The organism is Planctomycetota bacterium (genome assembly GCA_035384565.1).
Lineage (GTDB): Bacteria > Planctomycetota > PUPC01 > DSUN01 > DSUN01 > DAOOIT01.
In genome coordinates, this window is the sequence record DAOOIT010000022.1 from 1 (window position 1) to 57671 (window position 57671).

The window sequence follows — 57671 nt, forward strand, 5'->3', positions numbered from 1 at the left end:
CGACGCAAGAAAATCGTTCCGTACTGCCAAATATCCTCTTACCTACGCGTTGGCCCTCAGTCGCGCCGCACACGAACGCCTGGTGCCAGGCGATAGCCGCCCACAGGGCCGCGCGCCGACAGCACGACCGCGCGCACGGCGCTCTTCCCCGCGACTCTGCGGATTCTGCGAGAGAGGTTGTCGGCCACGCTTCGCCAGTTGATCCCATGCTCCTGCGTCGGCGTCACCCGGCCGGTCCCGCGGCGCTCGACCAGCATCTCGAGGAAGAGCAGCTCGCGCCCTGCCGGCAACGCGATGCGGGCGCCGTCCACCGACAACACCTGGCGGCCGCGGTAGAAGGTCACGCGGTGGCCGGGCGCGCGCTCCTTGTGAGGCAGCGCCGGCAGGCGGGCCGCCTCGAGGAGGGCGCTCAGCGGCGGGCGCTCGGCCTCCGGCGGCAGATCGCGCAGGAAGCGGCAGGCGGACTCGAACTCCGCGCGGTTGCGTGGCGCCCGCGGCCTGCCGCGGCCCCAGGGCAAGTCGGCCCCCTGAGCGACCAGCACGTCGGCCGCCAGGTCAATCCCCGCGCGCACCGCCTCGCGCCAGAGCTGCGACGGCACGCGCACCGGCTCGTCCCGCGGGTGCGCCTCGAAAAGCTCCAGCAGCGTCTGCGTCGAGTGGCTGGAGGCGCTGTGCACGCTCGCCAGAAACCGCAGCGTGCCCCATGCCGCGGGGTCGGGCTCCCAGGTCGCGCGTAGCTCGCCGCGCCAGCGGGCGCGCCGCAGCCGCTCGTGCTCCAACACCAGCACGGCGTATGTGCGATAGGCATTGGACACCGCCTGCCGCCGGGCAAGGCGTCCGATGGTCTCTCTGTGCGTCTCGTGTGCCACGGCGCGAGACCTCCGTGTGTTGTCGCCAGTGTGCCGCCGGCCCTGGACATTGTCAAGTGAGTCAGGCACCTGGGGGGCGGGCCGGAATTGGAGGTGGCTGCGGGAGGTCCGGAGGAGCGAGATAGGATAGCCCAGGGCAACGTCCTGCTCTGCGCCCACATCTTCCCGGGGCTGGGGCTCAGCTCCCGAAGGGGGGCGATTCAGCGCGCGAGCAGCGCCCCCGTTGGAGACTTCGATGGGGAGAATGCGATGATCCCAGGGCTCTCTTCGGTTGCCCAGGGCTATCCCATGCGAGTCCTCCAGGCTCCAGAGAGACCTGCTCTGCCTGCAACTCCGGCCCACATCCGGGCACCAGGAACCGCGAACCCGCTGAAGGAGGGCTGACCGCAATACGCCGACAACAGGATTGTGGCGCTTTCGCGCGAAAGCGCGACACTGCCGACCGTCTGGAACAAGCCTGCCCCTGGGTTCCCCCACACCTCGACAACTCGCCGTGATTCCCGCTCGGTGACCCGGCGCCGCGTAATGGCCATCCGTAACGGCGAGCGTTCCGCTCGCCCCGCGCGGGACGCTTCGTGAGGTCCCACCAGCGCGACGCGCTAGACTGCATCGAGCGAGAATCGCGAAGAGTTACTGCTCCGGCAGCGAATCAGGTTGCATCGGCCTGAGCACGCTGCGTCGGGCAAGACTCCAGGCGTAGCCGCAAGCGTCCCGCTTGCGATGGTTTTCGGCAATCGAGACGCATGTCGCTACACAGGAGGATGCAAACTGATCCGCGGCCAGAGCAGCATCTTGAAGACGCGACGGGCAAAGCGTATAGTGAACACGCCGCACGAACCGCCAGAAAGGAGCAGAGAGATGATAAGGGCCGCGCTGCTATCCATGGCCCTGGGCGCGCACGCATTCGCCGCCGAGGGGCCGAAGTGGGCCGCCGTTGAGCAACCGGACCTCTCGGAGCGGGTCGCCAAGGCCCAGGCGCTCGCCGTCGAGGAACTCGGCGTGCCCGTGACCTCGGTGCGCCGCGGCGAGCTGATGCTCGTGCCGAACCCCGACGGGAAGACCTACGACTTCCTCCAGTGGTACTTCAAGGGCTACGGCGGCCCGACCACCGTCTTCATCGGCGACCTGGCCACCGGCGCGGTGCGGAAGGACGGCATCCCCGACCGCCGGCAGATTCACATCTGCGGCCGTGTGCTCGGCCCAGACGGCAAACTCTACCTCGCCACGCCCGACTGGCAGAAGGGGATGGAAGTCTACGTCTACGACCCCGCGACGAACGAGCTCTCGTGCAAGGGCGTGGTCGCGCCCGGCCTGGGGGGCGAGACCCGGCCCATGTGCATCGGCACCGACGGGATGATCTACGGCTCCGGCAGCTACGACAAGGAGCGCAAGGCCGGCGCCTACCAGATTGACCCCAGGACGGGCAAGGTGACCGACTACGGCCCCATTGGCCCCAGCCACGCTCCCAACGGCTGCTGGGGCTACTCGGTGGCCGCCGACGACCGCTACGTCTACATCGCCAGCGGCAAGGTCCCCTGGTTCCTCGTTGCCTACGACCGCCAGACAGGCAAGGATGAGACGCTCGTCACGACCGAAAACGTCGAGGGCATGGTCAGCGTGCACCAGACCCGCCACGGCTGCACCGCGAGCGCCAGCAGGGTCGTCGGCACCGACGGCAAGCCCATTCAGTACTGGCTCTATCAGGGAAAGGCCATCCCGAAGAAGGCGCCCAACGAGAAGCCGCCGTGGCCCGAGCCGCCAGATGCCATGCCCTGGGTCACCCTGCCCCCGCAGCCGGAGTTCTCCACCGACAGCGCGACGCCGACCTCCGACGGCAAGGCCGTGCTCTGGGTCCGCACGCCCGAGGCCAAGGCCGCCGCGCCCAAGAACCCGCCCGCCGACGCCAGGGCCGAGGACCTCGGCTGGAAGGCCATCCCGTTCGACGTGCCCACCTACCCGATGGCAATCAACCGCCTGACGGAACTGCCCGACGGTCGCATCCTGGGCACCGCCGACTCCTACGAGGGCAACTTCCTCTTCGACCCCGCCACAGGCAAGAGCGTGCATCTGGGCAAGAACTCGCTGAGCCACTACGCCACGGCCATCCTCGACGGCAAGGTCTACATGAGCGGCTACCCGTCCTCCATCACCTACGTGCTCGACCCGGCGAGGCCGTGGACCATCGGCGCCGGCAATCCCGTGCGCAAGCCGGTCCCCGAGACCGACGAGCGGAGCAACCCCCGCATGCTCGGCTACCTGAACAAGTGGGCGGGCACCCACAAGATGTACGCCGCCGCCGTCGGGGCCGACGGGCGGGTCTACTTCGGCGGACGCTGGGTGCGCGACGGCTCGGGCGGCGGCTTCGCGTGGTGGGACACGCGGGCAGGGGAGGGCGGGGGATTCTGGCGCGAGTTCAGCAACGCCCAGATCACCCACCTGGCCGCGGCCGACGAGGGCAGGCTGATCGTCATCTCCACCATGCGCGTGCGCGACGCCACGCTCGGCAAGCCCGAACTCAAGCAGGGCAAGCTCTTCGTCTGGGACACGGCGGCGCAGAAACTCGTCCGCGAAATCGAGCCCGTGATGGAGGCCAAGGGCACCGGCCTCATCGTGGGCGTGGGCGCGGCGCGCGTCCTCGGTTGGACCGAGGACCCGACCGACCCCAAGTCGAGCATCCTCTATGGCGTGGACGCCGCGACGGGCGAGATGGCCTTCCGCCGCAAGCTCCCGTTTCCATTGCCTGTAGGCATTGGGTCGAACCAGATGGAGCCGTTCGACTTCCGCCTCGGCCCGGACGGCAGGGTCTGGACCTTCCTGGCCGGCGCACTCATCCGCATCAACCCCGCGGACACCGCCATCGAGGTCGTCGGCAAGGTTCCCGGCGGCCGCCTCGCCTTCTCGGGCGGCGACCTCTACCTCTCCGGCAGCGAACAGCTTCGGCGCGTCCGCGGGCTGGCGGCAAAGGAGTAGACAGGCTCTCCTCACCCCGAACAGGGCTTCCCTCACACCGCCTCGGACAAGCTGGAGAAGGTGAACTCGCTGGCGCGGATGGCCGGGAGGAGGGAGTTCTCGAAACGCATGGGCCTGGCCATGCCGGTGACCTTGTTGAGCACGGCGATGGGGGTCTCGTTGAAGCGGAAGTTCTTCACGGCGTGGCGGATGGCGCCGTCCTCGACCCAGAAGACGCCGTCGCGCGTGAGGCCGGTGACGAGGAGGGTCTGCGGCTCGAGCATTCGGATGTACCAGAAGCGGGTGACGAGGAGGGCCTTGTCGGTGGACGCGATCAGGTCGTCAAGCGTGCCCTTGCCGCCGTGGAAGATGAGGTTCGAGGGCCAGCCGGTAGGCTCCTGGCCCTGCTTGGCCGCCCAGTAGCGGTCGTAGAAGAGGCGCTGGAGGACGCCGTTCCTGATCCACACGTAGGGCTTGGCGGGCAACCCGTCGCCGCCGAAGGGCGCGCCGAGGACCTGCTTGCGGGTGGGGTCGCTCTCTATCGTGATGTTGTCGCCGACGATCTTCTCGCCGATTTTGTTGCCGCCGCCTTTCCTGGCGAAGAAGCTGCGCCCCTCGTCGGCCTGGCGGGCGTTCATGCTCCAGAGGGCGTAGGCGAGAAACTCGTCCACGGCGGCGGGCTCGAGGATCACGGGGTAGACGCCGGGCTCGAGAGTCTTGGGCTTGCGCGAGGCCTCGGCCTTGGCGATGGCGCGGGCGCTGGCGGCCGCGTAGTCCAGCTCGGCGAGGTCGCGCGAGCTGTCGGCGGCCCAGCCCGAGCCCTTGCCGTCGGCGGTGCGCGCGGTGAGGGTGTAGTTGGCGTCGGTGGCCTCGTAGTAGCCGAACAGGCCCTTGTTGTTGCCCACGGCGTGGAAGGTGGCGCCGTACTCGAGGTAGCCGGCGACGGTGATGTGGCGGGCGGCGGCCGGCTCGATGGCTGAGCGGGCCACCTCCACGCCCACGTCGGCGCCGGCCCGGGCCGTGCTGGCGAACCAGGGCCGGATGGGTAGGTACTCCTGGGGCTCCAGCTCGGGCACGTACTCGGGGTCCTCGGGGGCCACGCGGGCCATCTCCTCGGCGTTGGAGACCAGGCGCCGGAGCGACGCGTCGTCGGTCTCGCTGATGCTGGCCGTCGCGTGGCGCCGGCCGAAGTAGGCGGTGAGGGCGATCGAGAGATTGTCCCGGTCGCCGCAGGTGGTGAGGGTGTTGACGGCGAAGCGGGTGTTGCGGGTGCGGCCGCCCGAGAGGTTCACGCGCGCCTCGTCGGCCTGGGTGAGGGAGAGGACCTTTCCGATGAGTTCGCGGGCCTGGGCCTCGTCGAGGATCATACGGTTCTCCTGGTGTTCAGGACGTTGACACCTCGGAACCGTGCCGGCGCGGCGCCGTGCGAACAGGGGCTCGACTGCGAGGGCTGGCCCTTGCCGCACCAGTAGGTGGCGCCCATTTGCCAGAAGCGCTCGTCGCAGATCGCGTCGCACGAGTTCCAGAAGTCCACCGTGTTCGACTGGTAGGCGACGTCGCGCAGCATGCCCGCGATCTTGCCGCCCTTGATCTCGTAGAAGACCTGGCCGCTGAACTGGAAATTGTAGCGCTGATGGTCAATGGAGTAGGAGGAGTCGCCGCGGATGAGGATGCCGTCGTCGGTCGAGGCGATCAGGTCCTCGGGCGTCAAGGGGGTCTTGCCCGCCTCGAGGTGGATGTTGACGTTGCGCTGGAAGGGGATGGAGCCCCAGGAGTCGGCGTAGGCCGCGCCGTGAGAGTGATGGATCTCGGGCAGGCCGGCCGCGGCGCGGGCCTCGCGGTACTCGGGCCACAGCACCTGCTCGCGGGTGGTCTGGTAGTCCACGAATAGCCCATCCTTGACGAGATACCACTCCTCGGTCTTCACGCCGTCGTCGTCGTAGGCGCAGGTAGCCATGCCGCCGGGGATGGTGCGGTCGGCGCGGAAGCTGACGAGGGGCGAGCCATACATCAGCTTGCCCAGCTTGTCGGGCGTGAGGAAGCTGGTGCCCGCGTAGTTGGCCTCCTGGCCAAGCACGCGGTCGAGTTCGGTGGGGTGGCCGACCGACTCGTGGATGGTGAGCCAGAGGTTGGTGGGGTGCAGGACGAGGTCGCGGCGGCCGGGCTCGACCGACTTGGCCGTGAGCTTCTGCACCGCCTCCTCGGCCATCTGGGGCGCGAGGGCGACGAGGTCGGCGCCCTCGACGTGCTCGTAGCCCGCCGCACGCGGCAGCACCTCGGCCGTGCGGGTCTGGAACTCGCCCCTGTCGGGGTCAATCGCCGTCACGGTGAAACAGGGCCACACGCGCGTGATGTCCTGCTCGATCACGCTGCCGTCGGTCGAGGCGAAGAGCTTCCACTCGTTGCGCAGGAGCATGAAGGAATTGACGTACTTGGCCCCCGGCACCTTGAGCGCCGCCGCATTGACGGCGAGGAGCAGTTCGGCCTTCTCGCTCACGGGCACGGCGAAGGGGTCCTTCTCGACCGGGCTGCGCCAGGTGTCCATATAGGCGTCATTGGGCGCGAGCACGACGGGCCGTGTGACGGCGGCCCGGTTGGCGCGGGCCATGTCGAGGGCGCGCGCGGCGGCCTCCGCGATGGCGTCCTTCTCCACCCTGTGGCTGGCGGCGAAGCCCCAGGCGCCGTCGAGCAGCACGCGCACGCCGAAGCCGAAGCTCTCGGCGTCGGTGACGCTCTGCACGCGGTCCTCGCGGGTGTGGACCGACTGGTCGCGGTGGCGCGAGATGCGGATGTCGGCATAGCTGGCGCCGCCGGTGCGAGCGGCATTGAGGGCCACGTTGGCGAGTTCCTTCATCGGGCCTCCTCGGCTATTCGCCCTTGGCAGTTGCAGCGCGGGCCAATCGAATGTATAACGTTTCATGCCGTTCACTGCAACTGGTTTTTCGTCCGGACCTTCCTGAGACGCAAGGAGACTGCACGAGATGGTGCGGCTGCGAGTGTTCGGGTGCCTGCTGCTGAGCAGCCTGCTTGCGCAGGCGGCCAGCGTGGTCGAGTCCGCGCGGAGGATCCCCGTGGCCTACCAGGTGGACGTGCTGGTGGTGGGCGGGAGCACAGGCGCCGTGGCCGCAGCGGCCGAGGCGGCGAGGGCGGGCGCCAGCGTGTTTCTGGCCGCGCCGCGGCCCTACCTGGGCGAGGACATGGCCGGCACGCTCCGCCTGTGGCTCGAGGAGGGCGAAGTGCCATCTTCCCCGCTTGCCAAGGCCATCTTCTCCGGGCGCCCGGAGCCCACGGTGGACCTGGGCAACGTGTTGCCTCTCCAGTATGAGGCCGACCTGCCCTCGGCCGCCCAGCACAAGGACACGAAGCCCCCCTCGCTCCTCACCGACGGCAAGTGGTCGAGCGCGGCCCAGGAGAGCGTGCAGTACGACGGTGACCCGACGATCATCGCCGACCTCGGGGTCAAGCAACGCATCGAGAAGGCGCACGTGGCCCTGTATCATAACAAGGACTACCTGTTCGACTCCGTGGCCATCGGCATCAGCGACGACCGCCAGGCATGGAAGGAAGTGGCCACGCTGAGGAACGACCGGCCTGCAACGGGCGACGACCACGGGGCGGCGATCCTCCTGTCGGCTCCCATCAATGCCGGAGCCAGGTACGTGCGGTTCGCCGCCAAGCGGCGCGAAGGCTCCAAACGCGTCCTCGTCGGCGAAATCGCGGTCGTCGGCGCGGAGAAGCCCAAAGAGCAGATGCCCCCCAACGATAGCACCACGAACGCCCCCCCTGTGCCCCCGGCCACGCCCCTTCAGGTGAAGCGCACGCTCGACCAGGCGCTCCTCGACGCGAAGGTGGCTTTTCTCTACTCGTGCTTCCCCACCGACGTGCTCACCGACGCCGAGGGCAAGCCCTGCGGCATCGTGATGGCCAACCGCGCCGGGCGGCAGGCCGTGGTGGCCAAAGTAGTCATTGACGCGACGGAGCGCGCGACGGTGGCGCGGATGACCGCCGCGAAGTTCCGCCCCTTCCCCGGCGGGCCGCAGACCGTGAAGCGCGTGGTCATCGGCGGCAAGCCGCAGCCCAGCCAGGGCATCGTGGCCTCGCGCATCGTCGGCTCGTTCACCGCCCCGGGAAAGCCCGGAGCCGCGCCCTATCCCATCATTGACTACACGATCAAGGTGCCCATGGCCGACGCCAGCTACGCCGCCTACGCAGCGGCGGACCAGGTCGCGCGCGATCTCACGTTCGACCCCGCCCAGCAATTCACCTCCGACATCCTCTTCCACGTACCGCCCGACCCCGTGCAGGGGGTCAAGTCGTTCGGAGTCCCGCCTTCAGGCGGTCTTGATTTCAACGCCTTCCTCGACGCCTGCCGCCCGGCGGGTGTGGAGCGCCTCTACATCCTGGGCGGCTGCGCCGACGTGCCGCGCGAGCAGGCCGAGAAGCTGATGCGGCCCCTCGCCCTCATGGACGTCGGCACGCGCGTGGGCGCCGCCGCAGCCGCCGAGGCCAAGAAGCTGCCTCCGCCAAAGGAACCCAAGGTAAGGCGTGCATACTCGCATGCGGAACCCGCGACCGGCAAAGGCGAGGTGAAGGAGATTCTGGCAGGCGTCCGCGAGTTCCAGAAGCTCCCGACCCTTCCTCAGGAGGAGCGGCCGTTGGCCGTGCTGGGCACGTACGACGTGGTGGTCATCGGCGGCGGCACCGGCGGCGCGCCCGCCGGCATCGCCGCCGCGCGCCACGGGGCGAAAACCCTCGTCGTCGAAATGCTCCACGGCCTGGGTGGCGTGGGCACACTCGGCCACATCTCGACCTACTACTGGGGCAACCGCGTGGGCTTCTGCAAGACCATCCTCGACGGCAAGGCCCGCTGGGGCATCGAGGAGAAGGCCGAATGGTGGCGGGCCGAGCTCCGCGAGGCCAAGGCCGACATCTGGTTTGGCTGCGTCGGGTGCGGGGCCTTCGTGGACGACAGGCGCGTGAAGGGCGCCGTCGTCGCCACCCCCTACGGCCGCGGCGTGGTCCTCGCCAAGACCGTGATTGACGCCACCGGGAACAGCGACGTGGCTGCCGCCGCCGGTGCCGCTACCATCTACACGGACGAGACCGACATCGCCCTTCAGGGCACCGGCCTCCCGCCCCGCCACCTGGGCGCCAGCTACACCAACACCGACTACACGATCACCGACGAAACCGACATGCTCGACACCTGGAGCCTCTTCCTCTACGCCAAGCGCATGGCGGGCAACGCCTTCGACCTGGGCCAACTCATTGACACCCGCGAGCGCCGCCGCATCGTCGGCGACCACACCATCACCATCCTCGACCAGTTCCTCGAGCGCACCCACCCCGACACCGTGGTGCAGACCTGGTCCAACTTCGACACACACGGCTACACGGTGGACCCCTACTTCGTCCTCCAGCAGCCGCACCACAAGGGCGTGAAGACGCAAATTCCGTATCGCGCCATGTTGCCGCAGGGCTACGATGGCGTGCTGGTCATCGGCCTGGGCATCAGCGCCCACCGGGACGCCGTGCCCCTCATCCGCATGCAACCCGACATCGAGAACGGCGGCTACGCGGCCGGCACCGCCGCCGCCATGGCCGTCAAGGCCGACGGCTCGGTGCGCAACGTGAACGTCAAGAAGCTCCAGGAGCACCTCGTAGCCATCGGCAACCTCACCCCCGACGTGCTCACGGCCAAAGACTCCTTCCCCTTCCCTCCCGAGAAGCTCAAGGAGGCCGTCTACAACGTCCGCGACAACTATAGGGACGTGGGGATCGTCCTGGCGAACGCCAAGGAGGCGGTTCCCCTGCTGCGCCAGGCCTATGCCGAGTGCCCGCCCGAGAGCAAGCTCATCTACGCCCACGTCCTCGGTGTGCTGGCGGACCCGACAGGGACGCCCGACCTGCTCAAGGCCATCGAGGCCGCGCCCGACATGGGCAAGGGCTGGCACTATCGCGGCATGGGCCAGTTCGGCCGCAACATGAGCGAGGTGGACGCCTATATCTACGCCCTCGGCCGCGCGCGCGACAAGCAGGCCACCGCGGCCATCGTGAAGAAGATGCAGGCGCTGGAGGCGAAGGACGCCTTCTCGCACTTCCGCGCCGTGGCCCTGGCCCTCGAGCAGCTACGCGACCCCGCCGCGGCCGGGCCTCTGGCCGAACTCCTCGCCAAGCCCGGCCTGCGCGGCCACACCATCGCCACGCCCGAGGGCGCCCTCGAACGCGCGGAGAAGTACCGGAGCTGGACCGCCACCGAGCCGCGCAGCAACGCCCTCCGCGAGCTGATGCTCGCCCGCGCCCTGTTCCGCTGCGGCGACAAGGACGGCCTCGGCAGGAGAATCCTCGAGGAGTACACCCGCGACTACCGCGGCCACCTGGCCCGACACGCCGCTGCCGTGCTCAGCGCTGGCCAGTAGGGTGTGCAGACCTGCAAACCAATGGCGGTGGCGACGGGTTCCGCGTGCAGGTATGCACGCCCTACCGTATCGAAGGAGGAAGCCATGAAGCACCTTGGTGTTGTGGTCGTTGCGGCGGCCCTCGCCGTCAGCCGGGCACCCGCCGCCGAGAAGAAGGCCGACTTCGACCCTGACCTGCCACCCTGCGTCGTGAGGACGGAGCCAGCCGACCGCGCGAAGGAGGTGGATTTCGCCCTTCGCGAGATCAAGGTCACCTTCGACCGGCCCATGACCACCGAGAAAGCATGGTCGTGGATGCTGATGACCGAGTGCGGGGTGTACCCCGGATACCGCGGCGGCACGGCCGAACCGCGCTGGGAAGATGATGGCCGCACCTGCGTCCTCCCCGTCCGCCTCAGCCCCGACACCGTTTACGCGGTCGGCGTGAACAGCCCCCGTAACTGGGGCTTCCGCGATACCAAGGGCAAGGCCGCCGTCCCCTTCGCCTGGGTGTTCAAGACGAAGAGGGCGACGGGCCAGCGAGGAGACCTGTAGCGCCCTGCCGTGGACGGCAGGATTGCAGCCGCCACGTTCGCTTCGGCCTCGGGGCCTGTGACGCGTTAACGATCAGGAGCAAGCATGACCCCCCGCGAACGCTTTCTCGCCGTGATGCAGTACCAGCCCGCCGACCGCGTGCCCAACTGGGAGCTAGGCTGCTGGGGCCAGACGATTGACGTGTGGCAGGCCCAGGGCCTCAAGCCCCACACCTTCCACTGGAACTGGTTCGTCGGCGAGGAATCCCTGGGCATGGACGAGCGCGAGTTCGTGCCCGTCAACATGGGAATGATCCCGGGCTTCGAGTCCAAGGTGCTCGAGAAGACCGACCGCTACGAGATCATCCAGCACTGGAACGGCGTGGTGACCAAGGCCCTTATCGAGGGCACCGTGCGCGGCACGCGAGCGAGCATGGACCAGTATCTCCGCTTCCCCATCGAGACCGTCGCCGACCTGCGGGATATGAAGAAGCGCTACGATCCATCCACGCCCATTCGCTACCCGCTCTACTGGCGGAACAGGGTTCCCTGCTGGGAGAACCGCCAGCACGTGCTCGTCCTGGGCCAGAACTGCTGCACGGGCTTCTACGGCGTGGCCCGGGCGTGGATGGGCACAGAGAACCTCTCGCTCGCCTTCTACGACCAGCCTGCGCTCTGCGAGGAGATGTTCGAGTTCATCGCCGACTTCGCCATCGAGGTTACCAAGCCCTTCGTCGAGGCCGTGCAGTTCGACTACTTCAACTTCTTCGAGGACATGGCCTGCAAGAGCGGCCCGCTGTGCAGCCCCGCCTGCTTCCGCCGCTTCATCATGCCCCATTACCGCCGCGTGATTGACCACCTCAAGTCCCATGGGGTGAAATACTGTAGCCTCGACAGCGACGGCAACACCGAGCCGCTCATCCCGCTCTACATGGAGATGGGCATTGACGCGCACTGGCCTTTCGAGCGGGCGTCGGACATGGACCCGAACCGCCTCCGCAAGCAGTTCGGGAAGGACTTGCGGATCTGGGGCGCGGTGGACAAGCGCGAGCTGGCGAAGGGCAAGGCCGAGATTGACGCGGCCCTCCGCGAGCTGGCCCCGCTCATCGAGCAGGGCGGCTTCATCCCGCACCTCGACCACACCTTCCCCCCCGACATCTCGTGGGCCAACTTCAACTACTATTGGGAGCAGAAGGCCAAGCTGTTGGCTGGGCGCTTTGGGGCATAGTCGTGGTAGGGCGTGCATACCTGCACGCGGAGTCGGCTGGCCCCCTCACAAGATACCCTCCCAGGGGCTATGGTTCGCGCACCGATGAAGCGTTCCGCGTGCAAGTATGCACGCCCTACGGCTGGATGTCTTGGGGCGTAGGCCGCGGCTCAGTGGGCGAAGACCATCTTCTGGACTTCGATGCCCTTGATGGCACCCAGCTTCTTCACCATTGCCGCGGCTTTGGCTTCGGTCGCGGCCAGCTCGAGCAGGAGCAGGCCGTTCCTCGCCGAGGCGCCGCCCTTGCCCAACTCGTGCAAGCCCAGCCGCGTCTTGATGATCCCGCCGAACTCCGTGAGCACCTGCTGCACGGGCAGCGCGTGTTCGAGGCGGTCCGTGATGTGAACGCCCAGGATGATGTGCTTCGCCATGTTCCCGGCCTCCGATGGACGCGATGGTCAGCAATACGCACCCGCCATTGTACCCATTGCGGGTGAGGGCACAAGCGGCCCTACGGCTGGAGCCAGATGTAGACGCCCACGGCCTGGGCGGCGGAGGGCCCGAAGCTGGCCAGGTCGGCCTTGCCGTCGCCATTGAAATCGGCCACGCTGAACTGGGTGTCGAAATGCGGCGTGTAGTCGAGGGGCACGGTGACGGCTCGCTCGGGGTCGAGGCCGTCGGCGGCGGAGCCGAGAAGCACGCGGGCCGAGGGCTTTTCGCGGGTCGCCAGAATCAGGTCGGGAACGCCGTCGCCGTTCCAGTCGGCCGCGGTCGGGCCGTCGCGGATGATGTCGCAGCCCTTGGCGACGAACTCGGCGCTGGGTTTCTCCGCGAAGGGCTGCTTGGGGTCTTTCGTGTTGCGGTAGAGCGACACTATGGTGCCCTCTTTGCCGCTGACCAGGAGCGCAACGTCGGTCCAGCCGTCCTTGTCAAAGTCGGCGGCGGCGAGGAAGACCCAGCCTGCCTGCTCGCCGGAGCCTGTCGGTGGATTCAGGTGGATGGAGGGTGTTTCCTCGAACGAGCCGTCGGGGCGACGCAGGAAGATGTCGCCCGTGGAGAAGATCAAGTCGTCGCGTTGGTCGCCGTTGACATCGGCCAGCGCCACGCCGAAGTAGCCGCGCTCGGGAGCCTTGAAGCTGCGGAAGCGGAACGTGCCATTCTCGCCCTGATAGGCGATGCTGTAACCGCCGATGAAGCGCCCGCCGATGAGGAGATCGGTCCTCCCGTCGCCATTGAAGTCGCCCGTCAGAACCTGGGAGGCTCGCGTGAGACCAGGCAGCGGGACTGTTCGGAACTTGAGCTGCCCCTGTTCGGGAATGAGCAGGAAGGCTTGCCCTTCGCTGGATGCAAAGAGATCGGCTCCCTTGCCGCCGCTCACGCGGACGACGCGGAGCTTCCAGCCGTGGCTGAGGTCGGGCAGATCAACGACCGCGTCCGGCGCTTCGGCGAACTTGCCGCCCTTGTTGAGGTAGATGAGGACGGCGGAACCTCTGCCACTGGGGACAAGGACAGCGACGTCGGGCCGCCCATCGCCGTCAATGTCGCCGCAGGCGGCCGACAGGATTCGCTGGAGCCAGGCGGCCACGAGGTAGTTGGTCTGCTTGAAGCCGAAGAGGGGGTTGGGCTTCTCCGGCTTCATGCGGGACCAGCCGGTGGCCTCGCCGGCCAGGATGCCCGCGGCGATGAAGTTGTCGGGCGGCCCGCCGCCGTGGCCGCCGAGCACCTCGTCGGGCTTGATGGCCGTGAGCTTCCGCAGGCTGGCGAGGACGTTCTCCGCGCTGAAATCAAAGCTGCCGGAGTAGCCGAGGACGCCGCCGGGCATGATGAGGTCGCCCGTAGCCACATAGGTCTTGCCGTCCTTCGTGAAGACGTAGCCCATCGAGCCGTAGGTGTGGCCGGGCAGGCGGATGGCCTTGACCTTCAGGCCGGCGAGGTCGAGTTCCTTGTCCTCGGTGAGCGCGATATCCACGGGATTCGGCGGATGGAAGCCGTAGCCGGTCTCGTTGGGCAGATGGTGCTGGAGGATGTAGGCCATCTCGGCGCTGGCCACGACCTGCGCGCCGGTGACGACCCGCCAAAGGTAGGCGCCGGGGGCATGGTCGCCATGCTCGTGGGTGAGGAGCACGTACTTCACCTTCATGGGGTCGAGGCCCGCCCCCTGAATCTTCGCCCAGTTCTGCTCGAAGGACGCCGCCGCGTTGGGGTCAATCATAATCAGGCCGTCGGGCGCCTCGATGACCAGTTGCGTCCCCATGTCGCTGTGGGCGAAGCCGCCATTGGTGCGCCAGATGCCGGGCGCGATCTTGCCTGGCTGCTGGTTCCTCGTCCACGGCTTGTCGCCGAGCGGGACGGCGTCATTGAGGTCGGTTTGCCAAAGCTGTCGGCCATCCGCATCACGCATCTCCACAGCGCCGGCGGTTGTGGCGACGGCGAGCCGCTTGCCATCAGCGGATGCCCGCACGATGCTTGAGGCGTCCGGGCACGCCGTTGGGCGAACCGCCGCCTTGGCTATGTCCAGGATGTAGGCGGCGGTCGTCCCCTCGTCGGCGGGCAGGAGGGGCCGGCCGCCGAGGCCGCGAGAGGGCCACATGTGGGGCGAGATGAGCAGTTGCTTCCCGTCGGGTGAGAAGGCCAGGTCGCACCAGAGCGGCTCCTTGAAGCTCTCGGGGCCAATGCGGCAAACGACCTTCCCGTCGGCGTCGTAGACGTGGATGGTCGGGCGCGAGGACATGATGCGCGGCACGGAGGGGAACTCGGCGCTGCCGTCGCTCGGGCGGAAGACCCGCTGCCAACCCTCGTAGTCGGCCACCGCCACCTGCTCGCCTTCGCGGTCAATCGCAACGGCGAGCGGCACGCTGAACTTGCGGTTCTCATAGGGCGGAGCAGGGGGGCCGTAGGCGCCCTTCTCGGGCTGAGGCGAGGGCGCGACATCAATGCTGACTGGGCGTGTCCAGGCTGGCTTTGCCTGGCCGCGCTCGAGGACGAGGAGGTTGGGGAGCTTGGCGGCTTGCTCTCCGACTCCGAGGAAACGGCCGACCACGGCCCGCCCGCTGGCGCTGGCGGCGAAGGAGGCCGTCACCCCTGCGCCCAGGTGCGCGACCTCGGCCGTCGCCTCGGCGGGTGAGAGCCACCAGAGGCGGTCGTCGCCGGCTACGACCCACTCGTCGCCGGCCCTCTGGGCCACGCGCGGCAGGTGGTTCGAGTGGTCGCCGTAGTGAAAGAGGAATCCGCCTGGCCTGAAGTCGCGGAGCCGGAAGCCGGCCGAGACCTGTGATAGCTCCTTGCCGCGCAGGAAGGCGTAGAGGCGCGGCGAATCGCCCGCCGTGCCCTCGGGCGTGGTGCAGAGCGCGGCGACGAACGCGCCGTCGTTCGACACCGACACCTCGTTGAGCCACCGCAGCCCCGCGCGGTGCTGCTGGACGATCTTGCCCCCTTCGTCAAGAACGAAGAGGTTCGGCTCGCCAGGGGCCGCGATGGTGCCGACGGCCACGAAGCGCCCATCGTCGCTCACATCGAGACAGGCGATCCCCTGCCGAGGCAGCGGCCCGGTGCCCCGGGCGTTCCATTCAGGGGCGCGCGCCGTCGCGGCGGCAGCGCCGCTCGCCGTATTCCTGCACGCTGCCAGCGCGGCGCAGAAACAGAGGATCGCTGCCAGATGAGTCCAGCAACCCGGATGGTCCGGCATGGCAAACACTCCTTTCGCAGGCGATGCCAGTCATCCTAGCGCCTCACCCACCCCATCGCAAGCCGAATATTCCGATTGATTCCCCGTTCGGCCAAGGGTACGATAGATACGCCAGGGGGTGCCGCCAAACGTCAGCGGCGGTCCACAAGCGGCTCGAGAAAGGGAATGCCGATGAGCATGCGCGCGATCGCACGACAGATCCTCACTTGCCTCGTTATCGTCGCCTTCCTCGCGAGCCCTGTGCTCGCGGGGACCACGGTGGCCATCGTGAAGGGCAAGGACGTGGACAAGATGGTGGCCGAGGCCATTGACCTGTTGGGCGGAATGAAGCAATTCGTCAAAGATGGTCAGAAGGTCACCCTCAAGCCGAACCTGGTTCACCAGCCGGCCCTGCCCGGCCGCGAGCAGACCCGCACGGATGCGAAGATTGCGCCGGGCTTCACAACCGACGTCCGAATCGTGAAAGCCCTCGCCCAACAGATGCTCAAGGCCGCCAAGTGCAAGGTGACCATCGCCGAGGGCACGCCGAACGATGCCACGAAGATGTTCGACTTCCTCGGCTACACGCAGATGGCCCGGCAGGCAGGCATCCAACTGGTGGACGTGGATCGATCCGTGCGGACCAAAGTGAAGCTGGACGGGCCGCCGCGCAGGGAATACTCGCTCCCCGTGGCCACTCAGGCGTGCGACGTGCTGGTGGACATGCCGGTGATGAAGACCCACCAACTCGCCGGCGTGACGCTGGGGATGAAGAACCTCTTCGGCCTGCTACCCGAGCCCAGAAAGGTCTTCCACGCGAAGCTCGATGAGGTGCTCTGCGACCTCTGCGCCGCCCACAGGCCGGACCTGGTCATTGTGGACGGCCTGGTCGCAATGGAGGGGCAGGGGCCGCTCGAGGGCACGCCTGTGCCGATGGGCCTCCTGGTGGCTGGCACGGATGTGGTGGCGGTGGACACGGTGTGCGCCGCCATCATGGGTTTCGAGCCGTCGCGTGTCACCCACCTGGCGCTCGCCGCCAAGCGGGGCCTCGGCGAAGCCGATCTGAGCAAGATCGCCGTGAAGGGCCTGTCGGTCAACGAGGTCAAGCGCCCCTTCAAGCATGCGCTCTGGGAGGCCGAGGTCTCCATCCCCAAGACCGATGAGGCAGCGCAGGAGTTGCTCCCCATCGCCGATACCGTGCGGAGGACCGACTGGAACGGCGAGCTGTTCTACTCCTTCGGCCCGCGCCACCTGAAGGTGGACACTCAGAAATACCCCGGCCGCGAATCCCAGGGCTTCACCGTCCGCATCCCCATTCAGGGCAACCGCATCTACTTCTACCCCCGCTACCGCGTGCTCTACCCGGAGGAGGCCCAGGCCGCGATGGATGAGGTGGCCCAGTGGATTGGCGAGAAGCTGGGCAAGGACATCCCGATGCAACGGAAGGCGATGCGCGCGCCGGAGTGAGCAGCTTGGCGGCGGCGTTCCCCGCACGGACCGGCCGCCGAGCGCCCCCTACCAACCCTTCGGGAGCCAGGGCCGGGTGGCCTCCACGAGGTCGTCCAGAATCAGGGGGATGTCATAGAGATCGGTCACGTGCGGGTCGAGGAAGAGCGCCTGTTGCGCTGCCTCGCGGTCGCGGCTCACAGCCGCCTGAATGCTCAGGTCGTGGATCGTCACCCACCGTTGAACCAGCGAGTGGACCGCTGGAGGAAGCTCGATCGGCTTCGCCGTGACTTTTCGCCCCGCCACCGTGGCGATGACCTCCACGCAGGCGTCACGGGGGAGGCCCTGGATCCAGCCGCCCGTGTTGAGGATGTTCAAGGCGCGGGTGAACGGCTCGCCCGTGAGATGCGCCCACATCAACTCGTGGGCGTGTTCGGAGGTTAAGAGGTGCAGATCGCCGACCGGCTCGGGTCCGTAGGCCCATTCGCGGAGGATGGCCGGCGGCTCGCGGCGGCCGAAGGGCGGGCGGCCTGGGATGAGCCGCTTGACGCCGTGGTCGAGAGCATCGATCCGGCGGGGCGTAAAGAAGAAGGGGTAGAACTCCGCTAAGTGCGTGCCGCCGCACGACGGCCACGCGCCGAGGATGCGGCACACGTCTTGCTGGAGTTTCACCTCCTCGTGAGTCCCCAGCAGGCTGTCGGCCACCTTGGCCTGCGAGGCGAGCGAGGCGGCCAGCATCTCGCTCGTTCGTTCCTTGCCGCGAATCCACAGTCGGGTGACGAACGCCTGGTGGTTCACGCCGCCCAGTTCCATGGCCACGTGCCGCTTCTTGCAGCCGAACACCTCGGCGAAATACTGGAACAAGGCATCGGCCGAATGGCACAGGCCGTAGGCGGGGATCGAGCTGTAGCGTGCTGCTGCGCCCGTGATGCACGACATCGGGTTCGTGAAATTCAGCAGCGCGGCCTTGGGGCACAGGCGCTCCATCTCGCGCGCCAGCTCGACCACGACGGGGATTTCGCGCAGGTTGCGGGCGAGCGCCGTGGGGCCGAGCGTATCGCCCACGCCCACGGGAATGCCGTATTTCGCGCACACTTCGAACGAGCGGAAGTCGCTCTCCTGCCCGCCCGTCGTGATCGAGAGCAGCACCGCATCGGCATTCCTGAGGGCGGCAGCGCGGTCGAGCGTGCGCGTGACGACGATCTTCGTGCGCTTCTGGCGGACGATTCGCTCCACCAGGTCGCCCACGAGCTTGAGTGGCTCGGGATCGAGGTCGTGAACCACCACCTCGCAGTCGCCGAAGCCCCCGACCAGCAGCATGTCGCGCACGACTTTGTGCACGAACTTGTAGGATGCCCCGACGAAGGCGATCTTCCGCCGGCCCACGGAGCCCTTGTTGCGCGTGAACTCCTCCACAGGCCCCACCCAGCCCGATGACTTGCCGACGATCTTGGGCATCATCGTCCCGTATGCTGCCAGTGACTTGCGGGATCGCTGCGCCGCGCAGGCGCCAAGCGGGCCGAACATCGCCGAGGCAAACCCACAGTTGGGCAGCACCGCCTCAAAGGGAGAACAGGGACAAGGGACCGAACGGACCCGTGCGGACCGGCCTCACGCATCACGTATCAGACGCCAAACGGCAAGTCCGGCGTCCAGTCGCCGCTGGTGTTGGCGGCGGTATAGGTCTTGAAGCCCAGGTAGTTGCCGAAGGCCTCCCAAAGGACGTTGCCGACGTGGGCTCGGTTCATGCCCACGTGGTGCGGGAAGTGCCGCACCAGGACGTTGCGGTAGAAGCGCTGGAAGTTGGGGATGCGGACCCAGCCATACGCGCCGAAGGTGACCGCGGCGTTGGGCTCGACGACGCCCTGGGCGAGCGCGACCTTGAAGGCGCCCGCATTGTCCTGTGTCGCGCGGCAGAGGGTGACCGGGCCGTCCTGCATGACGAACTCCACGACGCCCATGGCCTTGTCGCGTCCGACGGTGCCGGCGATGATCTCGTGGCAGGCCATCCGGCGCTCGGTCTTGGCCCACGAGTGGGGGAAGACGCCGCAGTGCCAGCAGTTGACGAGCTCGGGGTCCTCGTTGTGCAGGTTATTCCAGTCGGCGAGGCAGCTCGGCCCGCCGCTGGCGAGCATGAGGGCGTGCATCGAGAGCAGGCCCATGATGTCGGCCTCGCAGGCGCAGGGGGTGCCGCGGTCGTCGAAGCGGCCCATGGTGGCGCAGGTGCAGATGCCGAGGTTCTGCTGAATCGAGGTCCAGCACTGGATCGCCAGGCCGTCGAGCCTGCGGTCCTCGATGAACTTGCGGAGGACGATCTCGAGCTTGGCGATCTTGGCCAGAATGTCATCGGCGACGGCGGTGGTGTCAATGGTCTTCTTCATGTCGGCGACCACGCGCTTCACCGCGGCGTCGGTGGGCATGGCGTTGATGGCGCCGATGACTTCGGAGAGGTCGAGGGTGACGCAGGTGGGGCCAAGGGTCTGGAGGGCCTTTTCGTTGTAGCGACAGGTCCAGAAGGCGTCGGGCCGCGCGCCCACCTGGCCGTAGCGTGCGCTGCGGATGCCACCGACGACGCGGCAGACGGCGGCGAAGCGCTCGGCCGTGCCGCGGAAGCTCTCGTCGGTGGGGAAGCAGATGGGCACCTCGGGCACGGAGTAAGGCAGGCCGAGCTGGCGCAGGGCCTCGCCGATGCTCAGGAGGCCGCAGAAGCTGTCGCGCCGCTCGATCTCGCGCGAGAGCACCGCCTCCTCCTGGCAGCCGACGATGAGGACGGGGACCCGGAGGCCGCATTCCTTGAGGGTGATGGCCACGCCCTGCTCGTCGCCGAAGTTGACGGCGGAGACCACGATGCCGTCGGGCTGGGCCTCGCGGAACATGCGCCCGACCTTGATTGCCTCATCGAGCGACTCGACGCAGCCGACCTTGGTGTCGGTGGGGGAGGGCACGACAACTTCGGCGCCGGTGGCCTTGAGCACCTTGACGGTCTCGTTGCGCATCTTCGCGGCCAGCTTGTCGGAGAAGAAGCCGCGGTTGGCGGGGATGAAGCCGAGCTTGACCTTCTTGAGTTTGACCATGGCCGAAGCCCTCCGGTGCGTGGGGTGCGGGGCCGACACAACGGTATCATAAGCAAAGGGCGGTCGGCCCGCAAGCGTGACTTGAAGCGGGGGGCGGGAGGGTGTATAGTTGCGGCGGGTTCGCGTAGGGCTTCAGTTTGGAGGAAAGGAACCCGTGCCGGTGAGCAGGTGCGTGGCTGTGGCGCTTTCGGGAGTGTTGGCTCTGGTGGGCTGTTCCTCGGGCACGCAAGAGCGCGCGGAGGGCGCGTGGGGCGCCGTGGCGGACGGCTTCCGCGCGTCGCTGCGCTCGCCGCGCGCCGTGGTGGCGCTCGGGGAGCCGATCGAACTGCGCGTTCGCGTGCGCAACGCCGTGGGCGAGATCCGCGACTTCGCCTCGGCGCACGACGTAGCGCTCCGGGTGTCGCGTGGCGACGCCAGTGTCGGCGATGACCTGGACTATGTGACCCTCGCCCCGGAGGCGATGAAGCTGCCTCCGGGTGAAGAGCGTGAATTCCCGCTGCGGAAATACCCCACCTCGGGCGACGCGGCGAAGCTGTGCGGCGCGCGCGGCCTCTACCGCTTCCAGGGCACCCTGGGCAAGATGGAACTGCCGCCGATCGAGATCCGAGTCGAGTGACCAGGGGCTGTGCGCATGCTTCCCATCCAGGCATCGAAGCTGCTGATCGTGGATGGCGTTGAGGGGGACCCGCGCATGCGCGCCCGCGTCGAGCGGCTACGCCCGGGCATTGTCGCAGACGACGTGCGCCGCGTGGACGACGCGACGCTGGCTGCCCTTGTGAAGGCCGACCTGACTGCCACGCCGCACAACGGCATGAAGGCCGATTTCCAGCCCGTGGTCATCCTCAACCGTTTCCGCTTCGATGACGACGAGCCCGAGCGCCTGCGCCGCACCGAGGCGTTCCCCGACCTCAATCGCCTCAAGTTCAACGGCTATGGCGGTTTCGACTGGCGCGACAGCGGCTCGGCCGCCTGGCGCCAGGGCACGGGCCTCGTCTGCCAGCCCGCCTGGCAGCTCCACACCATCGTCGGATGCCACTTCCGCTGCGCCTACTGCCACCTGAGCTGGGTGCTAAACGTCATGATGAATATGGAGGACTTCGTCGAGCGGCTCGACGGCTGGATGGATCAATGCCCGAACCAAACCCTCTTCCAGTACGACAACTGGACCGACACCGCGTGCTTCGAGCCCGAGCACGGCGGCTCGAAGCTGCTCATTGACTACTTTGCCCGGAAGCCCGGCCGAGCTCTGGAACTCTACGTGGGCAAGAGCGATCACGTGGACTGGATGCTCGACTACGACCATCGCGGGCACACCGTGTGCTGTTGGAGCGTGAGCGCGGCCACCCAGAGCCGCCTCTTCGAGTATCGCTCCGCCCCGATGGAGGCACGCATCGAGTCCATGCGCAAGTGCCAGCAAGCCGGCTACCCCGTCCGCGTGCGCTTCTCGCCCATCATCCCCGTGAGGAGCTGGGAGGCAGAGAACCGCGAGATGATTCGCCTGCTGTTCTCGCGCGTGCGGCCCGACGTGGTGACGATCGAGACGATTCGCTTCCTCACCTACGATGCGATGGCGAGTTGCTTCGACTTGTCGCTGCTCGACGAAGAGTTCGTGACGGCGATGAGGGCGTTCTCAGGCCAGCCGTTCGCGCCCGGCTGCGAGGTCCCCGACGATTGGCGCAAGCGGGTCTATCGCTTCTTCTTCGACGAGCTTGAGGCCGTCGGCTGCGAGGCCCCCGTGGCCTTCTGCCGCGAGAAGCGAGACCTCTGGAATCACTTCGCTCCCGAGTTCGCCCGCTACGGCCAGCACCCTGACGCGTACATCTGCAACTGCGGCCCCTACTCGGCCCCGGCAGGCGCGGCGCTGCTTGAGTGACACGATGGTGGAGCGTGCATACCTGCACGCGGAACCAGTGGATGGCGGCCGGCCACGGTTCGTCCCGCGTGCAAGTATGCAAGCCCTACAAGTGCTTCTCTTCGCTTCGCGGTGCGTGACCAGGAAAGGAGAGTGCCGTGAGGGGGTTACGTGCGATTGTCTGGGCGGCGGCCCTGGCTGTCGCAAGTAGCGAGGCCCTGGCCGATTGGCAGGTGTGGACCGTGACCGACACGCGGCGCGTGCTACGCGACGAGCCTGCCGGCAAGGGGACCGAGGTCGTGCTCGCCGCCGCACGAAACGAGGGCCGTGGCTTCCAGATCCTCATGCGCTCCGACGAGGCGGTGAAGGGCATCAACATCCAGCCGGGCGACCTCAAGGGGCCGGGCGACGCCGCCATCGCCGCGAAGGATGCGCGCCTCTATCGCCAGCACCAGCTCGAGATAAAGCAGGGAACGCATCGCAACGACGCCTTCGAGCCCGGCTGGTATCCCGACCCGCTCATCCCCTTCCGCCATCCCGTCACGGGCGAGCCGCTCAAGGGCGCGCGCTTCGCCGCGGTGCCCTTCGACCTGCCGGCCAACGAGACCCACGGATTCTGGGTGGACGTTGCCGTGCCCGCCAGGACCCCGCCCGGCCAGTACCGCGGCGTGTGCCGCGTGACTGCCGAAGGGCAGAGACCCGTTGAGATTCCCGTGGTTCTGCACGTCTGGGACTTCGAGTTGCCGTCCACGCCGACGCTTGTCACCTCGTTCGGCTCGCCCGCGGGCGCCCTGCGCGGCTACTACCGGCGGCGGGCCAAAGAGGGGAAGGACAAGGAGCCCGAGGATTGGGCCGCCGTGGAGACTCAGTGCTCGCTCATGCTGAGTGAGCATCGTTTCAACGCCTATCCCCCCTCAGGCAGCCTGGCGCCCGTGGCCAAGCCAGATGGCACGTTCGATATCCCCGCCGAGCAGGTCGCCGCGTTCCGCGAGTTCGTGGATCGCTACCACGTCAACGCCTTCTGCACCCCGCACCCGTCGTCGGCCGGGGTGAAGGACCCCAAGGCCGAGAAGCCGAAGCTCCATGCCTGGCTGAGGGCATGGGACAAGGCAGCGGCTGAGCTCGACCGCCCTGTGCTCTTCTATACCTACCTGAAGGACGAGCCGAACAAGGAGGAAGAGTACCGCTACGTCCAGACCTGGGGCAAGGCCGTCCGCGAGGCCAAGAGCGTCGTCAAGGTCATGGTGGTCGAGCAGACCAAGACCCAGGACGAGAAGTGGGGCGACCTCTACGGTGCGGTGGACATCTGGTGCCCCCTCTTCTCGCTCCACGACCCCGACACAGCCGCCCAGCGGCAGGCCCTGGGGGAGCAGATCTGGACCTATACGGCCCTCTGTCAGCTCAAGCCTACCCCGTGGTGGCACATTGACTTCCCGTTGCTTCACTACCGTGTGCCCGCCTGGATGGCCTGGCGCTATCGAATGACCGGCTTGCTCTACTGGGGCGGCATGTCCTTCTGGAACCAGGTCGAGGACCCCTGGACCGACGCCTGGACCTATGGGCACCCGAAAGAGAAGGACAAGAAGGGCCTCGTCTACAACGGCGAGGGCACGCTCGTCTACCCGGCCCGGGCCGTGGGCTACGAGGGGATCGTCCCCAGCCTGCGCCTGAAGGCGTTGCGCGACTCCATCGAGGACTACGAGTACTTCGCCCTGGCGGCGAAGCTGGGCCTGGCCGACAAGGCCCAGGAGATCGTTCTTTCCGTTGCACCGTCGTTTTTCGAGTGGGACAAGGACCCCGCGTCCTACGACAAGGCCCGCGCCAAGCTGGCCGAACTGATCGTTGCCGCACGAAAGTGAGCGAACTGCCCTCCCGAAGGGTCCAATGCCTTCGGCAGGGCGCTTGTGCAGGAGGCCGCAGGTGCTTCAAAGGGGCCTGCTGAAGGATGCAGATGTCGAGCGCCTTGCCGATGGGGTCCTCGCCATCCTCGAGCGCGTCGGCATCCTCTGCCAGAACGACGAACTGCTCCGCACCCTCGACGTGGCAGGGGCGAGGGTGGACTTCGCGGCCCAGCGTGTGCACTTTCCGCGCCCCATGGTGGCAGGGTTCGTTGACTACCTTCTCGGAGAGGCCGCGAGCCGGCGCGAGTACAATGCCGAGCGTCCGTGGCAGCAGACCGGTGCCTCCTCGGGCCCCTTCTCGTCCATCGGCCTGCCCGACCTCGAGACCCAGGTCGCCCAGTTCGTGCTCGACCCTGCCACGGGCGAGCGGCGAAGCGGGAACAAGGCGGACCTCGTGCGCCTGATCCAGTTTGGCGATGCGCTTCACGGGGAGGCCGGCGTGGGCCATTGCCTGCTGCTGACCGACGTGCCGCCGCTCGTCGAGCCGCTTGAAGCGGCCCTCTTGCTGGCCGAACACGCCCAGAAGCCGCACGCCGCCTTTGCGTGGAACGTGAGGCAGATTCCCTATCTGGCGGAGATGGGCGAGGTCCTGGGCTACGCCAATTGGTACAACTACGGCGCGATCTGCTTCGCTCACCCGCTGCGCTTCGACCGCGACGTGGCCGACCGCTTCGTCCACAAGGTCAAGGCTGGCTCGCCGACCGGGCTGACGGCCATGCCCGTGGCGGGTGTGACGGCGCCGGTCACGCTCGCCGGCTTCGTGGCGGTGGCCGCCGCCGAGCACCTGGCCACGTGGATCGCCGCTCGGGCGCTCAACCCCTCCGTGCGCCTCGGCGGCTCCATGTGGGGCGCCACGGTGGACATGCGCGGCAGCGGCGTGAGCTACTGTTCCTTCGATGCCATGCTCTACTCCTTCGCCACGGTCGAGTTCCTCCGTCGCTGGTGCAGCATCGAGGTCCCCGTCGGCGGCGGCGAGTACTGCGACGCCAAGGCCCCCGGCCTCTACGCCGCCCTCGAGAAGGCCTACAAGGCCATGACCATCGCCGCCTTCAGCGGGCGCCACCCGAGCATTGGCTCGGGCCTGCTCGACACCGGCAAGGTGCTCTCGCCCGTGCAACTGCTCATCGAGCGTGACTTCGCGGCGGGGGCGCGCCAGTTCGCCCGCACCGTTGTCGCCACGCCCGAACTCCTCGCTCTGGAAGAGATCGCCGACGTGGGGCTGGGCCTCGACGCGAGCCACCTCGGCACAGAGCACACCGTGCGGCACTACCGCGATTCGCTCTGGCTGCCGGCCCTGCTCGACCGATCGGGCTGGACGGGCCCTGACTACGAAGCCAGGATGCTGGCTAAGGCCCGAGCCGGATTCGACGAAGTGTCCGCTGCCTACCGTAAGCCGCACATTGACCCTGGCAGGCTGGCGAAGATGCGGGCCATCGTTGCGAGGGCGCGAAGGGAGCTGCTGTAGATGACCTCGCGCCAGAGAGTCCTTGCCGCCCTGCGGTGCGAGGAGCCCGACCGGGTGCCGTACTGCGAGCTGTGGATTGACCCGCGCCTCGCCCGCACGATGATGGGCTGGCCCGAGGGCGTGGGCGACAAGGGGTGGAGCGCCGCCGAGGCGAGAGCCCTCGCCCGGCGGCTGGGGATGGACAACATTCTCTACGTCCTCCGCCCGCCCGTCTACGCGCAGACGGGCGAGGGCGAGGGGGGCCGCCAGTTCCTCGGCGAGGGAATGATTCGCTCGCAAGCGGACCTGGCGCTCATCGAGCTTCCTGATCCGCGCGACGAGGCGCTCTGGGCGCCGGCCCGCGCCTTCGCCCAGGGCAAGGGCGACTACGCGGCGTTTCTCGTCACCCGCGTCGGCCTCTTCCCGACCATTGTGAGCCTGGGCTTCGAGGCGTTCTGCGTGGCGCTCCACGAGAACCGCCCGCTCGTCGAGGCCGTGCTCGACCGCTATACGGACTGGGCGGCGGCCCTGGCCGAGCGCGCGGGGGCGGCGGGCTTCGACGCCTTTGTGACCACCGACGACATGGCCTTCAAGAGCGGTCCGTTCTTCTCGCCCGCCGTGTTCCGCGAGGTGGTCGCGCCCCGCTTCCGCCGCGTGGCCGAGCGGCTTACGATCCCGTGGGTCTTCCACAGCGATGGCAATATGGCGCCCGTGGCCGAGGACCTGGTCGCCCTCGGCGTCGCCGGTCTCCACCCCAACGAGAAGGGGGCGATGGACATCCGCGAGATGAAGCGCTGCTACGCCGGCCGCCTGTGCCTGCTGGGCAACGTGGAGATGGACCTCCTCGGCCGCGGCACGCCCCGTCAGGTGGCCGCCGAGGTGCGCGGCCTCCTGCGCGACGTCGCCCCCGGCGGCGGCTACGTCGCCACCAGCGGCAACAGCCTGGCGAGCTTCGTGAGGCCAGAGAACGTGCTCGCCATGTCGAGGGCGGTGAAGAGACACGGAACCTACCCGATTCGCTCGGGGAAGCGTCGCGATACGTGAAACGTGATGCGTGAGAAGAGAAGACATGACGCGTGATGCGTGACGCGTGACAAGAGAAGAACAGGAGATGTGTGTTGAATCACAGCGTGAAATGGCTTGTTGTGGGGGCATGGGCCCTGTTGGCGGGGTGTGGCGGCGATGATGCACCGAAGGCCGGGCAAACCGTGCTGACAGTGTGGGACTGGCACGCCGCCGACCCTTCCAAGGGCGCCGGCCTGTGGCTGATGAACATTGACCAGGCGTTCGAGCGCCTCCACCCGAACATCAAGATCAAGCACGTCGCCCAGTCCCACAACGAGTACTACCAGATCTTCATGACCGCCGCTGCGGCCAAGAGCGGCCCCGACGTCGTCATGCTGCACCAGGGCAGCCGCGTGCTCGATCTGCGCAGCAGCCTCCGCCCCCTCACCGACTTCGTGACGCCCGAGTTCCGCAAGAAGATCGTCGGCTGGGACGTGACGAGCGAGAACTTCGACCCCGCCGGCACCCCCTACGCCGTGCCCATCGCGGTCCAGGGCCTGCTCTGGTACTACAACAAGAAGGTGCTGCGCGAGGCGGGCGTCACGTTCGACGGCACGGCGATGTCCTGGGACGAGTTCCTCGACACCTGCGCCGCTCTGAAGAAGGCGGGCAAGGCCGGCCTCGCCGTGGGCGAGAAAGAGGGCGACTGGGCCGCCTGGTTCCTCAACTCCGCCGCCTTCCAGACTCTCACCGCAGCGGAACGCGACGCGCTGGCCCGCGGCGAGCTGAGGTGGACCGATCCCAAGGTCGTCGCGCTCTTCGAGCGGCTCAAGGAGCTGAACGACCGCGGCTGCTTCCAGGACGGCTTCATGTCCACCTCCCTGTGGCCCGACGCGCGCTACGTGTTCCTGCGCGGCCAGGCGGGCTTCTTCCTCGGCCTTATTTCGGACGTGGCGCACTGGAAGGAGTTCGGCAAGTTCTTCGGCCCTGAGAACGTCGGCGTGATGGTGTGCCCCACCTTCCAGCCCGGCCCCGACGCGGACAAGTTTCCCATCGGCGGGGCCTTCGCCTACGCCGTCACCGCCTGGAGCCCGAGCCCCAAGGAGGCGTTCGACTACATCGCGTTCGTGGCGAACGAGGAGAATGCGAAGACGTTCCTCACCGAGGTTGGGTCATTCCCTGCGAATCAGAACTATGACCGCAGCCTGCTCACGGACCCGACGGCGAGGGTGATTGCCGCGTGGCTGGCCTCGGGCCGCACGGGCAGCCAGATGACGGGCAAGACGCCGATGGCGCTGGGCGACGTGTTGAACCGCGAGTGCCAGCGCCTCCTGAGCGGCCAGGCCACCGTGGCCGAGGCCGCCGCGGCCATCGAGAAGGCAGTGCCGAGGAAGTAGCTCGGGTTTGTAGCGCGGCCTTCAGGCCATACAGGATGCGGGCTGAAGCCCGCACTACGAACGCCAAGGCCTGCACGGTGAACGCAGAAGTGGGGGATCGCCGTGGTTCGATGCCGCGGGGCCGCGCTCGGCGGCTGGCTGTTCCTGATGCCCGCCTGCCTCTTGTTGCTCGTATTTCGGGTGTTCCCGGCGGGCAGCGCACTGTGGCACGGCTTCACCGAGTGGAGCGGCGCGAGCGCCCCGCGCTGGGTCGGGCTGGCGAACTTCGTGGAACTCTTCACCCGCGATGAGGTGTTTTGGCCGGCCGTGCGGCACAACTTCGTCCTCGTGGCCTCCGTGCCGCTGTGGATTCTCGTGTCGCTCGTGCTCGCCCTGCTGATCCACCAGGAGGTCTTGGGCTGGCGCTTCTTCCGCGCGTCGTTCTTCCTGCCGTCGGTGCTCTCACCCGTCATCGTGGGGTCGCTGTTCACCGTGCTGCTCGGGCCGGACGGCCCGGTGAATCGTGCCCTGAAGTCGGCGGGCCTCGGGGCGCTGGCCTTCGAGTGGCTGGGCGACCCGGCCACGGCGCTGCCGACGATCATCGTGGTGATCCTGTGGGGCATCTTCGGCCACGGCGTGATCGTGTTCCTGGCCGGGCTGGCCGCGGTGCCGAAGGAGGTTTTCGAGGCCGCGCGGCTCGACGGCGCGACCGGCTGGCAATTCCTCTGGCACATCGTCGTGCCGTCGTTGCGCCACGTCATCGAGTTCTGGGGCGTCAGCCTGGTCGTGTGGTCGTTCACCAGCCTGTTCGCGTTCATCTACGTGATGACCAAGGGCGGCCCGGGCTACTGCACCACGCTGGTCGAGTACCACCTGTACTTCCAGGCGTTCGAGGCGAATCGCATGGGCTATGCGTGCGCGCTCGGCAGCGCGCTGTTCCTCATGGTGTTCGGCCTGGTCCTCCTCCAGATTCGGCTCATGGCGGGGAGGGAGGAATGATGGCTATTCGCCGAAAGGTCGGTCGTTCGGTCATCTTCGCGGCGCTGGCCGCGATCAGCGTCACGACGATCTACCCGCTCGTCTTCATGCTCCTCTCGGCGCTCAAGGGCGAGGAGGAGTTCATCCTCAACCCCTACGGCCTCCCGGCTCACCCGACCTTCGAGAACCTGGTGAACGCCTGGAAGTACGCGAAGTTCGGGCAGTATCTCGGCAACTCGTTCATCGTGGTGGCGGCGGGCGTGGTGCTGTCGTGGGCCGTGTGCAGCCTGGCGGGCTACGCCCTGTCGCATCTGGAGTTTCCCGGCCGGCGGGTGGCGTTCTTGGCCATCCTGGGCTCGATGATGATCGCCCCGCAGATCATCCTCATACCCCTTCATTCGATGCTGGGGACGCTTGGGCTGCTCAACAGGCGCCTCGGCCTGATCCTCGTCTACGCCACCCTGGCCGTGCCGTTCGGCACGTATCTGATGACGTCGTATCTCCGCGGCGTGCCGCGCGAGCTGGTGGAGGCGGCGCAGGTGGACGGTGCGAATCACCTTCAGATCCTCTGGCGTATCATGCTCCCCATCGCGCGTCCCGCGTTGATGACGCTCGGCATCTTCAATTTCCTTTGGATGTGGAATGAGCTGCTCCTGGCCCAGGTGATTCTCAACGAGGACCACGCCCGCACACTGATGGTGGGCGTGGCGAACTTGCGGGGGCAGTATACCACGAACATGCCCTATCTCTCGGCCGGCCTGTTTCTCGCCGCGTTGCCCGTGCTTCTCATCTTTCTGGTCTTCCAGACGCAGATCACGAAGGGCATGACGATGGGCGCGGTGAAGTAGTGTGGGGGCTTTCTCGGTGGGAGGCCCCCCCTGGGCAGCTTCGATGCTGGCACGGGCGCGCCCCGCCCATACTTGCTCAATCCTGAGAGGGGGGAAGTGAGCAAGTATGGGCAGATGGGCGAGGATTGGCGATTCTCGCGGCTCCGGCCATTCCTGCTCATCTGGGGGATGAGCAAGTATGGGAGGGGGAGTGGCCTGGTGCGTAAGATATTGCTGTATATATGGTTATGGGATGGGCATCGCGGGCGCGACAACGCCCGCCCCACGCTGGCCAAGGGCGGCCACGTCGGGGTCGTTGGGCTCTGATGAGCCGGGCTTCCTCCTCAAGCGGTTATTCTCGCCGCGCTACTTGGCGGGCTTGTCCTCATCGGTGCGGAAGGGGCAGGCCGGGAGGTCGGCCTTGTTGTAGAGGTTGCAGATGGGGTTATTGCCCCAGGCGTAGCGCACTGCGACGGGCTTCTCGACCTTCGGGCTGGAGACGACGACGGTCTCGCCGTCAATCCTGGCCTCGGCCCAGACGAACTTCAGGTCCTCGCCCGCGATGGCGAAGCCCTGGACTTCGCTCTTGGGGCGAAGGTCGGCAATGTCCACGCCGAAGCGCTTGTCGAGCGTCGGGCCGTTCGGCTTCATGTCCTCGAGCGGCTTGGCGACGAGGCCGCCGCCCACGTGCTTGAAGGCGATGCGGGCCTTGTTGCCCTCGATCGTCATCTTGTCGAAGCGGGGGCCGGAGTAGACGAGTTCCTTGCCGTACTCGATGGCGAGGGCGGCGAGGGCGAGGCGCTTGCCGACGTCCTGCTTATTGCGCGGGTGGATGTCCTTCGCCTCGCCCACGTCAATGATGCAGGCCTGGCCCGTCTTGGGGAGGGCGAGGGTCATGTCCTGGGCCTCGCGGAGCCAGGCCCAACCGCCGTCCGTCGGCTCCTTGTCCACGGCCATGAAGTTGGCGAGTTGGACGAAGAAGAAGGGGAGAGGCACTTCGGCGCCCTGGGCGAGCGACCAATCCTTGCGCCAGTTCTTGATCATGGTGGGGAAGAGCGTGCGGTATTCGCGGGCGGCGCCGGCGTTGGACTCGCCCTGGTACCAGATGGCGCCGCGGACGGTGTAGGGGAGGACCGGGGCGATCATGGCGTTGTAGAGGGCCGCGGGGGTATGGGCGCCGATGCCGGGCATGGCGGGCTTGCGGGGGGGCTGCTTCTTGGCTTCCTTGGCCTTTGCGGCGTCGGCCTCCCACTTCTTGAGCGCCTCCTCGTACTTCTGCTTGGCCTCGGGCGTGGGGTTGGCGGCGGCATCGAGGGCTGCGACGTAGTGCTTCAGCTCGGGCACGGCGTCGAGGGCCTCGCGGCTGGTCCACGCCTGGGCGGGCGTGCCGCCCCACGAGGTGTGCAGGAGGCCGATGGGGACGTTGAGTTCCTTGTGCAGGTGGCGGCCGAAGAAGTAGCCGACGGCGGTGAAACCCTTGACGGTCTGCGGGCTGCAAACGGCCCAAACTCCTTTGGCCTCGGCGAGCGGTGTGGCCGAAACGGCCTTCTGAAGGCCGAAGTGGCGGATGTTGGGGAAGTTGGCGGCTTCGGCCTCTTCCTGGGCATTATTGCAGCTGCCGACCACCATCTCCATGTTGGACTGGCCGGAGCACACCCATACGTCGCCGACCAGGACGTTTTCGAGTTTGATCGTGTTCTTGCCGGCAACGGTGATTTCGTGCGGGCCGCCCGCTTCCAGGGCATCGAGCATGATCGCCCATTCGCCCTTGTCGTTGGCCTTGGCGGACTGCTTCTGGGCGCCGAGGGTCACGGTGACCTCCTCGCCCGGCTCGGCAGTGCCCCAGAGGCGCGCCTTCACGCCGCGTTGGAGGACCATGTTGCTGCTGATCACAGCCGGCAGCTTCACATCGGCGAGCGCCGACGCCGCCGCGGCCAGCACCGCCACCCAGCCACACCATCGCCGCATTGCCAACTCCTTTACCCTTGGGCGGAAAGAGGCGAAACAGGGGAAATATGATGCCGGTTTCCTGTGCCCGTGTCAAGTGGGGATCGTCGTTGACACGCCGGCCCGGCTCGGCTATTGTGATGGTGGCATGGCGTGGATTGGCCCACTGAATCGAGGGGCGACGACGATGGAGAAGAAGACGCTTCGCACGGGAATCGTGGGCTCGGGCTTCGCCGCTCGGTTCCACTTCGAGAACCTCAAGCGCGTGTTCGGGGTGAACGTCGAGGTGGTTGGCACGTACGCCGTGGACGCCGCGATGGCCGCGAGCTACGCGAGGGAACGCGGCATTACGGCGTTCGACGGCCTGGGAGAGCTGATCGAAGCGGTGGACGTGGTTCACGTGTGCACGCCGCCCTCGGCGCACGAGGCGGTGGTCGTGGCCGCGCTCGAGCGCGGCCGCAACGTGGTGTGCGAGAAGCCGCTCACGGGCTACTTCGGCGATGGCTCCGAGAGCTTCCACGGCGACCGCTTTCCGAAGCAAGTGGCCCTCGACCACGCGCTGGCGAGCGTCGAGCGCATCCTCGCTGCCGAAGCCGCCAGCCGGGGCATGCTGTGCTACGCTGAGAACTGGGTGTACGCCCCTTCGGTGCAGAAGGAACGCGAGATCGTCGAGAAGACGGGCGCCCAGATCCTGTGGATTCACGGCGAAGAGGCCCACTCGGGCTCGCACGCGGCCACCTATGCCTTCTGGAAGTTCTCGGGCGGCGGCGTGATGATCGGCAAGGGCTGCCATCCGCTCACCGCCGCGCTCTACCTCAAGCGCGTCGAAGGCCGCGCCCGCCACGGCAAGCCGATCCGTCCTGCCAGCGTCTCGGCCCGAGCCCACGCCATCACCCGTCTCCCTGCGTTCCAGGATGCCGGCCACATCCGCTGCAATTACCATGACATTGACGACTTCTCGATGATGCATGTGGAGTTCGACGACGGCACGGTGGCCACCGTGTTCGCCTCGGACATCATCCTCGGCGGCATTCACAACTGGCTCGAGGTCGCCGCCAACAACCACCGCACCCTCTGCCACATCAACCCGAACACCTCGATGCAGGTCTACAACCCCAAACGCGAGCGGTTCGCCGACATCTATACCGTCGAGAAGATCGAGACGAAGGAGGGCTGGACCGCCATGTCGCCCGACGAGGACTGGACGACGGGCTATCCGCAAGAGATGCAGGCATTCTATGGCTGCTTCGCGTCGGGCGAGCGGCCCGAGAGCGACAGCCGCCTGGCCGCCGACACCATCTCGACCATCTACAGCGCCTATGTTTCCGCCGAGCGGAAGGGCGCCGCCGTGCCCGTGAGGACCTTCTGACCCCTGGAGCGCGAGGTGAACCCATGCGCCGCATCGTCCTATCGGTCCTATCCGTCCTGTCTGTCCTATCATGGGCTTCCGCCTCAGAGCAGGGCTTTGTGTGGAAGCCGGTGAACGACAAATCGCTTGGCCTCTGGGACGGCGAGCGGCCTGTGCTGGTCTACAATCACGGGATGATCGGCAAGGAGGGTGTGCCCGAGCGCTACAACCGCGCCTGCTACGTCCACCCGCTCTACGGCCTCGATGGCGAAGTGCTCACCGAGGATTTCCCGAGGGACCACTACCACCATCGCGGCGTCTTCTGGGCCTGGCCGGGCATGAAAGTCGAGGGCAAGAGCGTCCAGTCGTGGATTCCACAGGGCATCTACTACAAGCAGGAGCGGGTCGTCCGCCAGGAGGCGGCCGCCAAGGCGGCCGTGCTGGAGGCTGAGAACGGCTGGTACGTGGGCGACAAGAAGGTCGTGAAGGAGGGCCTGGTCATCACCGTTCACCCCGCCGCAAGAGACTCGCGGGCGATTGACTTCGAGCTGACCTGGACGGCGCTGGACGTGCCGGTGACGCTGTGGGGCGCGGCGGGCAAGAGCTATGGCGGCTTCAACATCCGCTTCGCCCCCAGCAGGGAGCAGCCGGACGCCAACAAGCGCAAGGACACGGCGATCCTCACCTCGCAGGGGCCGTCGAAGGGCAAGGACCTGGCCGACACGCGGCTGGAGTGGGCCGACATCACGGGCGAGGTGCCCGGCGCCCCCGGCCGCAGCGGAGTGGCCATCTTCATCGCCAAGGATCACCCCGACTTCCCGCCCACCTGGCTCACCCGCCACTATGGCTGCCTGTGCGTCGGCTGGCCCGGCGTCAAGTCCAGGGACCTGGAGCCGGGCCGACCCGTCCGCTGCCGCTATCGCGTTTGGGTGCACCGCGGTGAGGCCGACGAGGAGGCGCTCAGGAGAGCATACGCCGAGTACGCGAAGAGCAGCCAGGAGTGAAGCCGTGTACGAATCGATCTGGCAGGCAGTGAAAGCCGAGCTTTCGGGCGAGAGCGCGCGCGACTACACGGCGCGGCTGTGGGAGCACGCACGCTGGAACTCGTTTGAGCAGATGCGGCAGACGGCCGGCGAGATCGCCGCGATAATGCGTGAGACCGGCCTCGCAGACGTCCAGGTGATCGAGTACCCCGCCGACGGCACGACCTCCTTCGGCGGCTGGGTGATGCCCGAAGCGTGGGATGCGGAGGATGCCTGGCTCGAACTCGTTGAGCCTGCCGAACCGCCGCTGTCGAGTCCCCCCGCAGGCTTCGAACCCGCGGGAGGTTGGCGCCTCGCCGACTATCGCTCGTGCCCGATGAGCCTGTTCATGTACTCGGCCGCCACGCCGCCCGAGGGGGTCGTTGCCGAGGTGATCGCCGTCGAGAATGCGGCGAAGGCGGAGTCGTACGACGGCGTGGACGTGGCGGGGAAGATCGTGCTGGCGGACGGCGTGGGCATCGAGACAGGGCTGAACGCCTTTGAGCGCGGGGCGGCAGGGGTCATCTCGGATGCGGTGAGGCTGGCCGGATCGCCCCAGGAGAAGGCCCCTGGTCACTTCGACCACGCGGCCCAGTGGCACAACTACACCATCCCGCCGTGGAAATCGCCCAAAGCAGGCTTCGGCTTCGCACTCGCCCCCTCCGATGGGCGCCGGCTGCGCGAACTGCTCAAGGCGCGGCCCGTGGTCAGACTGCGAGCCGTCGTCAAGACGCGGCGCCATCGCGGCGTGCTGCCGCTCGTGACGGGCCTGCTGCCCGGCGAGACGGGCGAGGAGATCGCCCTTACCGGGCACCTGTGCGAGCCCGGAGCCAACGACAACAGCTCGGGCTGCGCCCTGGGCCTTGAGGTGGTTCGGGCCATTAAGGCGCTCGCCGAAGCGGGCAAGCTGCCGAGGCTCCAGCGCGGCCTCCGCATCGTCTACTCGTTCGAAGTGCGCGGCTACCAGGCGTTCCTGGCCAACTGGCCCCACCTGCGGCGCCTCGTGGCAGGCATCAACCTCGACATGGTGGGCAACGACCTCAGCGACGCGCGGGCGCGCGCCACCCTGCTCACCAACTGGGCGGCGCTGCCCGCCGCCACCGACGCGCTGGCCGTCGAACTGATGCGCCGCCTCGGCCGCGACGACCCGCTCCTGCGCTTCCGCACTGACGAGGGGGCGTTGGTGGACAACCTGTTCGGGGAGCCCGCGGTCGGAGCGCCCATGGCGGTGCTCGGCTGCTGGCCCGACGCGTATTACCACACGTCGCTCGACACCCTCGACCACATCTCGCCCAAGGCGCTGGCGCACTTCGGCCGGGTTGCGGCCACCTACTGCGCGTTCCTCGCCACGGCGGGTTTCCGTGAAGCGGCCTGGCTCGCGCGGCTGACGCTGGCATTTGCAAAGGAGCAGGTGGTCCAGGCGGCCCAGCGCGGCGAATCGCCCGAGCGCATCGAGCACCTGGCCGCGAAGAACGGCGAGCGCCTCAGGTGGCTCGCCCGCCTAGTCCCTGCCCGCTCGCTTGCGGCGACGCGCGAGAACCTCGAGAAGCACCGAGAGTGGCTGTGTCCCTGGTCGCACCTGTTCGAACGCGAGGAGATCGTTCAGCATGCCGAACGGTTGGGCCGGTGCCTCGCCGCCTTTGCCCGACGCGAGGTGAGGGCGGCCCGCGGGGATGAGCGTTACGCCCGGCGTCTCGGCATGTGCGCCAAGCCGGCCGTACCGGCCAAGCCCCCGGCCAGAGAACAGGAGCGCGCGAAGAGCCTGGTACCCGTCCGCACGTTCCGCGGCTCGGTGTGCTTCGAGTCGCTCGACGAGGCTGGGCGGAAGGAGCTCAAAGCCAAGACGGGATTGGCCGTGGGCTGGGGCGCTCCGCACTGGCTGGATCTGGCGCTCTTTCGCTGCAACGGCAAGCGCACGGCCCTCGAGGTATGGCGGTGGCTGCAACTCGAAGGGCAGGGGATAGACCTCGCGCACCTGAACGACACGGTGGAGTTCCTCGCCGCGCGCGGCTTCGTGCGGTTGCGGCCCGTGCTCAGGCGCGACGAGGTTCGCGCGGCGCTCGACGTGCTCGGGGTGCCCCGCGGCGCGGTCCTCATGGTCCACTCGTCGCTCAGCCAGTTCGGCTACATCGAGGGCGGTGCCGATGCGGTGATTGACGCGCTGCTCGACGCTGTCGGCCCTGAAGGCACACTGGCGATGCCGACCTTGAGCTGTTCGTGGGTTGGCCGGCCTCCCTACGACCCCGCCACCACACCCTCGCGCGTCGGAGCCGTCACCGAGGCGTTTCGCAAGCGCCAGGGGGTGCTCCGCAGCCCGCACCCGACCCATTCGGTTGCAGCCTTCGGACCGCGGGCCGCCGAGATCGTGAGCGGCCACACGCCCGACCGGCCCGTCTTCGCTCCCGAGGGCGCCTTCGGCAAGCTCTACGAGCTGGATGCCTGGATTCTGATGCTCTGCAAGCTCGCGGCAAACACAACCATGCACATGGGCGATGAGCGGAACGGGCTGCTCCTCCTGGATTTCCTGGCCTATGTGATGGAGGGCGGGAAACCGCGCGAGGTGGTCGTGCGTCACGTGCCGTGGCACGTCAACTTCGAGCCGAGCTACGAGGCGATGCGGCAGCGGGGGCAACTCCGGTCCGCTCCGCTGGGCGAGGGCACGATCCACCTGATGCGCGCCCGCGACGCCGTGGACGCCGCCACGGAGAGCGTTCGCCGCAACCCGCTGCTCGTCACCGGCGGCGAGAAATGCCAGTGCGACTTCTGCCTGGCGATTCGCGCCAAGCTCGTGAGTGAGGGGAAGTAGCTTCCAGCGATTCGGCGCCGCGCCTTGCGGAGTGGCAAGACCACCTGAGGGCGGGACTCCCAACGGCGCCCCCCGGTTCGGAGGCCCGCCTTCAGGCGGCGGCTCATGCAGAAGACGCCGAATCGCCGAAAGCTCCTTAGGCGCGGAGCACGAGACGCTCCTCGAACAGCGACTCGAACTGCTTCGCGGGCGAGCCGGCGGCGGCGATGGCCAGCTTGAAGTTGGTCTCGCGGCAAAGCTCGGCCAATGCCGTCAGCGTCTCAGGCGGCATCGGGGCGGGATAGTGCCAGACCACGTGAACCGTGCGGCGTGCCGCCGCGCGCGAGCGGGTGCAGGCCCTCAGGTAGCCCACGAGGTCAGCGAGCAGCCTCCGGAGAACTCTGCTGTCCGTCACGACGAAGCAGTAGCGCCCGAACCAGGCCGCGTCGAGCACGAATTCGCTCGTGGGAAACCCTGGGTCGTCCACCGTCACCTTGCGGAGGGGCCGGCCTCGGAGCTTCCACAGCGACCATCGGTAGAGCGGCGGCTCAGACTCGAACGGGTCGCTCTCGCCCAGGTAGATGAAGGTTTCGCCCTTTCGCACCAGGTCGGCCAGGTAGGCACGCAGCGCAGCAGGGCCGGACACCTGGAGGTGGACGACGCGCGTCTTGGGCCAGAGGGCGTCAATCATCCGCCCGGCGATGGGAATGGGTGGCAGATAGCCCTGGGTGCGATTGAAGCGGCTCAGGTAGTCGTAACCCAGCAGCGCAAGGGCGAGCCAGGGAACGAGGCGGGCGCAGAAGAGGTTGATGCGGTCGTAGCGGTCGGCGCGAAGGACGTCGGCCTCGGGCAGGCGCCGCGCCGGGGAAACGTCCGGCTCTTCGGACGCCGGTATGTTGTCGGGCGTGCCAGCCGTCACGGCTCCCGCCTCGCGCTTCTGCTTTCCCGCCTTGCGGTAGGCATAGACGGGCTCCTCGGCGGGCTCGCGAGGTTGGGGCTCGGCTGCTTTGCCCTCGGAGGCGCTGGCCTGCGCGGCCCGTAGCGCGGCCTCTTCGGCAGTTCGGTCTACCTCGATCTCACTGATGCTCTGTGAATTGACCTTGGCGAGGACGAAGCCGGCCATGGACAGGGCGACCGCGGCGACGTAGGCCATCGTCCGCCGGCGGCTGCGCGCGAAGGCCACGAGAAGCACGAACGCCGCTGCCCATGCCGCCACCGAGGCGATGCCGACCACGCCGAAGTACGCGAACAGCCTGTCCATTGCCTCACTCTCTGCCTGTCAGTCGTCACTCACTTCCGGTACTTGCGGGTGGCCTCGAGGTAGTGCGTGAAGGCGTAGTAGATGATGTTCACGCCCATCTCGAACGCGCCCTTGGCCAGCTCGGGCGAGAGGCCCGAATGGCCCGTCTTCCAGGCGTCGTTGATGTCCCCTGGATGGTAGAAGACCACCCATCGCCCCTTGTGCTTGATGCCCATAGCGTCCATGCCGCCGTGGTGCCAGAGGGGCGGCGCTCCGTTGGGGAAGGCGTAGGGCATCTGGAAGATCGAGTCGTCGTCGGCGATCGGCACCAGGCGCTTGTCGGGGAAGAGCGCCTTGGCGAAGGCCCGGAACTCCCTGTCCCACCGCGCGCTGCTGGCGTCGGCAAACAGCATGCCGCCCCCCAGCAGGTACTCGCGGAGCACAGCCAGGTCGCCCTGCGGGATATTGATGGCTCCCGTGCCGGTCATGTAGACGAAGGGCGGCGCATAGCCCTTGCTGTACTTCCGCAGGAGACGGATGGGATGGCTCTCGGAGCGCGCCGCCACGCGGAAACCCGTCACGCGGCGGAACTCCTGAAGGAAATTCAGGTCGGCGCGGGTCCGGGCGTCCATCCCGTCGTCCCAGTCCTCGCCGCTGTACTCCAGGCGGATGAAGCGGACCGGCTCGTTGCCCATGCCCTCGGGCCAGCCACCCTTCTTGCCGCCCCCTGCGCCCATCTTGGCATTCACCGAGTTGGGGTCGGCGGCGTACGTCAATTGCGTCATCTGCTCCACCTGGCGCTGAATCTCCGAGTCATCCAGGTCGGGCACGTGAAAATAGATGGCCGAGTTGGGGTTGAGGACGAAGCGCCTCTGCTTCTTGCGTTCACGGCGCTGGACGGACTGGACGATGGCCACGGCCGGCTTGCCGCTGCCGAAGGGGACGAGGTAGTTGCGTACGCAGCCATAGGTTTCCAGGAGCAAGGGCAGCAGGATGACCGCCGCATGGGTGAGGACGCTTGCGATGAGGCTCTTGCGGTAGCGCGGGTCGTACCCGTGGGTGCGGAGATTCTCGACGATGCGGTCGCCCAGGAGCGGCCCCGAAGGGGGCCTCCCCGCATAGAGGCCCACCGTGACGCGGCGCAGGGAGGTGATGTGCAGCACGGCAACGAGGGCGAAGGCAGCCAGGACGGGCCACAGCGCGCTCCAGCGCCAACCGGCCACGACCACAGCACTCGGGGACAACCCCTCAGGCGTCGTGGCGGCCACCCGCATCGCCCCCGTGACGCGCCAGGCAACGTAGGCATAGACCAGCCCGAGGAGATACGCCGCCACGCAGGCCCCGCGCAGCAGGGCAAGCCCCCAAGGTCTGCGTACAAGGCCCAGGAAACTCGATGCCAGAAAGAAGGCGGCAAAGAGGCCGCAGAGCACCGCGAAGGAATGGACGAGGCCGGGAATCTCCGCGTCGGCGAAGGCCCGCGCGGCGGCCTGCTGGGAATCCATTTGTGCGCGGCACAGCCACGGAAGCATCACCGCATAGCGCGCCGCTACTCCTGCCAGCACGCCGAACGGCAGGCACAGGATGCACGGAAGATGCTTCTCGAGCCTTCGTCGCATGGGCTCACATCACCTGCCTTGCTCCCCGTCGGCACTGCCCGTGCAGCGGCGCGGCTCACGCAGCGCAATCACTTGTTCGTCTCGTCAATCGAGAGGCCCAGATCGTCAGGTTGCTTGGGAATCTCGCCCTTCTTGGGCAAGTCGGTGATCTCTTTCATCACGGGAGACTTCTTGCGGGCCTCGTCGTCTGTCGAGGCAGCGTCTCTGGCCTTGGGCTCGTCCTGCCTGGCCGCGCCGGGTTTGGGAGCCGGAGGGCGCTCGGGCGCCGGAGCCGATGCCTTGATGTCCTCGGCCTTCCTGGCCTCGATCTGCTCAGCTCTGCGCCGCGCGGCCCCCTCGGGATCGATCCAGTGATCGCGGATGTAGCCCACCGAAGTCGCCGCCGCGGCCACCAGATGAATGGCGATGGCAATGGCGAAGCACTGAGCCACTCGAGTCTTCGAGAAGCCAAGAAGGAGTTTGTCGGGAGCGTATCGCTCGATCTCGGGACGTTCGGGGGGCATGGCACATCTCCTGGAGTCAGCGTTGCTTCTCCTCGGGTTCACCGACGGCGGCAATGATGCCGCCGGCCCGGGTGATGGCATCCATCACAGGCTCGAACAGGTCGCGCTCCGCTGCCCGGTCGCAGCGGAAGAGCACGGTTCTCGCATCGGGGGTCTGCGCGCGCCGGAGGAGCTCGGCGACCTCGGTTTCCACGGAACGGGCGTCGGGCATGCGGCGGCCCTGCACGTAGATGCGCCCCTGTGCGTCAATGGCCACCGCGGTGCGACTCTCGCGGAGACGTTCGAGGTTGGGCGCCGGGGGCGGCTGCACCGAGATGCCGGCATCGCGCGCGAAGTTGCTGCAAATCATGAAGAAGATGATGAGCTGGAACGCGATGTCGGCCATGCTGGCCACGGGAATGATGATGCGCGCCCGGCGGCGACGGCGGCGTGGGGTCCTCATCAGTCGCCTCCCGTCTCGCGCACGATGCACAGCGTGCCGCCCGCTTGAGTGACGGCGGCCATGACCTGGAAGTACTCGCGGTACTCCACTCGGCCGGCGGACTCGAGCATGACCACCTTGTCATCGCCGGTTCGGTCGCGGAGGTTGAGAGCCCGAAGCTCTTTGCGCAGCGTGGGGATATCCACCGGGGAGTTATTGAGGAGCACCTTGCCGTCTCGCAGGGTCACTGTGGTCGCCTTCTTTTCGTCCTGCTTCTCCGAGCGCTGGCCGGCAGGGAAGTCCGTGAGGAAGCCGCGCGTGGCGACCAGCGTGGTGGTGAGGATGAAGAAAATGATCAGCAGGAACGCGATATCGGAAAACGACGCAACCGGGATGTCGTCCAGCCCATATTGGCGGCGTTCGCGTCGAAGCATGGGAGGTTCCTACTGGCGCACGCCGGCGCGGATGGCGATGAGGTCGAGGAGTTCCGAGGTCGCCTCGTCCATCTCGAGCTCGATGCGGCCGGACATGGCGACGAGGATGTTGTACGGGATGACGGCGGCGAGGGCGATCAGGAGGCCGGCCGCGGTGGTGATCAGGGCCTCGGCGATGCCCGAGGCTACCCCACTCGCCTCGACGCCGGCCGCCGACAGCGCGCCGAACGAGCCGATCATGCCGGTCACCGTGCCGGTCATGCCGAACAGCGGCGCGGCGCTGCCCACCGTGGTGAGCACGGCGAAGCGCTTCTCGACCGCCGTCATCGCGTGCTGCGTGCAGTCGGACATGGCCTTCTCCATCAGGGCGAGGAGCGACTCGACGCGCGACGCCAGAGGGCGGTGGCGGGCGTAGGATTGCAGCCCGGCCAGCAGCACGGCAGCCACCGGGCTGGGCGTGTTGGCGCACAGGGCCGCCGCCTCGTCCACGCGGTCCTCCTCCACCAGGCCCAGCACCTTGGCGCGCAGCGCGCGCGTGTCGAGCTTGCCATGCCGGTAGAAGGCGTAGCCACGGTCGAGCAGCACGGCGACCGTGAAAACGCTGCACAGGACCAGGGGCACCATCAGGGGGCCGCCATCAACCAGCAGTTGGAGCATACGTGTCTTCCTCTCGATGGATCTGGGCCAGCATCTGATAGCCCTCGAGTGGCTCGAGCCGCAGCCCGCGCACCCGATGGTGAGGGCCGGGCGCGAGCACGAGCTCGCCGGTGACCGCGTTATACGTGCTCTCGCCCAGGAGCGAGAACGGAATCCGCTCGGCGAAAGGCCTGGGGCCGTGAGCGACGAGGGCCAAGTCGCTCCGCAGCGCGAGAGCCCAGAGTCGGCGCGGCCCGAGCCAGCGCCCGACGTCTGTCCGGCTGCCCGTGCACACCGCGAAATAGACCGCCTCCCCCCCCAGGAACTCGTGCGCCAGCCGACGCTCGGCCGGGCGCATGGCCGCCAGGGGCCCGGAGCCCCATTCCAGCGGGACGCACAGCGGGGGCGGCAGTTCGTCAATCAAGGCATCACGGTGCATGGACATGTCGTCGGCGCCCAGGACTCCAGTTGCCTGACGGATGCGATGGCCTTCGTTGCTGCCGCTCCGTGGGCTCGGAGCTACTTCTTCTTCTCATCGGCTTCGCCCGCCTGGATCAGGGCGTCCTCGGTGAGGCGGCCGCGGGCGAACTTGGCCCACTTGCTCGCTGGATAGTCCCAGGTCAGGCGCTTGAGCACCCGGTAGGCGTTCACCGAATCCTTCTGCTTCGTGTAGCAGTCGCCCCACCAGTACATGGCCTCGGCGAGCAGCTCCGGCTCCAGCTTGGCGTCCAGCGTGACGGCCCTGAAGACCTCGATGGCCTTGGGATACTCCTCAGCCTGCATGTAGCACTGGGCGCTGAGCACCAGGGTGCGCCCGGCAAGGCGGTGGGTGGGGAACCGCACGGCCAGCCGGCCGAACACCTGTGCGGCTGTCTTGTACATCTCGCGCGCCCGCATCTCGATCTTCTCGCGCTCGACGGCCGTGGCGTCAGGCGCGACCTGAGCGCGCAGCTCCTTGCCCTTCGACAGGAAGTACTGCCCCAGACGCGCGATGGTCTCCGCGACCAGTTCGTTGTCGGGGTAGCGGTACGACAGCTTGACGTACTCCTCGCAGGCCTGGTCAATCATGCCCATCTTCTCGAAGGCGAGGGCCTTCTTGTACTGGGCCTTCGGCGCGTAGGGGCTGTCGGGGTAAGTCGCCACGATGTCGGTGAAGCGCGTTATGGCCTCGGCGTAGTGCTTCTTCCTGGCCTCCTCATCCTTCGTCTCGCCGGCGAACTCGAGGGCGAGGTCGGCCAACAGGTAGTCCGCCTGCGCGCGGGCCTCGGTGTCGGGGAAGTCGCGGATGGCCTCCTCCAGAAGCTTCTTGCCCTGGGCGATCTCGTCGCGGGCGAGGTCCTCCTGGCCCAGCTCCCGATGGCGCTTGGCCAGCTCAAAGTAGGCCTCCGCCATGGCGAACTGCGTCTGGACCGCCATCCGGGGGTCGGCGAACTGCTTGGTGAACGGCACCACGTCGCCGTCGCTGCCCTTGTGCACGGTCACGGCCCGCTCGATCCGCTCCTGACCGCCAGGGCGCGCGTAGGCGGCCGTGATGCGATCTCCATAGGAAACCAGGAGCGCCCCGGGTTCCTTGGCCTCTGCCTTATCGTCACGGAAGACCACTCTGGCGGTGGCTTTGAAGACGCCCGAGTGGGTGAAGGTCTCCGCCAGCTCAAGCTTCTGCTTCGCCCCGGAGGCCGTCTCGACCTCGACGGCCACGGTGTCCTTATCATCCGTCGTGTCCCGAGCGGGGTCCATCACGCGGAAGCACAAACCCTCGCCCACGAAGACCCCATCGATGATCTCCTTGCACCGCGGGTCCAGAATGTCGAAGAAAGCATCCGCTTGCAGCGTGGCGCGGGCCACCTGCCACTTGGTCTGGCCGGCCGGGTCCTTGTACTCCAGGCCGACGAGTATCTCGTCACCCCCCCTGATTGCGAGGGCAGGCTTTTCCTGGGCCTCGGGGTCTTCGGTGACGAGGGACCGCTCTGGCACCTTCGCAAGCTCCGTGGGCACGGCGAACGTGAACCGCCCATCCTCCAGGGCATCGCCGGCGAAGGGGTTCGCCTTGACGGCCACGCTCTGGTAGCCTGGCGGCGGAGCCACGGAGGCCACCGTGGCGTTGGCGGGCCGGGCCTCGAGCCTGAGCGTGCCCGGCGCCCGCACGTCGTAGGGGCCTTGCGCCTCGGCGCCCAGGGCCTTGCGGCCCGAGGCGGTCTGCACGTAGATTGTCGCCTTGCTCTCGGGCGACTGCGCGATGTAGGGAAACAGCACCTCGACGATGATTGGCCCATGGATGAGCACCGAGGCCGGCTTGGTCTGCATCGGTCCGGCGGCAGAGGCGTCGGCCGACGCCTGCTCGGGCCAGGTGGCCGTCATCGCGCGTGTCGCGGGCACGAACTCCTGGGTCCCGTTTGCGCCAGCCCCCGCCGCCTGCGGTTGCGTCGCCGCGGTCGGCGGTCCTGGGGGGGGCGTGGCAGCGGCCTGCAACTCCGGCTCCGTCAGCGCTCGCGACGCCACCTCGTAGATCCGCAACTGGGGGGGCTCGAACACGGTCTGCTCGACGAGGCAGGTGCGCTCCCACGGGATGCCAGGATCGGTGTTCTCGCGGTCGAGGTAGGCAATGGTCACGTCGTCACCGGGCGCCACCTGGAGCTCGGTGTCGCGTTGCGGCGGCCCGCCGACGGGGAAGAGCGCCCCCACGAAGATTCCCGAGTGAGGTGCCGTTTCGAGCGCCGGCATCTCCACGGCTTTCCCTGCCGGTGTCTTCGCCGTGAAGGTCACCGTGTCGGGCTTCTCCGTGGTGTCGCAGTCGGGGTCCTGGATGAAGACGTTGATCCGGTCTCCCGGCTTAAACCGGCGCATGGGGATGTACCGAGGTCGCCGAGCCGCTCCCTCGCCGTCGAACTCGACGAAACAGGCGCTCAGCGTGGCATTGCTGAAGGTGGCCGTGAGGGTGGCCTCGTGCGCCTCCTGGCCCTCGGTGAGGGCTCGAGGGTCATCATAAGTCACGGTCACGCGGTCCCCGGGGACGATCTCGAGCACCTGATTGCGGCGCAGTGTGGCGAAGTCCTCGCGTGTGGGCAGCACCGTGTCGCCGGCCGCATTGGTGAGTGTGATCCGATGGATGGCCGGCGCATCGGTCTCGAAGCTCGTGAGCGCAAGACGGATCACCCGGGCGCGTGTCCCAGCAGGGAAGGTCACCTGGAAGGCGGCGTTGTCCTGCGAGGCCGACACCTTGGCCGACTCGAGCTGAAGGCTGGCGGCAACCTGCGGGTTCTTCAACACATCGAACATCTCGGGAGGCGCCGGTCTGAGGAACGGCGGCTCCTCGCTGTCCACGAGTAGCTCGAAGGCAGGCTCGGTCTTGCGGCTCGCGGCCACGTACAGGTCCACGCGGTGCACGCCCTTGGCGAGGGAGCGCCGCACGTGGGTGGGGGTGTCGCCTGGCTGTCCGTCCACAGTGAGGAGATAGCGGATGTTCTGCGTCTTCTCCTTCGTGTCGAGCTCCAGGGTGCGGGCCTTGCGCTGCGGCAGGTAGAAGGCGCCGTACAGGTGGGCTACGTACGCGCTCCCCGGGCCGTCATCGGTCAGGCCGAGGGCCTGGGCCTGGCCCTCCAGCGACGCATCCCACCTGGCGGCGAAGGCCTTCGGCGCAAGGGCGACCCTGGGCGCTTGGCTGCGGAGGTAGCCGGTGTCGAGGTACTGGGTGAAGTCGGCGAGCGAGGTGGGCGGCGCGCCCTGAGCCGCGCCGGCGGGCGCGCCGAACCGGACGAACTCAAGGCGCAGCGAGCCATCCCATGGCTTGTAGTCGCCGGGCCATTGCCCACGGGTGGCGAAATCCCTGCCGTTCAACGAGGTCTGGACAAGGAAGCTCTTGAGCTTGCGCCCCGGCACATTGGCCAGCAGGGTCATGGTGCCCAAGGCCACGTTGTCGTTGAGGTCAATGCTGTAGAACTTCGGCGCCACGCCGTCGGGCAGAGCCACCCAGGACGGGTACTCCGCCACGTCCTGGCCCGCGGTCTTTCGGGGAGAGATCGCGAAGTTCGGGTCCGCGCCATCCTGGGAGTCCGAGGCGAAGGCTGTCGGCTGGCCCGAGGTGGTGGGCACGGCGCCCTCGAAGACGCCGCTGTGGGTGTCTGTCTCCGTTAGCGTGAAGGCTGGGATGGCGTCTCCGCTCGTCGTGGAGATTCGCACGGAGAGGGTGTCTTTGGCCGCGGTGACGCTGCGGTCGGGGTCCACGACACGGATGTTGATCTTGTTGCCTGGCTTGATCTGGTTGGCGGCGCGTACCGTGCTAAGGGCCGCCTGCGGCTCGGGCTCGTCCTTGTCTCCGAGGCGTTGCCGGATCATCTCCTCCAGTGCGCGGGCCTCGCGTTCCTCTTTCGACAGGATCCTGCCTGAGGAAGCGAGCAGTTCGCCGTCGGTCGCCACGCGCAGGGCCTGCGGTGCCGCCATCGCGATATTGTGGGCCTTCTTGAATGCCTCGGAGTAGTCGTAGCGCACCGTGTCGTCGCCCAGGAGCTGGAGCCGGCCATCGCCCTTGGCCACGGGGGCCAGCTCGGTCGGGATCTGACCGACGAACTTCGTCTTGGAGTCGCCGAACGGTGCGAGAGCGAACACCTCCTCGTCGCCCGAGTCCGTCCAGGCCCGGATCTCGATGTGTGCGGCGGAGCCTACGACGGCCAGGTTGTGGTCCTCGAGATTCACCTTGAGAGGCTTGCCGGGGACGATGAAGCGGCGCTGCGTGGCGGTGCCCACCTGGATCTCGGTGGGTTCCTCGAGTTTGCGCAGCCGGACCAGCGTGCGCCCTTGCAGGATGCGGGCCAGCGCGTGATCGGGTGTGCGCGCCAGCACCTGCTCGATCTCGGCGAGGGCCTCGCGGTACTCTTCCTGGTCGAATCGCACGAGGGCGAGTTGATAGAACGCCTCGGCCTGCAACGCGCGGTCTTTCGCGTGCGTGAGGCGTTCGAGGCGGCGGGTGGCCTCATCGAAGCGGCGGGTCAGGCGGTCCACCTCGGCCACGTGGATCTCCGCGTCGGCTTGGGCCGGCGTGGCCTCGAACTCCTTGGCCGTGGCCACCCGCTCGAAGAGGGCCCGCGCCTTGGGAAACTCGCCGCGGCCCAGCGCAATGCCGGCATAGGCGAGCAGCAGGCGTGCGCGGGTCTCGGGGGCAATGCCGTCGGTTACGGCGTCGAACCACTGGATCATCTGACGAGCCAGGGCCTCGGCCGCGTCGTGCTCGCCGGCTTCGGTGTACTTGCCGATGAGCCAGATGGTGAAAGCAGGGTCGAGCTCGCGAACCATCGAGAGAAGGACTTGCCTGTGGCCCAGGGCAAGCTCCCAGGCGCTGGGTTGGCGGCCGGAGAGGAACGCGACCTGGGCCGCGTAGAGGGGGTAACGGCGGTCGTCACGCTTGACCGGGATAACGCTCCCCACCCGGGAGAGGGTTTTCGACCGCAGGGCGGCCAGCGTGCTGCGCGTGTCCTCCAGCAGGTCGGTCTTCAGCAAGTCCAGCCCCACGCTTGCCAGGAGGAGTCCCAGGTCGCTCATGTCGCTGGCCTGCGCGCCCGGCTCGGCAGCGGGCGGCTCCACCAGTTGCGCCGCCAGACGGGCGAGATCATGTTGAAGCGTGGAACTGCGAGTGTCCCCGGCGATCTTCCACAAGTGCGGGACCAGTGGGTAGAGGTCGGCGGGCCGCCCCTGGGCGATCGCCGCCTGCGCGACGATCGAGGCCAGGGTCTCGAAGCCCCAGCGCTCGGGCCACACGGTGGGCACGCACGCGGCGCCGGTGCGCAGCCAGGTGGAGGGGAAGATGCTCAGGAGCGTGTCGAGTTCGGCCTTGGAGAGGGTCTTGGGGTCCACCAGTTTCTCCATCTGGCCGAGGAAGGGCGGCGAGAGGCGCTCGGGGGCGCTGCGCACCTTGTCGCAGTAGGCGGCGAGACGGCTGAAGAACTCCTTGCGGCCGGCCTCGGTAGCGGGGGGGGCCGCCGTGGCGAACCAGGAGCGGCCCATGGCGTAGGTGTCGAAGCGTGTCTTGCCAAAGGCGGCTTCGATGCGCGCGGCCATGGCGTCGCGTATCTGTGGCTCGGCGCCCAGGGCACGCGCGTGCCAGTTCCAGAACTCCGCGCGCGACATGCCGCCGGGCTCGCCCAGGGGAGGCAGGGTGTCGTGCGTCTGGAGCAGCCGCGCCGCGGCATTCACGATCTTCTTCTTCTCGTCGAGCCCGAAATCCCAGTAACGCCAGTCGAGGACCTTCGTCCGGGCAGCCTCCTCGACGAAGAGGTCGTCGAAAAAGCGTTCGACTGGGTACTTGTCGTTCAGGCGCGGGAACTCGTTGCGGACGAGCCACTGGAGACTGCACGTGGCGCTGCGCACCGCCTCGTGGGGCCGGTAGGAAGAGCGCTCGAGTGCCCTCTTCTCTATGAGCGCCACAAGCACGGCGTCGCCGCGATCCTTCGCAGTCCAGTTGTCGCCGACGCGGGTGCCCCGGAACATCTCGAAGAGGGCCGGAGCGAACTTGTCCTTGGCGAGGAGATCGAGGAGGGCCTTCTCGAAGACGGCGTTGAGTGCCAGCGTGCGGTTGCGAAACGGGGCGGGGACGCGGCCGAAGCTGCGATCGGGCTGCACGCGCACGGCTGCGTCGCATAGCTCCTCGACCCAGGCGTTCGGCGTCGCGGGGTCGTACTGCGTGAGCAGGTCTGCGAGCGCCTCGGTCTGGAAGGCGAGCTTGTCGAAGCCATCGGCCTGCCCGTTGGCGGGCGGCTTGTTGGCCATGACCTGGAGGAGGGCGGCGCGCCCGAAGGGCGTCTTCTTGGCCTCGCAATCCTTCAGCAAGGGATACAGGGCGCGGGCCTGCTTGAGGAACTCCGCCTGATTCCGATTCTGCTCGGCGGCCACTGTGAGCGCGAAAACCTGGCAGAGCGGGCTAGGTGCCCTGGATGCATCAGGCCCGGCTTGGTCGGCTGCGCGGCGGATGGCCTCCTCGATGGGCACAATCTGCTTGGTCAGCTCGGAAGCGATCTGGGGGGCCTTCGCGCGGGCCTCGCGGCGGACCCAGTCTGCCCAGGTGCGGAAGCGCGCATGCAGTCTGGCGAAGATCTCCTTGCGGTCGCGGCGGTCGAAGGGCACCCACTGGAGCGCGGCGATGTGCTCGAGCATCTTCGCCTTGTCTTCACGGTTGGTTCCAGTGCCACACTCCCAGGCGCTCTCGAGGAACGCCTCGGCTGCGCGGGGGTCTAGGATTCCTGGGGTCTTGGCAAGCTCGGCTCCGAGATGGGCGATGGCCCTGTCGCGGGCATCGGCGGGGAGCTTGGCGCCGGCTTTCTCGGCAAGAGCCTTGTGGGCGGGCCAGAGCTCGGCCTCGAACAACTCGAGGGCGTCCTTCGGTTGCAGATGCCAGGACTCATTGCGTACAAGATGCTCGATCGCCTGGAGAAGATCGTCACTTGCGGCCATCGCGTTGATGACAGCGGCTGCGCGCGAGGGCACGCCCTGGAGGAACTGAGCCTGCTTCTTGTAGAGGTCGCGGGTGGCGGGACGGGTGACGAAGGGCAGGTGGCGGATGGCGGGCGTCCGACGGAAGAGGTCCGCATGCTTGGCTCCCAGGTCGGCCCACTGCTCCGCATTGGCGAGCCAGGGGGCGACGGGGCCGCTCTGGGGCAGACGCCACTCGAGCAGGGCCTGCCGCTCGGGATCCGGCAGCCTCTCGAAGGCCTGGACGAAGAAGCTGCTCTTAGGCGCGAACTGGCGATTCCAGGCATTGCCATCGAAGCGGTCCGCGGCGCCGCCGTCGGTGAAGGCGTGGACGATCTCCTTGACGGTGTTGGCCGAGGGGAATGCGTCGAGATAGGCCCTGGCAGCGGCGGCTACAGGGGCGAAGGCGTTGTCGAGGGCCGCCTTGTCTTTCCCCGCGGCGCCGGCCTTGAACTCGAGGTTGGCGACGTGGATGGCGTAGAGCAGGGGCCGACGGCGGTCGTCGCGGATGAGGGCGAGCAGCTTTTTGCAGTAGGGGAGGGCGGCGAACTGGTCGTCCTGGCCCCTCACAATCTCGCGCAGGAGCCAGTCGAGGTACTCGGCGAAGTGAAGCCGTTCTTGCTCGACGGGGAGTTGGTCGGCATAGACGAGGCTGAGCCAGCGGGCCGCGGTCGCGTAGTCGCGGCGGCGGCGGGCCTGGTCCAGGAGCCAGGTGTCGAACTTGCGCGCGGCCGGCTGGCTGCGGAGCTTCTCGCCGTGGGCAATCATGAACTGATAGAGATCGTCGGGCGCGTCGAGAAAGTCGGCCAGGATCGTGTACAGAGCAGCGGCGGCCTGCGAGGCCTCGTCGGGGGGTACGTTGGCGGTGGCGACCGCCTTATAGCGCGAGGCCGCTGTGCGGAAGTCGCCGGCGAACATGGCCGTCTCCGCCGCGAGGCGCAGCAAAGCAGGCGAAACGCGGAAGTTCTGAGCGAGATACACCTTGGCTGCCACCGAGGCCGCGTGGCAACGGCCCAGGCGCAGGCCGTCGGCAAGGAGGTCGAGCACCTCCTTCTCAGTGGCCGCCCCGGGATCGGCTTGAACCCGCAGGACGAGTTGCTCGAAGGCGTCTTCCGGGCCTGCGGGTTGCGCTTGCTTGGGAGGAGGCTGGGCGGGGCCTTCGGCCTTGGGGGCGGGCTGGCCGGCGAACGCCAGCCCAGCCAGTGCTAGCCCCAGAAGGAGCGGCTCGGGCGCGACGGTTCTCATGGGCGCGACCTTTCGTGTCAGTCTGCCTTCCTGTCGTCGGTCTCCTCGGCGGCCCCTTTGATCTTCGCCTCGATCCTGGGGAGGATCTCTTTGGCTTTGGCGGCATGGGGGCTCGCGGGGTACTCGAAGAGGAGCTGGGAGCACTTGTTGTAGGCCTTAGGCATGTCGTTCATCCGGTAGGCCACGATGACCCACTTGAGGAGCATGCTGTCGAGGAAGTCGCCGTCGGGGTAGTCCTGGAAGATCTGCGTCAGAAGATCCTCGGCACGGGCATAGTCCTTTGCCTCCACGTGGTAGTCCACGAGCTTGGCGAGGGCCTGGCCGGCGAAGGGGCTGTCGGGGTAGCGGTCGGCGCAGAGCTTGTACTGCTGGATAGCGGCCTCGGAGGGGCCTGTGGGCGCCCCCTCTCGGCGCGGCGCGGCTGCGGCCTGGGCTTCGAGGCACTGGGCCAGGCGGAACTGGGCCTCTGCCTTGGCCTGCGAGTGCGGCAGGGCGAGTATCTGGCGATAGACGGCCATTGCCTGGGGAAGGTCGTTCTGGTCGACTCGGATGGCGGCGATGCCCATGAGAGCCTGGTCCACGAAGGGGCTGTTAGGGTAGAGGCGATGGAAGAGGCGGCAGGTGGCGATGGCGTTGGGAAAATCGTCCTGGGCGATGTACAGCTCCCACTTGAGCTTGAAGGCTTCCTCGCGGAGCGCGCTGGGGATGGGGGCCTCGAGGCTCAGGATGGCGTCCACCCGTTCGATCCCCTGGCTGCTCTTCTCCTTGGCGCCCTGGGTGAGGCCCATGCTCTTGAATATCTTGGCCAGTTCCAGATAAGCGGTGGCCTCGACCAGCTCCTTCTTGGTCTTGAGGAGGGGGTCCGGCACGACGTTCTGGGTGGCTCTGGGCCGGCTATCGATCTCGCCGACAACCTTGAGCTGGGCGGTGACTTCGCGGGGGGTGGAGCCGGCGATGTGGAGATCGTCTACATAGGTGGCCACGATCTCGTCGCCGACGAGGCAGGAGAGGATCTGGTCTGCCTTGTCAATCGGCTGGCCTTCGCGCGCGGGCTGGATGGCAACGGTGGCGCCGAAGCGGCCCGTGTGGACCGGCGGCTCGCCGAGCTCGGTGAGGGTGAGCACCACTTCGTCGCGGACGACGGGGCGGGTGTCCTCGTCCGCCCCGGCGATGCCCGCCGCGGCGACGGCCGCGCCCAGCCCCTCGGCGGGGGCCGGCTGGTCGCTTGTCTCGCGGTACCGCGAGAGGATGCGGACGGTCACCGTGTCGGCCTGAGGCGAGGTGTCGTGGTCGGCATCCTGCAGCAGCACCGTCAGCGGTTGCCCGAGGAAAGCTGCGTTGGCTCGCGACTCATAGGTGCCGAGCGTGAAGCGGAGCTGAGCCGTGGAGACCACGCGCACGACCTTTTCGCGCGCGACTCCCCGGTGGCCCTCTTGCGTGTTCTCATCGAGGTAGGTGGCCGTGATGGAATCGCCGCCGGTGACCTGAAGCGTCCCATCGCCGGGCTTGGGGGAGGCGAGGTCGGTGGGGATGGAGGCGATGAAGATGCCCTGGTCGGGAGCCAGCGGGGTGCAGGGAATGGTCTCTTTGTCGCCGTGGGTGGTGGAGAGCTGGACTTGGATCGGCTTGCCGAGGCGGTGCAGGATGGGCAGATCGGTGTCCTGCACCTTCACGAAGAACCTGCGGCCGGCCTCGGCATACTCGACGGCCGGGCTGTTGGGGTCCACGAAGGTGCCGACCAGGCTGAGGGCCTGGATGGCCTTGTTCCAGTTGCCCTGGGCAAAGTGGCACAGGCCGATGTGATGGTAGGCCTGGTTCGCCCAGAGCGTGTTGGGGTAGTTGGCAGTGATCTTGCGGAGAATCGGAAATGCGGCGGCGTACTGGCGGGTCTGGAAGTAGGCCACGCCCGTGAGGTACAGGCCTTCGAGGTAGAGTTCCTTGGCTGCGCCCGAAAGCTCCTCGTCAGGCTTCTTGAGGTCGTTGAGGCGGCGCAGCGCCGCGATGGCAGCCGCCTGGTCGTGAGCCTCCAGATGGTGCTTGCCGAGGGCGAGCCAGGCGTCGAAGCGCACGGGGCTGTTGGGGTACTGGTCGGCGATGGCCTCGAGCATCTTGACCGCGCGCTCCGTCTCGCGCGCGAGGAGGAGATCCTGCGCGCGCTTGAGAAGCCGCCGGGCCGCGAGGTCATCCTCCTCGGCTGTGTTGGAGGCGCCCTCGCCCTTCGTGCCCGCCTTCGTGGCCGCTGCGGGTGCGGCCTTGGGGCGGGGAGCGGCGAGGGCTCCGGCCAGCGCGTTGCTCCAGGGGGCGAGCAGGGCGAGGGCCAGCGCGAGGAATGAGTGGCGGAGGCGGAGCGATACTCGGAGCACGGGAGGCCTCCTCAGCGGTTGAGAACTCCAGATGTTGGGCCCCGAACGGCGCCGGTGGAGCGCCGGGGCAGCTATTGGGCGTCCAAGCCGCCGCCCATTTTGACCCCGAGGCGCTCGAGCTCGTGATGGGCGGCGCTGGACTGAGCGCTCTCAGGATATTTCTTGAGCACCATCCGAAGGGCCGCGATGTGCTGGGGCGTCTTGCCTGCCTCGCGGTAGAGGTTGGCGATGCGGAGCGCGGCCTCGGGTGCGTGGGCTTTGAAGAACGCCTCGACCTCGCGGAGTTGGGCCACCGCCTGATCGAGCTTGTCCTGCTTGGCGTAGCAGTCGGCGATGGCCCACAGGTTGTCGGGCGGATTGTCGCACTGCTGGTAGACGGCGATGGCTTGAGGATACTGCTTCGTGGCGTGGAGGAGCTGGCCTTTGAGCCAGAGGGCCTCCTTGGCGAAGCGCGCGGAGCGCAGAAGCTGGTCGGCGATGGGGACGCCGAGGGCGGCGTCCTTGCGGCCGTGGTGGAAGCGGAGGAGTTCCATCTGGCCGAGTTCCTTGTCGTCGAAGCTCAGGCAGATGTCCTTCACGAGGTCCGGCTCGCGCGCAGCCAGGTAACGCGCCAGGTCGGCCTTCTCGCTGTCGGGCATCTCGCCGAGCCGGAGCTTGCTGACGAGATTCCGGGCCAGCTTGGCCTCGTTGGCGCGCTCGTAGAGGATACGCATCAGCTCCCGAATGTCCGCATTGGCCATCTTCTCAAACGCGAGCTTGCCGTAGTAGTCCATCACCTTCGCCTTGTGCTGCGCGAACAGGGCGATCCAGCGCACGATGCGGGCATAGTCGCCCGGCTTCTGGCCACGCTCGAACTGGGCGTCCAGGCGTGCGATCCATTGGGCAGGGTCGCGTTCGAACGCGAGCTTGAAGTTGGCCAGTTCGATCTGATAGTGGTCCCAGTCGGCGAAGCGGCCATCGAGCGCGGCGGCCCAGGTGCGATAGTATCGGTCGCGGAGGTCGGCCTGCGCGTTGTCGAACCGGCCGTGGAGCCGAACGCCTTGGAGGACGTGTCCCCAGTAACGGCGGCTGCTGTCGAGGTCGGCCTCCAGGCGTTCGGGTTTTTCTCCGAAGCCTGCCACCTCGCGGTAGAAGGCCCTCAGCTTGGCTTCGTCGGGTTGCGTGCGGATGTAGAAGGCGATGACCTGCTGGATGGCGTTGTTGGCGGCCTGCGGGTTCTGCGTGCGGAAGTTGACGGCGATCTGGCGCCATGTGGCGGCGGCGCGCTCAGCTTGGCCCTCTTTGGCCAGGTGCTCGGCAAGATGAGTGAGGGCCGAGGCGGCGAGGGGATGCTTGGAGTAGGCGTCGTCGGCAGCCATCTTGGCCCAGATTCTCATGGCATCTTCTTCGTCGCCGTTCTCCCAGTGACAGAGTCCGATATTGAAGAGGGCCGGCGCCGCGTACTTCACGGCGTTGGGGAAGTAGTCGAGAACCTCGTTGTACGCCTTGATCGCCTCGTGACGCTTGAGCGCGAGGTGAAGCGCTCGAGCCTTGCGTACAAGAGCGTAGGGAATGGCCTTCGACTTGGGGAACTCGAGGAGGAAACTGTCGTACTCGGCGGCGGCGCGTGGGAAGTCCCTGGAGTCGAAGACCTTGTCGGCCTTGGTGAGCGCGTGGCCTTCGAACGTGTCGAGGGTCTTCACCTCCTCGTTGGAGAGCTGCACCTCGGCGCTCGGGGGTTCTCCCTGAGGGCGTGCAGGGCGCGCGCCCGCGAGGCATGGCGGGGCCACGAGCAGCACGATGGCGGCAAGCGGCCCGCACGCCCGCCGATGGAGCAGGTTGAACCAAGCCTTGCGCATCTCCGCCTCTGCCCTGGGTCGCCAAGGTCTTCTGGCGGCTGCCTTTCCTCCCGGCAACGGCAATCATAGCGGTTTGACCCAAGGAGTCAAGCGCCTCCAGGAGCGCGCGGAAGGGCCGCGTGGAGACCTCTGGCCGGGCCTTCGCTCGCGCGCAGGAGCAGGTGCCCGGGCGCCCTTGAACTGAGTTGACGAACTTGCTAGGCTGAATGCGGCAGTGCCAGTGTGTGCCTGATGGGCTCTTGTGGAAAGGGGGCTGGGAATGGCCAGCACGGGTGTTCGGTGTGCGACGCTGGCGATTGCGGCGGCTTGGGCGGCCTCCGCCGCCGTGGCGCTGGAGCAAATCCCGAAGCACCAGGAGAAGAGGATACTCGATGCGGCGCCCGTCAGGCCGCGCGTGGAGCCCAAGAAGGCGCGCAAGGTGCTCGTCTTCAGCACGCCCGCCCACCTGTACGACAAGGACCCCCACAAGGGCTACTGTGTGCCCTATGGCGCCGCCGCCCTCAAAGCCCTCGGCGAGAAGTCCAAGGCCTTCGAGCCCGTGATGAGCGATGAGCTGGCCATGTTCCTGCCCGAGAACATCAAGCAGTTCGATGCCATCGTGATGAACAACTCCTGCGGCCCGTGGATCACGCCGACCGATGCCGATATGGAGAAGGACGGGTTCAAGAAGCTCGGGGCCGAGAAGAAGGCCGTGGAGGAGGCCCTTCGCAAGACGTTTCTGGACTGGCTGAACGCCGGCGGCGGCGTCATGGCCATTCACTTCGCCATCGCGGCCAATGGGCACTGGCCGGAGTTCGGCGAGTTGATCGGCGGCAAGTTCACCGGCCACCCCTGGAACGAGGAGATCGGCGTCATGGTGGACGACCCGACGTCGCCCCTCGTCGCCGCCTACGAGGGCAAGGACTTCCGCATCGCTGACGAAATCTACCAGTACGGCCCCCCGTTCGACCGCGCCAAGTGCCGCGTACTCGTTTCCCTCGACCCCGAACGCACCAACATGGGCGTCCGATGGATCAGCCAGCCCGACAACGATTGGCCCCTCGCCTGGGTCAAAGCCGTCGGCAAAGGCCGCATCTGGTACACCTCCTTCGGCCACCGAGCCGACCTCTTCTGGAACCCGCAACTCCTCCAGTTCTACCTGGATGGCATCCAGTTCGCGACGGGGGACCTCGATGCGCCCACCGAGCCGCGAAAGGAGAAGCTCGTGAGACGCGTACCCGGCCCCACCCCACCCGAAGTGCGCGCCGCCAAGATGAAGGCGGGAAGCGTTGCCGAGCCGACCGAGGAACAATTGAAGAAGATCGAGGCGGCTGCACCCGACACCGCGCCGGCCAAGCCCGCCAAGCCGCGCAAGGTGCTCGTGTGGGGCCACGCCTGGACCCACACCCCCAACGCCATCGCCGAGAAAGCCCTCGAAATCCTCGGCAGGAAGACCGGAGCCTTCACCGCCGTCGTCAGCGACGACCCGCGCCTCCTCCTAATTGACCGCATCGGCCAGTTCGATGCCATCGTCATGAACAACATCCACGAGCCTGAGCCATTCCTGCCGCCCGACTTCGGCAAGCTCGACGACGAGCGCAAGGCCGCCGCCAAAGCCTTCGACGCCGCCGTCAAGAAGAGCATCCTCGACTACGTCGGCGGCAAGGACCCCAACAACAAGGACGTTCCCGGCCGCGGCATCGTCGGCATCCACGCCGCCACCGCCGCCTTCGCAGGCTGGAAGGAATACGGCGAAATGATGGGCGGATTCTACAGCGGCCACCTCTACGAAAAGGTAACAATCAAGCTCGACGACCCCAAGCACCCCCTCAACGCCGCCTTCGAGGGCAAGCCCTTCCAAATCAACGACGAAATCTACTTCTTCCAGGAGCCCTACTACACCCGCAAGAACCTTCGCATTCTCCTCACCCTCGACCTCGAGGCGATGAAGGACCCCGGCAAGCGCCCCGACAAGGACTACGCCATCAGCTGGGTCCGCGAATACGGCCCGGGCAAGGGCCGCGTCTTCTACACCACCCTCGGCCACGCCCTCGAGACCTACTGGAACCCGCTCTTCCTTCGTCACCTCCTCGCTGGCATCCAGTTCGCCACGGGCGACCTGCCGGCCGACGCCGCACCGAGCGCGAAGTGAAGCCCTTTCAGACGCAAGGAGAGAGGAATGGAGTCCGCTGAACTCACAGGGTGCAGGGGGGCTGCTGTTTCCACGCGGCGCCAGTTTCTTGTGGCAGGCGCCGCGCCGCTCATCGTCTGCGGGTTGGTCCGTGCTGCGGAGCCGGTACCCCCGCCTCCCAAGGCGTTCGACCGCAAGCTCAAGCTCGGCCTCATCGGCGCTGGCGGACGCGGCCGCTGGATCGCCAACCTCTTCAAGCAGCACGGCGGCTACGAGATCTGGGGCGTGGCCGACTACTTCGAGGACGTGGCGAAGGCCGCAGGCAAGGCCCTCGGGGCCGATGAGGCCCGCTGCTTCGGCGGACTCCAAGGCTACAAGCGCCTCCTGGAGAGCGGTGTCGAGGCCGTCGTGATCATTGATGTGCCCTACTTCTACCCCGAGCAGGCCACCGCGGCGGTCCAGGCCGGCGTCAACGTCTACATGGCCAAGCCCGTGGCGACCGACGTGCCCGGCACCCTCGCCATCGGCGCCGCCGGCAAGCTCGCCACTGAGAAAAGGCTCGCCTTCCTCGTGGACTACCAGCTCCCGCTCGACCCCTCGAACATCGAGGTCGCCACCCGCGTCCGCGAGGGCGCCATCGGCCCCATCGCCCACATCATCTCCTACGGCTTCACCGGCATGTGGGGCGACCCGCCGAAGACCCAGACCATCGAGAGCCGCCTGCGCGGCGGCACCTGGCTGTCCGACATCGCGCTCGGCGGCGACGGCGTCGTGGCCTATGACATCCACATTATTGACGCCGTGCAGTGGCTCATGGGGCGCCGACCCGTGGCCGCCTGCGGCTTCTCGCGCACCTGCCGCCCCAACCCCAACGGCGACCGCACCGACTGCCTCGGGGTGGTCTACGAGTACGCCGACGGCGTGGTCTGGACGCACATTACTCAAACGCTGGCGAACGAGCACGACGTGGCCTCGCTCACGGCCAGCTTCTACGGCATGAAGGCCACCGCCCGCCTCGCCTACTGGGGCAAGTGCTATGTCCGCGGCGGCGACAAACACTTCGTCAAGGACGCAGGGAGCGTCTACGACCAGGGCGCCATGCGCAACATCGCCAACTTCTACGACAGCATCATCAAGGGCGACTTCACCAACCTCACCGCGCAGCGCGCGGTTGACGGCACGCTC

General features: G+C 67.6%; 36 protein-coding genes (1 of these 36 running past the window's edge). 18 read left to right on the forward strand and 18 right to left on the reverse strand.

All coding sequences use genetic code 11. The annotated features are described in order from the left end of the window. Nucleotides 1–56: 56 nt before the first annotated feature. Nucleotides 57–869: a hypothetical protein gene (locus PLE19_09990; protein ID HPD15271.1), complete on the reverse strand. Its 813-nt coding sequence runs from the start codon at nt 867–869 to the stop codon at nt 57–59. 858 nt (nt 870–1727) lie between these two features. Here PLE19_09990 and PLE19_09995 point away from each other — a divergent pair. Then, nucleotides 1728–3839 carry a hypothetical protein gene (locus tag PLE19_09995; GenBank protein HPD15272.1) on the forward strand — a complete coding sequence of 704 codons (2112 nt, stop codon included), beginning with the start codon at nt 1728–1730 and terminating at the stop codon, nt 3837–3839. Between the two features lie 32 nt (nt 3840–3871). On the opposite strand, the gene PLE19_10000 is transcribed toward PLE19_09995, so the two are convergent. Further along, a complete protein-coding gene (locus tag PLE19_10000; GenBank protein HPD15273.1) occupies nt 3872–5185 on the reverse strand; it encodes a TldD/PmbA family protein in 1314 nt (437 codons plus the stop codon). Then, on the reverse strand, nt 5182–6672 hold the full coding sequence (locus PLE19_10005; GenBank protein HPD15274.1) for a TldD/PmbA family protein: 1491 nt from the start codon (nt 6670–6672) through the stop codon (nt 5182–5184). The genes PLE19_10000 and PLE19_10005 overlap by 4 nt, the downstream gene beginning before the upstream one ends. Before the next feature lie 127 nt (nt 6673–6799). Here PLE19_10005 and PLE19_10010 point away from each other — a divergent pair, with 127 nt between their 5' ends. The 3 genes from PLE19_10010 (at nt 6800) to PLE19_10020 (ending at nt 11977) form a co-directional block, all read left to right on the forward strand. Then, entirely contained in the window at nt 6800–10237 is a 3438-nt protein-coding gene (locus tag PLE19_10010) for an FAD-dependent oxidoreductase (GenBank protein ID HPD15275.1), read from the forward strand. Between the two features lie 84 nt (nt 10238–10321). Continuing rightward, on the forward strand, nt 10322–10771 hold the full coding sequence (locus PLE19_10015; GenBank protein HPD15276.1) for an Ig-like domain-containing protein: 450 nt from the start codon (nt 10322–10324) through the stop codon (nt 10769–10771). An 84-nt stretch (nt 10772–10855) separates the two neighbouring features. Next, entirely contained in the window at nt 10856–11977 is a 1122-nt protein-coding gene (locus PLE19_10020; protein ID HPD15277.1) for a uroporphyrinogen decarboxylase family protein, read from the forward strand. A 149-nt stretch (nt 11978–12126) separates the two neighbouring features. Here the strand turns inward: PLE19_10020 and PLE19_10025 are convergent, their stop codons facing one another. Together PLE19_10025 and PLE19_10030 are read right to left on the reverse strand one after the other, a co-directional pair. Continuing rightward, on the reverse strand, nt 12127–12387 hold the full coding sequence (locus tag PLE19_10025) for a hypothetical protein (GenBank protein ID HPD15278.1): 261 nt from the start codon (nt 12385–12387) through the stop codon (nt 12127–12129). Nucleotides 12388–12467: 80 nt separating this feature from the next. After that, entirely contained in the window at nt 12468–15641 is a 3174-nt protein-coding gene (locus PLE19_10030; protein HPD15279.1) for an FG-GAP-like repeat-containing protein, read from the reverse strand. Nucleotides 15642–15812: 171 nt separating this feature from the next. Between PLE19_10030 and PLE19_10035 the strand changes: the two genes are divergently transcribed. Beyond that, nucleotides 15813–17087, forward strand: a complete 1275-nt coding sequence (locus PLE19_10035) for a DUF362 domain-containing protein (protein HPD15280.1) — start codon at nt 15813–15815, stop codon at nt 17085–17087. Nucleotides 17088–17135: 48 nt separating this feature from the next. On the opposite strand, the gene PLE19_10040 is transcribed toward PLE19_10035, so the two are convergent. Together PLE19_10040 and PLE19_10045 are read right to left on the reverse strand one after the other, a co-directional pair. After that, on the reverse strand, nt 17136–18524 hold the full coding sequence (locus PLE19_10040; GenBank protein ID HPD15281.1) for a hypothetical protein: 1389 nt from the start codon (nt 18522–18524) through the stop codon (nt 17136–17138). Nucleotides 18525–18691: 167 nt separating this feature from the next. Next, entirely contained in the window at nt 18692–20140 is a 1449-nt protein-coding gene (locus tag PLE19_10045) for an L-fucose/L-arabinose isomerase family protein (protein ID HPD15282.1), read from the reverse strand. 160 nt (nt 20141–20300) lie between these two features. Here PLE19_10045 and PLE19_10050 point away from each other — a divergent pair, with 160 nt between their 5' ends. The 8 genes from PLE19_10050 (at nt 20301) to PLE19_10085 (ending at nt 29544) form a co-directional block, all read left to right on the forward strand. After that, nucleotides 20301–20756 (forward strand): hypothetical protein, encoded by a 456-nt coding sequence (locus PLE19_10050; GenBank protein HPD15283.1) that lies wholly within the window; start codon nt 20301–20303, stop codon nt 20754–20756. Nucleotides 20757–20771: 15 nt separating this feature from the next. Beyond that, entirely contained in the window at nt 20772–22013 is a 1242-nt protein-coding gene (locus PLE19_10055; GenBank protein ID HPD15284.1) for a hypothetical protein, read from the forward strand. A gap of 137 nt (nt 22014–22150) precedes the next feature. Further along, nucleotides 22151–23851: a DUF4091 domain-containing protein gene (locus tag PLE19_10060; GenBank protein HPD15285.1), complete on the forward strand. Its 1701-nt coding sequence runs from the start codon at nt 22151–22153 to the stop codon at nt 23849–23851. A gap of 61 nt (nt 23852–23912) precedes the next feature. Continuing rightward, nucleotides 23913–25358 carry a trimethylamine methyltransferase family protein gene (locus PLE19_10065; protein ID HPD15286.1) on the forward strand — a complete coding sequence of 482 codons (1446 nt, stop codon included), beginning with the start codon at nt 23913–23915 and terminating at the stop codon, nt 25356–25358. After that, a complete protein-coding gene (locus tag PLE19_10070; GenBank protein HPD15287.1) occupies nt 25359–26381 on the forward strand; it encodes a uroporphyrinogen decarboxylase family protein in 1023 nt (340 codons plus the stop codon). It begins immediately after the preceding gene. A gap of 74 nt (nt 26382–26455) precedes the next feature. Then, nucleotides 26456–27739 (forward strand): extracellular solute-binding protein, encoded by a 1284-nt coding sequence (locus PLE19_10075; protein ID HPD15288.1) that lies wholly within the window; start codon nt 26456–26458, stop codon nt 27737–27739. A gap of 102 nt (nt 27740–27841) precedes the next feature. Further along, complete coding sequence (locus PLE19_10080; GenBank protein HPD15289.1) at nt 27842–28717, forward strand: sugar ABC transporter permease; 876 nt, start codon at nt 27842–27844, stop codon at nt 28715–28717. Further along, nucleotides 28717–29544 (forward strand): carbohydrate ABC transporter permease, encoded by an 828-nt coding sequence (locus tag PLE19_10085; GenBank protein HPD15290.1) that lies wholly within the window; start codon nt 28717–28719, stop codon nt 29542–29544. Before PLE19_10080 ends, PLE19_10085 begins: the two co-directional genes overlap by 1 nt. A gap of 345 nt (nt 29545–29889) precedes the next feature. Here PLE19_10085 and PLE19_10090 read toward each other — a convergent pair whose 3' ends face one another. Next, a complete protein-coding gene (locus PLE19_10090) occupies nt 29890–31491 on the reverse strand; it encodes a sialate O-acetylesterase (GenBank protein HPD15291.1) in 1602 nt (533 codons plus the stop codon). A gap of 166 nt (nt 31492–31657) precedes the next feature. Between PLE19_10090 and PLE19_10095 the strand changes: the two genes are divergently transcribed. From PLE19_10095 to PLE19_10105, 3 genes are all read left to right on the forward strand, one after another. Further along, nucleotides 31658–32839, forward strand: a complete 1182-nt coding sequence (locus tag PLE19_10095) for a Gfo/Idh/MocA family oxidoreductase (GenBank protein HPD15292.1) — start codon at nt 31658–31660, stop codon at nt 32837–32839. Between the two features lie 98 nt (nt 32840–32937). Further along, nucleotides 32938–33822 carry a PmoA family protein gene (locus tag PLE19_10100; protein ID HPD15293.1) on the forward strand — a complete coding sequence of 295 codons (885 nt, stop codon included), beginning with the start codon at nt 32938–32940 and terminating at the stop codon, nt 33820–33822. Between the two features lie 4 nt (nt 33823–33826). Beyond that, the gene (locus PLE19_10105; GenBank protein HPD15294.1) at nt 33827–36646 is read left to right on the forward strand and encodes a DUF4910 domain-containing protein; all 2820 of its coding nucleotides are present in this window, start codon (nt 33827–33829) and stop codon (nt 36644–36646) included. Between the two features lie 136 nt (nt 36647–36782). On the opposite strand, the gene PLE19_10110 is transcribed toward PLE19_10105, so the two are convergent. The 10 genes from PLE19_10110 to PLE19_10155 all read right to left on the reverse strand — a co-directional run bounded on the left by PLE19_10110 (nt 36783) and on the right by PLE19_10155 (nt 54376). After that, a complete protein-coding gene (locus PLE19_10110) occupies nt 36783–37886 on the reverse strand; it encodes a hypothetical protein (GenBank protein HPD15295.1) in 1104 nt (367 codons plus the stop codon). 29 nt (nt 37887–37915) lie between these two features. Next, a complete protein-coding gene (locus tag PLE19_10115; protein ID HPD15296.1) occupies nt 37916–39481 on the reverse strand; it encodes a DUF4159 domain-containing protein in 1566 nt (521 codons plus the stop codon). A 68-nt stretch (nt 39482–39549) separates the two neighbouring features. Continuing rightward, complete coding sequence (locus PLE19_10120) at nt 39550–39984, reverse strand: hypothetical protein (protein HPD15297.1); 435 nt, start codon at nt 39982–39984, stop codon at nt 39550–39552. Between the two features lie 16 nt (nt 39985–40000). Continuing rightward, complete coding sequence (locus PLE19_10125) at nt 40001–40426, reverse strand: biopolymer transporter ExbD (protein HPD15298.1); 426 nt, start codon at nt 40424–40426, stop codon at nt 40001–40003. Next, nucleotides 40426–40839, reverse strand: a complete 414-nt coding sequence (locus tag PLE19_10130) for a biopolymer transporter ExbD (GenBank protein ID HPD15299.1) — start codon at nt 40837–40839, stop codon at nt 40426–40428. The genes PLE19_10125 and PLE19_10130 overlap by 1 nt, the downstream gene beginning before the upstream one ends. Before the next feature lie 9 nt (nt 40840–40848). Beyond that, on the reverse strand, nt 40849–41496 hold the full coding sequence (locus tag PLE19_10135; GenBank protein HPD15300.1) for a MotA/TolQ/ExbB proton channel family protein: 648 nt from the start codon (nt 41494–41496) through the stop codon (nt 40849–40851). Further along, entirely contained in the window at nt 41477–41914 is a 438-nt protein-coding gene (locus tag PLE19_10140; protein HPD15301.1) for a hypothetical protein, read from the reverse strand. Before PLE19_10140 ends, PLE19_10135 begins: the two co-directional genes overlap by 20 nt. 80 nt (nt 41915–41994) lie before the next feature. Then, the gene (locus PLE19_10145; GenBank protein HPD15302.1) at nt 41995–50175 is read right to left on the reverse strand and encodes a tetratricopeptide repeat protein; all 8181 of its coding nucleotides are present in this window, start codon (nt 50173–50175) and stop codon (nt 41995–41997) included. A gap of 17 nt (nt 50176–50192) precedes the next feature. Beyond that, nucleotides 50193–52538 carry a tetratricopeptide repeat protein gene (locus PLE19_10150; protein HPD15303.1) on the reverse strand — a complete coding sequence of 782 codons (2346 nt, stop codon included), beginning with the start codon at nt 52536–52538 and terminating at the stop codon, nt 50193–50195. A gap of 71 nt (nt 52539–52609) precedes the next feature. Continuing rightward, a complete protein-coding gene (locus PLE19_10155; protein ID HPD15304.1) occupies nt 52610–54376 on the reverse strand; it encodes a tetratricopeptide repeat protein in 1767 nt (588 codons plus the stop codon). Nucleotides 54377–54635: 259 nt separating this feature from the next. Between PLE19_10155 and PLE19_10160 the strand changes: the two genes are divergently transcribed. Then, nucleotides 54636–56507, forward strand: a complete 1872-nt coding sequence (locus tag PLE19_10160; GenBank protein ID HPD15305.1) for a ThuA domain-containing protein — start codon at nt 54636–54638, stop codon at nt 56505–56507. A gap of 27 nt (nt 56508–56534) precedes the next feature. Then, nucleotides 56535–57671, forward strand: the 5' portion of a protein-coding gene (locus PLE19_10165) for a Gfo/Idh/MocA family oxidoreductase (protein HPD15306.1). 111 nt of this gene lie beyond the right edge of the window; only the first 1137 of its 1248 coding nucleotides appear in the window; its start codon is at nt 56535–56537; its stop codon lies off the right edge, out of view.

Bases quoted from the DNA above. Each gene is read 5' to 3' on its own strand.
- PLE19_09995 (HPD15272.1), top strand. From the start codon at position 1,728: ATGATAAGGGCCGCGCTGCTATCCATGGCCCTGGGCGCGCACGCATTC.
- PLE19_10000 (HPD15273.1), bottom strand. From the start codon at position 5,185: ATGATCCTCGACGAGGCCCAGGCCCGCGAACTCATCGGAAAGGTCCTC.
- PLE19_10005 (HPD15274.1), bottom strand. From the start codon at position 6,672: ATGAAGGAACTCGCCAACGTGGCCCTCAATGCCGCTCGCACCGGCGGC.
- PLE19_10010 (HPD15275.1), top strand. From the start codon at position 6,800: ATGGTGCGGCTGCGAGTGTTCGGGTGCCTGCTGCTGAGCAGCCTGCTT.
- PLE19_10015 (HPD15276.1), top strand. From the start codon at position 10,322: ATGAAGCACCTTGGTGTTGTGGTCGTTGCGGCGGCCCTCGCCGTCAGC.
- PLE19_10020 (HPD15277.1), top strand. From the start codon at position 10,856: ATGACCCCCCGCGAACGCTTTCTCGCCGTGATGCAGTACCAGCCCGCC.
- PLE19_10025 (HPD15278.1), bottom strand. From the start codon at position 12,387: ATGGCGAAGCACATCATCCTGGGCGTTCACATCACGGACCGCCTCGAA.
- PLE19_10030 (HPD15279.1), bottom strand. From the start codon at position 15,641: ATGCCGGACCATCCGGGTTGCTGGACTCATCTGGCAGCGATCCTCTGT.
- PLE19_10035 (HPD15280.1), top strand. From the start codon at position 15,813: ATGAGCATGCGCGCGATCGCACGACAGATCCTCACTTGCCTCGTTATC.
- PLE19_10040 (HPD15281.1), bottom strand. From the start codon at position 18,524: ATGCCCAAGATCGTCGGCAAGTCATCGGGCTGGGTGGGGCCTGTGGAG.
- PLE19_10045 (HPD15282.1), bottom strand. From the start codon at position 20,140: ATGGTCAAACTCAAGAAGGTCAAGCTCGGCTTCATCCCCGCCAACCGC.
- PLE19_10055 (HPD15284.1), top strand. From the start codon at position 20,772: ATGCTTCCCATCCAGGCATCGAAGCTGCTGATCGTGGATGGCGTTGAG.
- PLE19_10070 (HPD15287.1), top strand. From the start codon at position 25,359: ATGACCTCGCGCCAGAGAGTCCTTGCCGCCCTGCGGTGCGAGGAGCCC.
- PLE19_10085 (HPD15290.1), top strand. From the start codon at position 28,717: ATGGCTATTCGCCGAAAGGTCGGTCGTTCGGTCATCTTCGCGGCGCTG.
- PLE19_10090 (HPD15291.1), bottom strand. From the start codon at position 31,491: ATGCGGCGATGGTGTGGCTGGGTGGCGGTGCTGGCCGCGGCGGCGTCG.
- PLE19_10095 (HPD15292.1), top strand. From the start codon at position 31,658: ATGGAGAAGAAGACGCTTCGCACGGGAATCGTGGGCTCGGGCTTCGCC.
- PLE19_10110 (HPD15295.1), bottom strand. From the start codon at position 37,886: ATGGACAGGCTGTTCGCGTACTTCGGCGTGGTCGGCATCGCCTCGGTG.
- PLE19_10115 (HPD15296.1), bottom strand. From the start codon at position 39,481: ATGCGACGAAGGCTCGAGAAGCATCTTCCGTGCATCCTGTGCCTGCCG.
- PLE19_10120 (HPD15297.1), bottom strand. From the start codon at position 39,984: ATGCCCCCCGAACGTCCCGAGATCGAGCGATACGCTCCCGACAAACTC.
- PLE19_10125 (HPD15298.1), bottom strand. From the start codon at position 40,426: ATGAGGACCCCACGCCGCCGTCGCCGCCGGGCGCGCATCATCATTCCC.
- PLE19_10130 (HPD15299.1), bottom strand. From the start codon at position 40,839: ATGCTTCGACGCGAACGCCGCCAATATGGGCTGGACGACATCCCGGTT.
- PLE19_10135 (HPD15300.1), bottom strand. From the start codon at position 41,496: ATGCTCCAACTGCTGGTTGATGGCGGCCCCCTGATGGTGCCCCTGGTC.
- PLE19_10140 (HPD15301.1), bottom strand. From the start codon at position 41,914: ATGCACCGTGATGCCTTGATTGACGAACTGCCGCCCCCGCTGTGCGTC.
- PLE19_10145 (HPD15302.1), bottom strand. From the start codon at position 50,175: ATGAGAACCGTCGCGCCCGAGCCGCTCCTTCTGGGGCTAGCACTGGCT.
- PLE19_10155 (HPD15304.1), bottom strand. From the start codon at position 54,376: ATGCGCAAGGCTTGGTTCAACCTGCTCCATCGGCGGGCGTGCGGGCCG.
- PLE19_10160 (HPD15305.1), top strand. From the start codon at position 54,636: ATGGCCAGCACGGGTGTTCGGTGTGCGACGCTGGCGATTGCGGCGGCT.